General features: G+C 48.6%; 50 protein-coding genes (2 of these 50 cut by a window edge). 20 read left to right on the top strand and 30 right to left on the bottom strand.

Annotated elements, in window-relative coordinates; translation table 11 throughout:
* The 17 genes from BP71_RS10555 to BP71_RS10635 form a co-directional block, all read right to left on the bottom strand.
* On the bottom strand, positions 1-623 hold the 5' portion of the coding sequence (locus BP71_RS10555) for a BON domain-containing protein (RefSeq protein WP_496378858.1). Its footprint begins 55 nt before the window's first position; only the first 623 of its 678 coding nucleotides appear in the window; its start codon is at positions 621-623; its stop codon lies beyond the left edge, outside the window.
* 41 nt (positions 624-664) lie between these two features.
* Positions 665-862, bottom strand: coding sequence for a hypothetical protein (locus tag BP71_RS10560; protein WP_496378860.1), 198 nt, complete (start codon positions 860-862; stop codon positions 665-667).
* Between the two features lie 115 nt (positions 863-977).
* A complete protein-coding gene (locus tag BP71_RS10565; RefSeq protein WP_496378862.1) occupies positions 978-1,253 on the bottom strand; it encodes a hypothetical protein in 276 nt (91 codons plus the stop codon).
* 102 nt (positions 1,254-1,355) lie between these two features.
* Complete coding sequence (locus BP71_RS10570; protein ID WP_496378864.1) at positions 1,356-1,637, bottom strand: BON domain-containing protein; 282 nt, start codon at positions 1,635-1,637, stop codon at positions 1,356-1,358.
* A gap of 51 nt (positions 1,638-1,688) precedes the next feature.
* Positions 1,689-2,033 (bottom strand): cupin domain-containing protein, encoded by a 345-nt coding sequence (locus BP71_RS10575; protein WP_496378866.1) that lies wholly within the window; start codon positions 2,031-2,033, stop codon positions 1,689-1,691.
* A 77-nt stretch (positions 2,034-2,110) separates the two neighbouring features.
* On the bottom strand, positions 2,111-2,689 hold the full coding sequence (locus tag BP71_RS10580) for a porin family protein (RefSeq protein WP_496378868.1): 579 nt from the start codon (positions 2,687-2,689) through the stop codon (positions 2,111-2,113).
* A gap of 220 nt (positions 2,690-2,909) precedes the next feature.
* Entirely contained in the window at positions 2,910-3,470 is a 561-nt protein-coding gene (locus BP71_RS10585; RefSeq protein ID WP_496378870.1) for a helix-turn-helix domain-containing protein, read from the bottom strand.
* A gap of 90 nt (positions 3,471-3,560) precedes the next feature.
* Positions 3,561-4,250 (bottom strand): ATP-binding protein, encoded by a 690-nt coding sequence (locus BP71_RS10590; RefSeq protein ID WP_496378871.1) that lies wholly within the window; start codon positions 4,248-4,250, stop codon positions 3,561-3,563.
* Positions 4,251-4,488: 238 nt separating this feature from the next.
* Positions 4,489-5,745, bottom strand: coding sequence for an ice-binding family protein (locus BP71_RS10595; protein ID WP_496379026.1), 1,257 nt, complete (start codon positions 5,743-5,745; stop codon positions 4,489-4,491).
* 232 nt (positions 5,746-5,977) lie between these two features.
* On the bottom strand, positions 5,978-6,646 hold the full coding sequence (locus BP71_RS10600; RefSeq protein ID WP_496378872.1) for a LytR/AlgR family response regulator transcription factor: 669 nt from the start codon (positions 6,644-6,646) through the stop codon (positions 5,978-5,980).
* A 16-nt stretch (positions 6,647-6,662) separates the two neighbouring features.
* Complete coding sequence (locus BP71_RS10605) at positions 6,663-7,745, bottom strand: sensor histidine kinase (protein ID WP_496378874.1); 1,083 nt, start codon at positions 7,743-7,745, stop codon at positions 6,663-6,665.
* Positions 7,742-8,851: a serine hydrolase domain-containing protein gene (locus BP71_RS10610; RefSeq protein ID WP_496378876.1), complete on the bottom strand. Its 1,110-nt coding sequence runs from the start codon at positions 8,849-8,851 to the stop codon at positions 7,742-7,744. The genes BP71_RS10605 and BP71_RS10610 overlap by 4 nt, the downstream gene beginning before the upstream one ends.
* Positions 8,852-9,118: 267 nt before the next feature.
* A complete protein-coding gene (locus BP71_RS10615; RefSeq protein ID WP_496378878.1) occupies positions 9,119-10,561 on the bottom strand; it encodes a sulfatase family protein in 1,443 nt (480 codons plus the stop codon).
* 14 nt (positions 10,562-10,575) lie between these two features.
* Positions 10,576-12,270, bottom strand: a complete 1,695-nt coding sequence (locus BP71_RS10620; protein WP_496378880.1) for a RagB/SusD family nutrient uptake outer membrane protein — start codon at positions 12,268-12,270, stop codon at positions 10,576-10,578.
* Positions 12,271-12,281: 11 nt separating this feature from the next.
* Positions 12,282-15,716, bottom strand: coding sequence for a SusC/RagA family TonB-linked outer membrane protein (locus BP71_RS10625; protein ID WP_496378882.1), 3,435 nt, complete (start codon positions 15,714-15,716; stop codon positions 12,282-12,284).
* Positions 15,717-15,822: 106 nt separating this feature from the next.
* Positions 15,823-16,794, bottom strand: coding sequence for a FecR family protein (locus BP71_RS10630; RefSeq protein ID WP_496378884.1), 972 nt, complete (start codon positions 16,792-16,794; stop codon positions 15,823-15,825).
* Positions 16,795-16,823: 29 nt separating this feature from the next.
* A complete protein-coding gene (locus BP71_RS10635; RefSeq protein WP_496378886.1) occupies positions 16,824-17,495 on the bottom strand; it encodes a sigma-70 family RNA polymerase sigma factor in 672 nt (223 codons plus the stop codon).
* Positions 17,496-17,932: 437 nt separating this feature from the next.
* On the opposite strand from BP71_RS10635, the gene BP71_RS10640 reads away from it, so the two are divergent.
* The 5 genes from BP71_RS10640 to BP71_RS10660 all read left to right on the top strand — a co-directional run bounded on the left by BP71_RS10640 (position 17,933) and on the right by BP71_RS10660 (position 25,138).
* Positions 17,933-18,967 carry a S41 family peptidase gene (locus tag BP71_RS10640; protein ID WP_496378888.1) on the top strand — a complete coding sequence of 345 codons (1,035 nt, stop codon included), beginning with the start codon at positions 17,933-17,935 and terminating at the stop codon, positions 18,965-18,967.
* Between the two features lie 173 nt (positions 18,968-19,140).
* Entirely contained in the window at positions 19,141-20,580 is a 1,440-nt protein-coding gene (locus BP71_RS10645; RefSeq protein WP_496378890.1) for an ABC transporter permease, read from the top strand.
* Positions 20,577-21,968 (top strand): ABC transporter permease, encoded by a 1,392-nt coding sequence (locus BP71_RS10650; protein ID WP_496378892.1) that lies wholly within the window; start codon positions 20,577-20,579, stop codon positions 21,966-21,968. Before BP71_RS10645 ends, BP71_RS10650 begins: the two co-directional genes overlap by 4 nt.
* Entirely contained in the window at positions 21,961-22,656 is a 696-nt protein-coding gene (locus BP71_RS10655) for an ABC transporter ATP-binding protein (protein ID WP_496378894.1), read from the top strand. The genes BP71_RS10650 and BP71_RS10655 overlap by 8 nt, the downstream gene beginning before the upstream one ends.
* Positions 22,657-22,687: 31 nt before the next feature.
* Positions 22,688-25,138, top strand: a complete 2,451-nt coding sequence (locus BP71_RS10660) for a TonB-dependent receptor domain-containing protein (protein ID WP_496378896.1) — start codon at positions 22,688-22,690, stop codon at positions 25,136-25,138.
* 1 nt (position 25,139) lies between these two features.
* Here the strand turns inward: BP71_RS10660 and BP71_RS10665 are convergent, their stop codons facing one another.
* Both BP71_RS10665 and BP71_RS10670 read right to left on the bottom strand, forming a co-directional pair.
* On the bottom strand, positions 25,140-27,566 hold the full coding sequence (locus BP71_RS10665; RefSeq protein WP_496378898.1) for an outer membrane beta-barrel protein: 2,427 nt from the start codon (positions 27,564-27,566) through the stop codon (positions 25,140-25,142).
* A 14-nt stretch (positions 27,567-27,580) separates the two neighbouring features.
* Positions 27,581-28,786: a GTP-binding protein gene (locus tag BP71_RS10670; RefSeq protein ID WP_496378900.1), complete on the bottom strand. Its 1,206-nt coding sequence runs from the start codon at positions 28,784-28,786 to the stop codon at positions 27,581-27,583.
* 293 nt (positions 28,787-29,079) lie between these two features.
* On the opposite strand from BP71_RS10670, the gene BP71_RS10675 reads away from it, so the two are divergent.
* Entirely contained in the window at positions 29,080-29,679 is a 600-nt protein-coding gene (locus BP71_RS10675) for a hypothetical protein (protein WP_496378902.1), read from the top strand.
* A 101-nt stretch (positions 29,680-29,780) separates the two neighbouring features.
* Here the strand turns inward: BP71_RS10675 and BP71_RS10680 are convergent, their stop codons facing one another.
* Positions 29,781-30,515 (bottom strand): LytR/AlgR family response regulator transcription factor, encoded by a 735-nt coding sequence (locus BP71_RS10680; RefSeq protein ID WP_496378904.1) that lies wholly within the window; start codon positions 30,513-30,515, stop codon positions 29,781-29,783.
* A 7-nt stretch (positions 30,516-30,522) separates the two neighbouring features.
* Positions 30,523-31,575 carry a sensor histidine kinase gene (locus BP71_RS10685; protein ID WP_496378906.1) on the bottom strand — a complete coding sequence of 351 codons (1,053 nt, stop codon included), beginning with the start codon at positions 31,573-31,575 and terminating at the stop codon, positions 30,523-30,525.
* Between the two features lie 236 nt (positions 31,576-31,811).
* On the opposite strand from BP71_RS10685, the gene BP71_RS10690 reads away from it, so the two are divergent.
* From BP71_RS10690 to BP71_RS10715, 6 genes are all read left to right on the top strand, one after another.
* Positions 31,812-34,076: a TonB-dependent receptor domain-containing protein gene (locus BP71_RS10690; RefSeq protein WP_496378908.1), complete on the top strand. Its 2,265-nt coding sequence runs from the start codon at positions 31,812-31,814 to the stop codon at positions 34,074-34,076.
* 238 nt (positions 34,077-34,314) lie between these two features.
* Positions 34,315-35,340, top strand: coding sequence for a sensor histidine kinase (locus BP71_RS10695; RefSeq protein WP_496378910.1), 1,026 nt, complete (start codon positions 34,315-34,317; stop codon positions 35,338-35,340).
* Positions 35,337-36,092 carry a LytR/AlgR family response regulator transcription factor gene (locus BP71_RS10700; protein ID WP_496378912.1) on the top strand — a complete coding sequence of 252 codons (756 nt, stop codon included), beginning with the start codon at positions 35,337-35,339 and terminating at the stop codon, positions 36,090-36,092. The genes BP71_RS10695 and BP71_RS10700 overlap by 4 nt, the downstream gene beginning before the upstream one ends.
* A 195-nt stretch (positions 36,093-36,287) precedes the next feature.
* A complete protein-coding gene (locus tag BP71_RS10705) occupies positions 36,288-37,208 on the top strand; it encodes a DUF6268 family outer membrane beta-barrel protein (protein WP_496378914.1) in 921 nt (306 codons plus the stop codon).
* Positions 37,209-37,211: 3 nt separating this feature from the next.
* Complete coding sequence (locus BP71_RS10710; RefSeq protein ID WP_496378916.1) at positions 37,212-38,087, top strand: lysophospholipid acyltransferase family protein; 876 nt, start codon at positions 37,212-37,214, stop codon at positions 38,085-38,087.
* 27 nt (positions 38,088-38,114) lie between these two features.
* Positions 38,115-38,741, top strand: a complete 627-nt coding sequence (locus tag BP71_RS10715) for a pentapeptide repeat-containing protein (protein WP_496378918.1) — start codon at positions 38,115-38,117, stop codon at positions 38,739-38,741.
* Between the two features lie 59 nt (positions 38,742-38,800).
* Here the strand turns inward: BP71_RS10715 and BP71_RS10720 are convergent, their stop codons facing one another.
* On the bottom strand, positions 38,801-40,027 hold the full coding sequence (locus tag BP71_RS10720; RefSeq protein WP_496378920.1) for a PepSY-associated TM helix domain-containing protein: 1,227 nt from the start codon (positions 40,025-40,027) through the stop codon (positions 38,801-38,803).
* A 165-nt stretch (positions 40,028-40,192) separates the two neighbouring features.
* Between BP71_RS10720 and BP71_RS10725 the strand changes: the two genes are divergently transcribed.
* Complete coding sequence (locus tag BP71_RS10725; protein WP_496378922.1) at positions 40,193-42,466, top strand: TonB-dependent siderophore receptor; 2,274 nt, start codon at positions 40,193-40,195, stop codon at positions 42,464-42,466.
* A gap of 308 nt (positions 42,467-42,774) precedes the next feature.
* On the opposite strand, the gene BP71_RS10730 is transcribed toward BP71_RS10725, so the two are convergent.
* The 5 genes from BP71_RS10730 to BP71_RS10750 all read right to left on the bottom strand — a co-directional run bounded on the left by BP71_RS10730 (position 42,775) and on the right by BP71_RS10750 (position 47,388).
* Positions 42,775-42,990 (bottom strand): hypothetical protein, encoded by a 216-nt coding sequence (locus tag BP71_RS10730; protein WP_496378924.1) that lies wholly within the window; start codon positions 42,988-42,990, stop codon positions 42,775-42,777.
* On the bottom strand, positions 42,983-43,249 hold the full coding sequence (locus BP71_RS10735) for a hypothetical protein (RefSeq protein ID WP_496378926.1): 267 nt from the start codon (positions 43,247-43,249) through the stop codon (positions 42,983-42,985). Before BP71_RS10735 ends, BP71_RS10730 begins: the two co-directional genes overlap by 8 nt.
* An 863-nt stretch (positions 43,250-44,112) precedes the next feature.
* Positions 44,113-45,030 carry an alpha/beta hydrolase gene (locus BP71_RS10740; protein WP_496378928.1) on the bottom strand — a complete coding sequence of 306 codons (918 nt, stop codon included), beginning with the start codon at positions 45,028-45,030 and terminating at the stop codon, positions 44,113-44,115.
* A 68-nt stretch (positions 45,031-45,098) separates the two neighbouring features.
* Complete coding sequence (locus BP71_RS10745) at positions 45,099-46,010, bottom strand: helix-turn-helix domain-containing protein (protein WP_496378930.1); 912 nt, start codon at positions 46,008-46,010, stop codon at positions 45,099-45,101.
* 406 nt (positions 46,011-46,416) lie between these two features.
* A complete protein-coding gene (locus BP71_RS10750) occupies positions 46,417-47,388 on the bottom strand; it encodes a metallophosphoesterase family protein (protein WP_496378932.1) in 972 nt (323 codons plus the stop codon).
* Between the two features lie 283 nt (positions 47,389-47,671).
* On the opposite strand from BP71_RS10750, the gene BP71_RS10755 reads away from it, so the two are divergent.
* Positions 47,672-49,915, top strand: a complete 2,244-nt coding sequence (locus BP71_RS10755) for an alpha-L-fucosidase (protein WP_496378934.1) — start codon at positions 47,672-47,674, stop codon at positions 49,913-49,915.
* Between the two features lie 27 nt (positions 49,916-49,942).
* On the opposite strand, the gene BP71_RS10760 is transcribed toward BP71_RS10755, so the two are convergent.
* Together BP71_RS10760 and BP71_RS10765 are read right to left on the bottom strand one after the other, a co-directional pair.
* Positions 49,943-50,347, bottom strand: a complete 405-nt coding sequence (locus tag BP71_RS10760; RefSeq protein ID WP_496378936.1) for an adenylate/guanylate cyclase domain-containing protein — start codon at positions 50,345-50,347, stop codon at positions 49,943-49,945.
* Positions 50,338-51,069, bottom strand: coding sequence for a hypothetical protein (locus BP71_RS10765; protein ID WP_496378938.1), 732 nt, complete (start codon positions 51,067-51,069; stop codon positions 50,338-50,340). Before BP71_RS10765 ends, BP71_RS10760 begins: the two co-directional genes overlap by 10 nt.
* A gap of 258 nt (positions 51,070-51,327) precedes the next feature.
* Between BP71_RS10765 and BP71_RS10770 the strand changes: the two genes are divergently transcribed.
* The 3 genes from BP71_RS10770 to BP71_RS10780 all read left to right on the top strand — a co-directional run bounded on the left by BP71_RS10770 (position 51,328) and on the right by BP71_RS10780 (position 54,034).
* A complete protein-coding gene (locus tag BP71_RS10770) occupies positions 51,328-52,011 on the top strand; it encodes a DUF4397 domain-containing protein (RefSeq protein WP_496378940.1) in 684 nt (227 codons plus the stop codon).
* Between the two features lie 222 nt (positions 52,012-52,233).
* A complete protein-coding gene (locus BP71_RS10775) occupies positions 52,234-53,295 on the top strand; it encodes a sensor histidine kinase (RefSeq protein ID WP_496378942.1) in 1,062 nt (353 codons plus the stop codon).
* Positions 53,270-54,034, top strand: a complete 765-nt coding sequence (locus BP71_RS10780; protein ID WP_496378944.1) for a LytR/AlgR family response regulator transcription factor — start codon at positions 53,270-53,272, stop codon at positions 54,032-54,034. The genes BP71_RS10775 and BP71_RS10780 overlap by 26 nt, the downstream gene beginning before the upstream one ends.
* A gap of 230 nt (positions 54,035-54,264) precedes the next feature.
* On the opposite strand, the gene BP71_RS10785 is transcribed toward BP71_RS10780, so the two are convergent.
* Positions 54,265-54,852, bottom strand: a complete 588-nt coding sequence (locus tag BP71_RS10785) for a porin family protein (RefSeq protein WP_496378946.1) — start codon at positions 54,850-54,852, stop codon at positions 54,265-54,267.
* A gap of 45 nt (positions 54,853-54,897) precedes the next feature.
* Here BP71_RS10785 and BP71_RS10790 point away from each other — a divergent pair, with 45 nt between their 5' ends.
* From BP71_RS10790 to BP71_RS10800, 3 genes are all read left to right on the top strand, one after another.
* On the top strand, positions 54,898-55,137 hold the full coding sequence (locus BP71_RS10790; RefSeq protein ID WP_496378948.1) for a hypothetical protein: 240 nt from the start codon (positions 54,898-54,900) through the stop codon (positions 55,135-55,137).
* 560 nt (positions 55,138-55,697) lie between these two features.
* A complete protein-coding gene (locus BP71_RS10795; protein WP_496378950.1) occupies positions 55,698-57,158 on the top strand; it encodes a TlpA family protein disulfide reductase in 1,461 nt (486 codons plus the stop codon).
* A 187-nt stretch (positions 57,159-57,345) separates the two neighbouring features.
* On the top strand, positions 57,346-57,671 hold the 5' portion of the coding sequence (locus BP71_RS10800; protein WP_496378952.1) for an AraC family transcriptional regulator. The gene runs 553 nt beyond the window's last position; the window shows 326 of its 879 coding nt (coding positions 1-326); the start codon lies at positions 57,346-57,348; its stop codon lies beyond the right edge, outside the window.

Raw genomic sequence — 57,671 nt, forward strand, 5'->3', positions numbered from 1 at the left:
TCGACCCCGGGCGCTTTCCAGGCTTGCCTCGCAGCTTCATCTTTTTCGTACCACGAGCCCACTGTACCTGTCAGGATTACTTTATTTTTGACGACCCTTACGTGAATGTCTTCTTCTCTGATAGACCAGTTACGGGCCAAGGCGCTTTCTATGGCTGTTTTCTCGACTTCAACCTGGGGTGCAGATTTAATTACGATGTTGTTGGATAGCCCAGTTACTCCTGCCAACTGCCGGATTAACCTTTCAGCTGCCTCTCTCTGATAATTCCATTGCAGTTCACCTTCCAGGGTTATCCAGCCGTTTTCAACCTTAACGGTAACCCTGTCGGAAGGTATTTCCTGGGTCCATTGGTAGGCATTCAATATTTCATTGGCGAGATCACCGTCATCGCGGCTAAGCAAATCACTGAATGTCTTGATGGTGATCTCTTCAACCACCACTTTTACGCCCTTCACCCGCTTGGCAGCCTCTTCTGCTTCCGATTTTTTGGCATAGCTGTCCACAGTGCCTGAAAGGGTGATCACGCCATCTTTCGCGGTAACGCCTATTTCGGCTGCCTGCAACAACGGCTCCCATTTGATCGAGTCCTGGACATCCTTTTGCAGATCTTCATTGGTCTTCATGGGTATTGGATTAAAGGTGTTAATATTTACAAAGCCTAAATTCAAAGCAGGCCAGCGAATGCGTCTTTTGAGTCGTGTGTCCCCGTAACCAGTGCATCCTGAATGCCTAACAGCCTCTTCACTTTTCCCAATATCCGTCTTGTTCGATAAGACGCCATTTTGGGTGCAAACATGGTTCCTGCCGCGACAAACAGCGACGCCACTATTACCCATCCAAACACCGCTTTTCCAGTTTTCATAGTTGATTTTATTTGAACAATCACCTTAACAATCGAATGGTGATGCGTGATGAGAGAATTTCATTCTTCTGATTACTGCATGGCATGAACAGCATAGACTCCGATAGATCGGGCATTAATAGCGATCCTCTGCTTCTTGGTCCTGAGGTTGAAAATTCCGTTTACTGCCATGAATTTTTACCGGAAGACCTGCCACAATTTTGTCGACCTGGCCCTTGAAATCGATCACCCGGCTTTTGAGCTCATCCATTGTATCTTCTGCACAGTCCCCCTTTTTTCCAAAAACCCTTCTCCATATACGAGATCTCTTTTCCGGTGCAAGCAACGCTCCCAGGACGAGTCCCAAGGAAGCGGCCACTACCCAAACGAATAATACATTTCCCTTTTTCATAGTTTGCTTTAATTAAAAATCGGTATCAGCTCACGACCTCTTTCAAGAAGGCGCGTCAAAATGAAACTTCGCGCGCATCTGACGTCCTACAATTGCTTTTTACTAAGTGCGGTCGCTTTGGTAAGTCAGGTAATTAATTACTGTGCTGATTCCAAAAATATCCATGATGCACTTTTGCGCGGACGTTCTTTCCTTTTTCAGCAGGACCTCTCCTTCCAGGAAAACCTGCCGATCCACCACCCTGACGCTGATTTTATCACAATTGATAAACGCGTTGGCTTCCAGGGCGCTTATCACACTCGCTTTCAATTGTTCATCGATTTCCAGTTTTCCGGCATCGGAATCTGGTTCCGTCGCGGTTGGAATTTCTATGGCTTTTTTCATGATTAAGACCAAAAAAATGGACGTCGCCCGATATCGGGTCTGCCTATCAAATTATTCATACCCACTTTTTATAATCGTCGAAATCATTTTGAATGGTTCTCTGGCGCAAAACGAGTTCCGCTGATGGGCCGGAATGATAATTCCCTGACCTAATGCGAGTTTGTGTTTTTTACCGCCGATCATAATTTCAGCTGAGCCGTCAATGATCTGAATGTACGTATCAAAGGCCGAAGATTTCTCAGCGACTTCTTCCCCGGCATCAAAAGACGAAGCAGTGATATTACCGGTAGTTTTTTTAATGATCGTCTTACTTAATATCGCGTTAGGTACATACTCGATGATCTCCACAATTATGTGGGCCTTCTCTTTTTCCACCTCCTCGATGTCCTTGTTCATGTCCTTTAAGTTTTCCTGATTTCATCGGTGACCCACTTATGCTTTTGCATGTCCACACCCCGGGGGAAAAAAGCGCACTATTCTTTGACAATCGGGATTACCCAAAATAAGCTGCCCTGAATAACGCTGTTTTTGAAATCAGGACTGATTTCTTGGGACGAGAAGTCGCCCACTTTTGAAAGACCGGCTACATAGCGTAACCCGATTCCGAGCCCGATATTAGACTGATAGCCAAAACCGGCGCCCAGGGAAATGTCCAGATTTTTCGCAAAATGATCTATGGTCTGGTCGGGAACACTTTCCGATAACCGGAAACCCGCCTGTGGTCCTGCTTCGAGGTAAAAACCGCTTCGCGTCTTGAATTTCAGCATAACCGGCACGGTGAGGTAACTAATCTTAAAGTCAGTTTTACTCCCGCCGCTCTCTACTTTGGCTCCTATGGTGGAAAAAAGCACCTCAGGCTGAATAGAAAACACATTTCCAAATCCAAAATTCAGCAAGCCGCCTAAATGGTATCCCACTTTGGCATCTGTCTCGATGTTACCACCGCGGTAGTTACTGAGATTCACACCAGCTTTCGGCCCGAAACCGAAAGTCTGTGCAAGTGATGCACTGCTCACTGCGCACAGTATGAGTATTATTGATAACTTTTTCATTGTTGTAGCCCCGAAAGGCTTTGTTTGTTGAAATCAACTTATACAAAGGTCGGCATGCACCGTTCCGCATTTGTTACACAATGTGCTCCAAAAGTTACATTGTTCACTGGTATCGGATGAGTGGCTGTCAGGTGTATTAAGGGAGTCATCAGCAGGCAGTCCTGCAACCGGGCACCAACGGAAGTTGATCCGGCAAAAAGGGTTTTCGCGGCATCCGTCTTCAAATATTTTCCAAATTACTGTCCCGCTTCTGCCTGAGTTTCTTGTAAAACGTTGGAGAAAGACCAGTTACCTTTTTAAACTGATTAGATAAATGCGCAACGCTGCTGTAGTGCATCTTGTAGGAGATTTCTGTCAGATTCATATCTTCATACAGCAGCAGTTCTTTTACCTTTTCGATCTTGTGGTGAATGATAAAATGCTGGATGTTGATGCCCTTCACCTCGGAAAAAACGTTGGAAAGATATGTGTAGTCGTATCCCAGTTTTTCTGCGATGTAATCAGAATAATTGGTTTTGGGTAATTCGTCCTGATAATGGATCATCTCGACAATGACATTTTTGATTTTTTCAATCAAAATGCTCCTTTTGTCATCCAGTAGCTCCAGGCCTGATTTTAGGAGGTTCTTTTTGAGCGCTTCATGCTGCTCTGCTGTGATATCTTCGAGGATCTCTACACTACCCAAGTCCACAACTACGTAGTGCAAGCCGAGTCTCTTAAGTTCGTCCTCCACCATCATTTTGCACCGCAGGCTGACCATGTATTTGATATATAGTCTCATGGGGAATGCGCGCACTCTGGCATGGAACGCCAAGTGCCCTTAGATACAATATAGCTGATTTCTAGAAACTTACCACAGACAATATATAATTTATTGAAATTGACTGTTCTTATTGAAGGTGAGAAAAAAACAGGTCCCGGAGCCCTGGCGAGACTCTACGTCCACCTTCACGTTATTGGACTGAAGAATCTTCAAGGTCGAGGCTAATCCGATACCCATCCCACCGGGTTTGCCGGAGAAGCCTCGCTTGAACAGATTTTTCATGTCCATATCACTGATTCCGCAACCATTGTCTTCAATGCAGATCAGGTGCGTAGAATCGGTCGACTTGGTGATCAGCTTCAACTCGCCTTTCCGTGGATCCATAGCTTCGATAGCGTTGACAACAATGTTTGTCAGGGCGATTTTAATTTTTTGTGCGTTGAGGATCATCACGCAATCTTTGGAGTCATATTCTTTGGTTACCTTGACCCTTTTAAGCGCAATGCGGTCGGTGGCCAGTAGGATAACTTCATCCAGTATGTTGTGTAAGGAGTAATCGTCACCAGAGTGGTCATTTATTTTTTGGTGATTGACCAGGTCCTTCAAGATCTTTCCAATCCGGTCGGAACTTCTTTTGACAATGTCAACGTACACCTTAAGTTCGTCATCCTCAATTTCCTGAGAAAGCACCTGGATCGATAAGTTAATATTGGTCAGCGGATTACGGAGTTCGTGGATCAGCGTGAGAGCAAAGTCAGGAATTCCATCGCCGTCGGGCAAAGTTTTGAGATTATTCATGACAGAGGGCTTGGTATCAACATATCAAAGTTCACCTATTTCCGGCGCAAGATTTTACATCCGTTAATGTTATAGTTGCATATATCACACATTCCCGCGAAAACAGCGTCAGGACGGGCAAAGTCGCAGGTATTCATAATTTTTCACCGACTTCCAGGCTTTCCTGTTCAGTTACAGCGAAACTATTTGATGTTGGGCAGGTGTGCGTATAGTGCCGGGTAATCGGCTTACCTGAATGCTACTGTTTGATCATTTTCATTGATACTACATTGCCATTTTTGTCGGTGACTCTTACAAAATACAAGCCTGTCGGAATTTGCTTTAAATCAATACTTGCGGAGGTACCCGTTTGAAATCTCAATCGCTGGTCATGTACCACTTTTCCGGTGTTGTCATTCAATTGAATTCGTTCAGTCTGGCTCAGATCGTCTACGCCTAATGTTATCCAGTCCTTAGCAGGATTGGGATACAAACTCATTTGAGACAGGGCGATAACCTTAATACTTTGAATGCGGCTATATGAAAAAGTCTCGTCGCGGTCAATCATCTTCAGACGATAGAAGTGTGTTCCGTTTCCAATCATTGCCTCCGTATAAAAATAGGACGTTAACACATTGCTTTCACCACTTGCCGCAGTAGACGAACGTTTCACCCATGCCTTTCCGTTCAAACTGTGCTCGATTTCGAAACGGTCGCTGTTGCTCTCCTCTGAGGTAGTCCATTTTAATAAGGCGGTCTGCCCCTCTCCTTTTCCGACGGTAAAACTAATCAAGGTTACCGGCAAAGCGGATTCGAGGCTTACAATTTCATTATTGTGCAAGCTGATTGCCCCGGCTGTGGTTAATGCCCTGCCTACAATAGCAGAACCTTCCAACAACTCTATTGCACCACCTCCAAGAACAGTACCGCGAAAAACAGAACCTGCCCCTAAATCGAATCTTCCCGTAATCTGCCAGTACACATGATCAAAAGTGGCCGAGTTGATTAGTGTCACCATGGATAATGCACTGGCGGACAAAGCTCCGTCAATCTTGAAAATGAATACTGAATTGGGATTGTTCTGACCGTCCAAGATCAGCGTGCCATTTAATGTAGAAGCTGCCCCCAAGCAGTAAACGTCCGGTGTCAGAACCTGCCCATTACCTAATGTAGTCCCCAAAACGGAACATTCATCCAACGCGCTTACTGCGTTGTATGCAATGCCCAGATCTATGCCCGCCTGAGCAGAAACGCCGTCGGCAACATGCGTCTCACCCATGACAATACCCGGCGGAAAACCGCCAAATGCCCCCGCATTGGTGCCAATGTCGCCGACCAAAACAGTTGTTCCATCGTTATTAAATGCCCCTACGGTAGTGAATGCGGCAAAATCAGCCGCTGTTCCTAAATCAGGCGCTTGTCCAAAGCAAATAGCTGGCAGTAATAACCAGGTAGCGAACATCGAGGTTTTTTTAATTATGTTAATCATAGAAATAGTTTTAAATGAATTGACCATCAAAATTGAACTATTTCTACTATCTTCATTTATACATATCGAATAATATGTTATACAAATCACACTTAATATCCATATTGTCTAAAGAGCAATTGAATTAGGTTTGATTAACAACAACCAATATATACGCATTAGCAGTGCTCAATTGCGGTATTGTCACTGATGTACAATAAATCCGACAGGATCGCAGCGGATTTGATATTTTCGAATTCCTTCGTCCTTGAATGAAGACTTATTTACCTTTCACTTGCTTAACAGGCCGACCAATCCGCTCATAAAAGATATCCCGGTACTTGTCGGATATGGGCAAAAGTATCTGATCAATTTTGATCCGGTCGCGCTCAATGGATTCTATTTTATCCAAAGCAACCAGGTAAGATTTGTGAACCCGGCAAAATCGGTGATGGGATAACCGTTGTTCCAGTTCGCCAAAAGTTTCCAATGTCAGTATCTTTTCTGATTTAAGATGAATGCGCCGGTAATCACGCAGTCCCTCAATAAAAATGATCTCATCTAAATTTACCTTTTGAAGACGGTATTCTATTTTTACAAACAGAAATGAGCTTTGCAGTTCGACTTGGTTCTTTGCCACAGTCTGCTGAACCCGGGTAACGGCTTGTAAAAACCGTTCAAAGGTATACGGCTTTAACAGGTAGTCATCCACCTGCAAATCGAACGCCCTGAGCGCATATTGATCAAAAGCCGTCGTCAGGATCACGGCGGGCCGGGTTGGTAATGCTTCCAGGAATTGTAAGCCGGTAATACCGTCCATCTCGATATCCAGAAATATAAGATCAACCGGTTCGCGCCGGATGATCGGGATTGCGTCCAGGGCATTATCAACCGCTTCGATAAGTGTCATGAAGGGCAAGCGCCCGACAAATTCTTTTAGTCGTAACATGGCCAGCGGTTCATCTTCAATAAGCAGGCAACGCATGGTTTTTCAGCGATAGGGTTAAGTCAACCGAATAAGTTGTATCCGTAGCCTTCAAAACCAATGTATGGCGGCCTGGGTACAGTAAAGCTAATCGTTTGCGGAGAAGTTCCTGCCCGAGGCCACCCTGGTTTTTTGCTCCGGATTTAGCCTGATCGACTAAATTGACACACTGAAAATGAATGTGTTTAGCGCTGATATTGATATGAATACGGATGGCATCGGTGACTTTTTTGTTACCGGCAAACTTGAATGCATTTTCAAGATAAGGCATGAACAGCATGGGAGTAATTTGTAACCCATCTGCATCGCCCTCAATCTCCAATGAAACATATTGTTCATTGGATGCCCTGATTTTCTGTAACTCGATGTATTTTTCAATTGAGGCCAGCTCCTGTGATAAGGCGATCTGGTCGGTCTGTGTTTCATACAAGCTGAACCGCAGCAGATCAGAAAGTTTGTTTAAATAGGTGGAAGCCCTGGCGGCATCATGTCCGATCAAAACGTCGATGTTATGAAGCGTATTGAACAAAAAATGCGGGTTCAGTTGTGCTTTCAGCAAAGCAAGTTCCGTCTGCAATGCCTGGTTTTCAATCTGTTCTTTCCTGCGGATGTCGGTGTACCAGGTGATGGATCCGCGCAAAAGTGTGCCGGTCATTCCATTGACAAGCGCCAGCAATATAAAACCCGTTAACAAAATTAGCTGGTCCGAGCCCCGGAAGAGAATCCAGTGCCATTGATGCAGCGTGATGTAAATGATGACAGTAGTAACGATTGATACCAACAGGGTCGAAATCACGGCTATTCCGATGCTTACGAACAGACCGGCCCCCATAAAGGTATTCACGCTGCGGCTCGTCAGGTAGCGCGGAACGAGCCACAAATAAAATGCATAAAAACTACCGACCCCGGTCAGCAAGCTGAACAACAGAATGGCCGACCAATCTTCCGGGTTGGGGAGGCCAATCTCGTCGGTGGCTTGTGAGATAACGAACAAGAAACTGATCAGGAATATGTACAACAGCCAATAGCCAATGTGTAATGCAATGAGCGTTATCTTTTTCATCGGACGCTGGCTAAGAAGTACTGTGCAATTGTCTCGGCCTCCCGCAAGTTAATACTGACTCCGCTCATGTTGGCTGTAATCGCCACGACCATTTTTTCGTCGGGGTAAATAAGTAGAAAAGTCCTTCCACCGTCAATGGAACCTCCGTGGTGAATGATCAACCTTTTTTGACTATCAGTGCCGATTCGCCAGCCTATTCCATAATAAGTGTTAGTCCCGTCTGACAGATGCTGGGGTTTTAGTAACAGGGCCACTGTTTCCGGACGGAGTACCTCATGATTAAGCAGTCCGGAGCCTAATCTGACCAGATCTGCCGGGGTCGATAACAGCCCCCCTCCTGCCCATTTGTAACTGTTGTCCACCATCGCTGCGTTGACCAGCCCCGTTTTACTGTGTTCGTAGAACCGTACCCGCCCGCTGACCAGGCTATCCGAATAGTCGGCTCCGGTGCCTGTCATACCCAGCGGATCAAAGACTGCTTTTTTCATAAAGGTCAGATAGTCGGTATGGCTGACCCCCTCAATGACCGCGCTTAGTAACGAGTAGCCGTAGGTCGAGTAGCCATATGCGGAACCAGGTGTAAAAAGCAGGCTATCATCCTTGAAAATGGCTAATCCTGCTTGCACGCTGGGATAGCGAACCGGATAGGCAATGGGATCGTCTGCACGATAATGGCGAATCCCAGCCGTGTGGGTGGCTAACTGGCGGCTGGTAACCGGTCTCTTTTTGATGGGAAATGTGGGTACATATTGCTGGATAGGCGCATCCAAATCCAATTTATTGTCTTCCACCAACCGGCCAATCGCAACGGAGGTTAGGGATTTGGAAACCGAGCCCAACCGGAATTTGGAGTAAATGGTAACAGGTTGCCGGTTTTCCAGGTCGGCATAACCAAAGCCTTCTGCCCAAAGTACTTGCCTGTCTGTCGCTACACAGATAGAAATTCCCGGAATATCCTGCTTTACCCGTAATGAATCGACATAATGCCGCACCAGGTCAATCGCCTTTTGATAGGCTTTGTCTTGAATGGATTTTGTTTGATTTTTTACTTGTGCGCAGGTCGGAAACAGCGCCAACAGCCCAAATAAGAATAGGAGAATTTTCATGATAAAAAGTGTTTGGTCAGCGATCAGGCCAAAGATTGCCCAATACATACCCAACCCCAAACACATTCTGCCACCAGTTCAATTTTGCCTGCGAATCCGGCAAAAGGCATTACCCGCTGACAACCGCTATGATTCGACAGCATATTCGTTTTATAATCGGCCCGACAGGTAATACTATCCACGAACGAAAACCTGACGGGCCCTCAAAGGCTTTCAGAGCAAATAGGTAAACGCATTTCCACCTGAGTAACCACAAGGCTGCCTGCCTTACATCAGACCGGGTAAATTAAGCGTATCATGCATAGCCCTCTGGCGCTGCAAAAGTCTGTTTTTTAAATCTTTGAGAATATACTTACTCGACGGATCACCGGCAATGTCGTGCATTTCCTCGGGATCCTTTTCGAGATCGAAGAGCAACACCCGGGAGGTTTTGGGATAAACGATCAGCTTGTGGCGGGCAGTCCGGATCATGCGTTGACGATCCATATAGCATCCGTAAATATCGGGGTATGCACTTCTCCTCGACCTGTCCTTCACCATGGGAATCAAGCTGTTAAAGAAAACATGCGACGGCTTGGTTATGCCGACCAGTTCGTAGGTGGTCGCCATGACGTCCTGAAGGTATACATGCTGTCCGCGCTTCTCGCCCCGGGGGATGTCTGGCCCGGTTATCACAAGCGGCGGCCGGATGCTGTGGTCGAACATGCTCTGTTTGCCCAGCAAACCATGATGGCCGGCTGACAGGCCGTGATCTGCTGTAAAAAAAATGTAGGTATTCTCACTCTTTCCACTTTTCCTGAGCGCATCCAGGATCCGCCCTATCTGCTCGTCCATATAGGAAATGCTCGCATAGTACTCCTGGATATTCTTTTTGATCGCATACTCGGTTCTTGGGAACGGGGCCAGTTGTTCGTCGCGCAGATCTTTCCCACACCCCATTTCGTCCTTGAACGGATATTCAGGCATAAAGCTTTCCGGCACGATGATCTCATCGACCGGGTACCGGTCGACCCAGCGTTTAGGTGCCTGCCGGGGGTCGTGTGGCGCATTAAAAGCCAAATACATGAAAAACGGATTGTCGCTTTTCGAAGCCTCTCCCAGATAGCCGATCGCGTCGTCTGCCACCACTTCACTCCAATGTTTGCCTCCCTTCCAGAAACCACCATACTCTTCCTTCCAGGGCTGCCAGAGGGTATCGACCCGAGACTGCGGACGATTATAGCCCTGGGGTGTCTGACCCGGCATTCCGGGACGGATGTGCTTTGCGTGATCGAACAGTTTGGAGGCGTCGGTTGCGATATGCCATTTGCCGGTCATGTAGGTCTCATAGCCTGCACCTTTTAATTGCTGCGGCCAAAAACCCTGCCGTGCAATCAGCGGTGTATAGTCCTTTTCCTGGTTCCTGACATCCCATACCGACATCCCGGTCAGCAGCATGGCCCGGCTGGCAACACACACGGCTCCGTGCCATGCGCCCATATTGAATGCGTGCGTAAAAACCGTCCCGCTACGGACCAATCCGTCGAGATTGGGTGTGATGACCTGGCTGTTGCCTAATGCATTCAGGGTATTATACCGCTGGTCATCGGTGAAAATGATGATGATATTCGGCTTACCGGGGGTCTTGCCAGTATTATCCATCCGGTGACGACCGGCCGTGGAAAACAGGATTACAGTGAGCAGGAGAATCAGAAAACCGGATCGTTTCATAGTATTTGGCAGACTTACCAGCCCGGATTTTGTTGAAGGTTAGCATTTAAACTAAGTTCGTCGAGCGGCAGTGGAAGATAATAGTTTTTTGTCTCTTCGAAAGCTCTTCCGCCAGGCAGTGATTTCCCGTAAGGCAGGATATAGCCCTGGTCGTTCAGGTAAATGCTGGTTCCTGGTATGGCTTTGGGGTATTGTTTCTGAACGAATTTCATACCCAATACCGGTTCATTGAGCAGCCTTCCGGCTTTCCACCTCAATAAGTCGTCGAAGCGTAATCCCTCGATGGCCAGTTCCACTCTGCGTTCCCTGCGAATTTCGTCGAGCAGAACCGGAATTCCAGGAAAGTCCGAACGCAGGTCCTTTACCAGTGCGGAAATCACCATCGCAGGCATTCCGGCCCGTTTGCGAAGTACGTTGATCGTCTTATCGATCACCGGCTGCGTAGCTTGCCCGAGTTCCGCATTGGCCTCGGCATTGATCAGCAAGACCTCTCCATAGCGAAATGTAGGAGCATCGAGTACTCCGTTCTGGATCCTGACGAACTCAGTCTGGTCGGCTACCCAATATTTCGTGAGCTGATAGCCTGTTGGAACCACGCCTACCCCCGCAAAGCCTGAGCCCGGAATCGCCGGCAGCTTGAAGCCCGTTTGAATCCCCGTTCCCGGTACAACAATGGTTTGCACCAACCGGGGATCCCTGTTTTTCATTTCCACCTGAATGCTGTCATCGCCCAGGTATAACGGACTTTGCGAAATCGGCTTGCCGTCCGTGCACAGGTAGGATTCCACCAGGGCCTTGGACGCACCCGTGTTAAAGTTGTTGAGCTGAACATTCCATGACGTAGCGGTACCAAGGAGCCCGGTCTCGTAAGACTTGTAAAGGATCATCTCCTTATTCGAACTAAGGTCCAGAGAGTTGAACAAAGCCGCATAATCTGCCAACGGATTGCCCGTGTCGTGTACCTGGTAATGCCCCTCGGCTATCAGCTGATCGCTTGCTGCCACCGCTTCGCGCAGAAATTTTTCGCTGCCGTCGATACCGTGGTATTTGCGGAACGTCCCTTCAAAGAGACACATTCGTGCTTTTAATGCCAGTGCAACGTCTTTGTTGATCCGCCCCGCCTCTGCTGTTGCCTTTGCGGGCAGGTTAGCGATGGCGGTGTTGATCGTCGCGAGCACCGAATCCATCACAATTAAGCGGCTGTCGCGCGCCGCGTACAGCTCTGGCGAACTGGTCGTCAGATCTTTCGAAAGCCAGGGAACATCTCCGAAAGCCCTGACCTTATCGAAATAGTCCTGCGCCTTGAAAAAACGGATCTCCCCGGCATACTTATCTTTAATATCCTGGTTAACCGGTGTTTGATCATACCGTGCCAGGAAATAATTACAGGTTCTGATCGTCGTCCAGGTCCAGCCTCCGCCCGTTGTCGGGACAATGTTCTTACCCGCCGCGAGAAGGTTAAAATCAACCGGCACCATATTGTCGCTCTGGTTATCGCCAGTTACGATCGGACTGAGGTTAGTGGAGACCGAATGCCCTGCGAACGTACTGTAAAGATTATTGGCATACTGTTTCAGCTCACCTTCGTTATGCCAAAAACTGCTTTCGTTCAGGGAATCAGTTGGAACCCGATCGAGAAAATCGTCGGAACATGAGAATAGCGAAAGGGTAACTGACAGCATAGCGAATATTTTCGGAAAGTTTTTCATGCTGGGTCGATTTAAAATGTAAGCTGAATTCCAAATGAAACGACACGCTGCAGTGGATAGAACATCCCGACATCTCCCGAATCTTTCGTAGAATCCTTGTTATCGGCTACCCCGGTAACTTCGGGGTCGAAATTGCCTTTCAGGCGGGTGAACTCCCAAAGGTTCTGACCAGTGGCATAAATCCTTACCTGAGTCAGTCGTAACTTCTCCAGGACTTTTGCCGGCAGCGAATAGCCGAGCGATATGTTTTTCAGCCTGACATACGCCGAACTCTGCAGGTACCGCGTTTGGGGCAGAATATTGTAAGACGAATTAGCCTTATATATTGGATAGTAACCACCCTTGTTCTCCGAAGACCAGGCGTCGTGGTAGACTTCGCCGGTACCGACGGCAGCAGAATTATTGATAGCACCCCAGAAATAACTTCCCCTCGGGACAAAATCGCGTTTACCAACTCCTTGCAGAAGCAGATTAAAGTCAAACTCCCGCCAGGTCACATTTCCGGTAACACCAAACTGATATTTAGGCGTGATGTTGCCAATTACCCGCTGATCACCCGGGTTTGCCAGCGTGTTGTCGCCGCGGGTGATCTTGTTATCGCCGTTCAAATCCTTGTACTGAATATCACCGCCTCCCCATTTCCCTGAATTCCCCAGCTGGTTCTGATCCGGTGCAGAAGTGGCCTCAGCCGAATTTCCGAATATCCCTGTCGTCTCAAAACCCCAGATCTCACCTATATTTTGTCCCTTATAATAATTGGTTATGAGCTTGTTCGGGTTGTTATCGAACTTAGCAATGATCGCCTTGTAACTGGACAGCATGATACCGACATCATAGCGAAGATGCTCTCCGGCCTGCTCCGTCCATTTGGCACTGAATTCGAAACCTGTAGTCCTGAGTTCGGCTGCATTACGTTCGGGTACGGATGTCCCCAACACCGCCGGCAATCGATCCCCCTCCACCAGCATTCCCGATGTAACGCGGCGGTACCAGTCGAATCCGAGGCTGAGCTTTCCCCAAACATTCGCATCCGCTCCGAAGTCGAGCGTCGATACTTTCTCCCAGGTCAGATCGGGACTTACCAGGCCCGGTGCCGAAATGCCCACCGGTAAAGCCCCGCTCAATACATATTGCACCTGCGGTACCACTCCAAACAACGCTACGTAAGGAAAATTGTTCGATACCAGCTGATTCCCCAAACTACCGTAGGATGCCCTCAACTTTAACTCAGGCAGTACCCGCGCCAGCGGTTTCATGAAATTCTCCTGTGAGATCCGCCAGCCGACCGACACTGAAGGGAAATACCCGAAGCGTCTGCCCGAAGGAAAGCGCGAGGTACCATCGTACCGGCTATTGAATTCGAGCAGGTATTTGCCCATATAGTCATAGTTAAGCCTCCCGAATATGCCCCTTATCGCCCATGAGGTCTGTTTATCGGTTGCTGTGATTGTACCCGTAGTCAGATTCAGGACGGGCACTTGTCCACTGATCAGGTCCTGCCGCCTGACGCTGGATCCGGTCAGATCGAACCACTCCTGGTTGTAGCCTACCAGAGCCGAAATGGCGTGCTTTCCGGAAAATACCTTGCTGTAATCGGCATACAGATTGGCTGCGAAATAATCGGAAGATGTAAAATCCCGCTGAACGAACGACGGTGACGTTCCTGATATTTGTGGTATCCAGGTGTCGCGGATGTAAGGGAATGCCACCTGGGTTTCTTTCAGGTTTTGCCTTGTCGACGTGTAGGAGAAGTTACCACTGACTTTCAGCCCGTTCATTACCTTGACCGCGGCGTCCACACTATAAATACCTGTCGTGCCATTGGTGATCTTGCGGGAACCGCTATTGAGAAAGTTCACAAAATTTTCAGTGGCTATCCCCTCCCCTACGGGCGAATCTGCCGGTGTTTTGATCGGAAAAAGAATCTGCGGCTCTCCCCTCGTCATTTGCTCCCACCAGTCTGTCCCTTTGTTGGGATATTTATGCGGTTCGTCGTATCCGGTAGAAATGTAATTGACTTTGGCACCCAGACGCAACCATTCCGTCAACTCGGTATTGACGTTCGTTGTAAAGTTGTAGCGCTTGAAAATATCGGTTGAGGTTTTGAATAATCCTTCCTGCCGCAGAAATCCGCCCGAGAAATAGTAGGAAGTTTTGGCGTTCCCGCCGTTGACATTGACTGTGTGGTTTTGTCCCGGCGCCCATGGTTGCAGCATATTGTCCAGGACGTTGGGACTTCCGTTCCAAAAAATTTTGCCGTTGGGAAGCATATGGTAGCTCGGATTTTTGACGGGATCGGCCACGTAGTCCCGTACCCATTGTATCTGCTCATCCGAATATTTCCGGGTCCCATTGGAATTGAACTGGGCAATATTCTGCGATTCCAGGTATTCCGTTGTTGAAAGGAGATCGGGTAGATACGTCGGCTTGTTGAACTGCACACTCCCCGAATAGCTGATCTGCGGTTTTTTGTCCTTTGTACCTTTCTTTGTCGTCACCAATATCACGCCGAACGCACCCCGCGCACCATAGATCGCAGCCGAGGCCGCATCCTTAAGAACCGTAATGCTTTCGATATCGGCGGGATTGAGCAGGTTCATATCCATCTGAATGCCATCGACAAGCACCAATGCGCCTCCCCCGCTCAAAGAGGTATTCCCGCGGATATTGAATGAGGGGTTTGCGTTTGGATTCCCGTCCGGATTGGTTACATTCAAATTGGGAATAAGTCCCTGTAACGCCTGACCCGCCTTAGTCACCGGTCGGCTTGTCAGCGCCGCGCCGCTTATCTGTGAAATGGCTCCGGTCACCGTTTCCCTGCTTTTGGTACCATAACCTACCACCACAACCTCTTCCAGCTCCTTGTTATCTGCTACCAGCACTACATTCAGCTTGGTTTCAGTTCCGACGGGCAATTCCTGCCGCTGGTAACCAACGTAGGAAAACACCAGCACTTTCTCATCCTCCAGAAGGTCCTGAAAGGCAAACTTTCCGTCGGTATCGGTTATTGTGCCCTTCTGCGTCCCCTTAATCAAAACGGTCACGCCTGGCAGCGGCTCTTGCTTGTCGTCGGTAACAATTCCTGAAACACTGCGCATCAGCAGTTTTTCTGCTCTCTTCTCCTCGTTAATTGCAGGTAAGGTGTTGGATGCTTCTTCTTTCAGGGGTTCCGAGGCGCTTTTCTGCTCTGGCGTTTTTTCCCTGGGAATGAGCAGGAATGTGCCCGCTTTTTGTTCAACATACCGGAGGCCCAACGATGGGAGGATCCGTTCCAGATTTGCTTCCAGTTTGTCGCTCAACCGGATCACCGAAGAGGTAACATACTGATTGTTAATAAACTGATCTGCATACAAAATATCTACCTTGTAGTAGTCCTTGAATCGCTGCAATACATCCGCAAGCTTTGTGCGCGCTGGTTGAGTCTGCTGCTGGTAGGAAAACTTCATCGCCAATGGTTGTGCCCGAGCCATGCCACAACATAATATACTCATTAGAAGCCATGTAAAGAATTTCATGGAGAAAGGGTTTAATTGGTTCAGAAAGATTAAAAACTCAACGCTCGGCTGGTTCGGGCAGGAAAGTTACCCGGTTCCCTTTCAGAGAATAACCGATGCCAAGAATCTGCGAAACAGAGCGAACAAAATCCTGCGCGTCGGTCGCCTTGAAGGAACCGGAAACCGTCAGCAATTCCAGCTCCGGCTGACTGAAGTCGACAGTCAAATCGTAATTTGTTGCAAGTATCTGGCCTATTTCGGCAAGAGAGGTGCGGTCGAAAACAAAACGTGACTCCTGCCAGGTGGAATATTCCCTCCTTTCGTTGAAACGGTTTTTGCGAAGGGTGCCATGGTCTACAACAACCCGGTCGCCCGGCTTCATCACCAGTACTTCTTCACGACGCCGCAGGCTTACCTTACCTTTTGAGAGCAGCACCTGGGTTTTGCCCGGTCGGCTATATACGGAAAATTCCGTCCCGAGCACGGTCACATTCACGTCATCGCCAGTCCTCACAATAAAACGCTGGTCGTCCGGCTGGTGCGTCACTACAAATGCAGCTTCTCCTTTTAGCGACACCTGCCGCGAACTTTTGCCGAAGCCCCACCGGGGCAAACTCAACTCGGAACTGGCGTTCAGCCTTACCTGGCTGCCATCGGACAATGTCCATGACCTTACTTCCCCCGGTCCGGTAGCCAGACGGGTATAGCGTATCTGATCATGAAATATCACTCCCAGGAGCAGAAACGCAGCGCATGCAGCCACATACGGAAGCCAATAACGACTCGGGGGTGTCGTGATTTCCGTCGTCGCCGCAGTTTCCTGCATTTGCCCTCGCAAAAGCGCGATACCCCGTTCAACATCCACCTTTTGATGTACCTGCGCCATCTCCCACTCCATCAAATGATAGTAAAATTGCTCCTCGTTCTCCGGCTTGCGTGCCCATTCGTCGATCAGTTGTCGTTGCCGGGCCGAAACCTGTCCCTCAAAATGGGCATACAGCACTTCTTTTGAAATATCCTGATTTTCCATAGCTTTAATCAGTTGTGTGATAGCGCGGTTTAAGAGGCGAAAATTGCCAGTATTACAGAAATAAACCATTTATTACGCAGCAGTGACCGTATCGTCTGCTGGGCCCGATAAATCTGCACCTCAACCGTCCGCGTAGAGATTCCGAGCCCGGATGCGATCTCTTTCTGAGACTTTCCCTCGAAATGAAACTGCATATAGATGTTTCTGCGACCGATCGGCAGGTCGCCGATCACCCTGTCCAGATCCTGGAACAGCTCTTCGTATTGGGTAATATGGTCTGGTTGAAGCCCTTCGGCCGCCGACAAATCGAAATCTTCGCTCATCGGTATGCTTCTGGTAGCCTCCCGTTTCAGATAGTTGTAGCCGTAGTTTCTGACCGTCCTGAACAGGTAAGCCCGATAAGAAGTGGTGACTCTTTCGAAAATTCGATCGGAATAGAACCGGCAAAAGATATCGCAAACGAGGTCCTCTGCGATCTCCCGCGATCCCACGAACCGCATTGCATGCTTGCAAAGTACCGCATAGTACTGATTGAACAGCAGTTCCGTGCCAAGCTGATGGTTCTCGAGAAGCGTAGTCCGGATAAAAAATTCATTATCCCAGGCACCATCCGCTGCCGCCGGAGCATGTTGATCCTGTTCGCTGCCGGATCCGGGTTCGTTTAGACTATCGGAATTGTGAATGTGCGGATCTGTTCCCATATCAAAGCTTGACACTGAATGCTGCGGGTAAATTTCCGGCAACTTTATCTAGGACAAGTTTCCGTGTCTCTACTACTTACAGTCTTGAAAAATTTTGACAAACTTCTTCACGAAACAAAGAACTCATCTCCCGCCAGAAGTTAGTTTCCAGATCCTATGCCGGTCAAACATATGCCGTTAGTTTAACCCATTAACTGTTATCACGGCATATCCCAGCGCAAATGCATGCCGAATGCACGACATTTTATCGCTGCGACGGAAAAAAGGATAGCGCAGATCTAAATGTTTCATGCAATCCGTGCAACTGTGTGAATTGTGTAACGATCATTGGTTTTTGGTGCAATACTTACGATCGGGACGAACCACTCACTGGTTGTACTGCAGCTCCTGATCGTGTACAGCCCCAACCAGGTTTCATTCATTCTTTTAAAAGTACTATGCGTAAAATCATTATTAAGTGCTTCTGTCTCATCCTCTTTGGAATTACCTCGTCTGTCGCGCAGGATAATCTGTTTTCTCCATCGGCCATGCGGGAAGATTTTCAGTTCGTACGCCGCCAATTGTTTCATGCGCATGCCAATCCTTTTTCTCAATTTACCAGGGAGCGCTACCAGATCTATCTCGATTCTTTGGAAGCCCGGTTAACGGTACCATTATCAGCCGCCGCATTCGGGCAAACGGCCGCTCTGGCCCTGTTGCCGCTGGGAGACGAACATGCAGCCCTTTCTCCTGACCGGACTGCTACCGGCCAGAAAGCTGCGAGCTGGGCAGACAGCGTAGCGACCAACATCAGTTATCGGCGGTTGGGCGATACGGGATATATCTTAGCCCGATCATTCGCAACAAGGGGCAGCCGTGACTTACCCACATACGAGCGCTGCATCGACAGCATTTTCGCACTGATAAGGCAGGATGGCATAACCCGCCTGGCGATTGATGTAAGTAAAAATGACGGTGGGGCATCGGTCGTCGGCAATATGCTGATTAATCACATCTACAGTAAACCTTACCGGACTTATTCCATGAACTGGAAGCGCAGCGACGAATACCTTGCCAAGCTGACTTCGTGGGGATTCAGCGACGAAGCCTATCAAAAAGCCGGCCCGGGAGAAATACTGCGTTTTCCGTCCGGTACGGTTACACCCAAAAAATCGCCCACACCATTCAAGGGAAAGGTTATTGTGATTATTGGTCCGGATACATTTTCCAGCGCGATGATGTTTGCTACACTGGTGCAAGACAATAAGATAGCCCCTTTGGCCGGCGAATCGCCCACCAAAGGCCACCCGACGCATTTTGGCGAAATGTATTCGGTCGTTCTTCCAAATACGGGATTGGAGCTTCGCTTCGGAGTTAAGGAATGGGTCCGGCCGGCCGGGCGCAGTGCAGTGAATAAGCTGGTGCCGGACATCAAGTGTAAACTCCCGGCTGACGGAGATTTTACAGGACTTATCAAACAGCTCCCCTGGTAGTATCCGGTCGGATGCACGACCCTGATACAATTTCACCCGCGTACATTTTTTGAGTTATCAATGCAACAATGTTGCATTGATAACTCAATTGTGTTTTATTTGCAACAACATTGCATAAATGAGAATCTTTCCTTCATGCCCGTGGCAAAGGAGGGCAATAACAATCCAAAACGATGCATTTCAGTTTTATCAAAACTATTGCCTGTCAAGAATGGCATTCCATTTTTCGAAGCAAAACTCCCCTGGCGCTTTTTGCGGTGTTGCTGGTCGTATCGTTACTGGCTGTTTTTACGGGTTGGCAATACGTTCACCATTTCAATAGCCAGCAGCAGGCCGCTCATCAACAGGTCCATGACCAGTGGATGAGCCAGCCCAACCGGCACCCGCACCGTGTGGCGCATTACGGCTACCTGGTGTTCAGAGAAAAATCTCCGCTCAGCTTTTTCGATTTCGGGCTCGACAGCTATGTCGGCAATTCCGTTTTCCTGGAAGCACACCGGCAAAATACCGTAAACATGAGCGAGGCGAGCTTCTCCAACGGCATGCTGCGCTTCGGTGAGCTGAGTATGGCGATGGTGATGCAGCTGCTCGTGCCGCTCTTCATTATTTTCATAGGTTTTCAAACTGTCGCGGGGTTGAAACAGAATGGCGTACTGAAAATTCTGCTATGCCAAAGGGCATCCTACCTGGATGTGCTGCTGGGTAAAACAGCTGGCCTGACGGCAGTGACGTGGGCTCTGTTCCTGCCCATTTTACTCTTCAGCCTGGGCTTGGGCACAGTTGTTATTTCCGGTGGTATCAATACCGACGCAATGTTACGTATATCAATGATCGTAAGCCTTTATGCGCTCTATTTTTGGGTAGTTACGATGATGGTGGTGGCCGTTTCGGCAATGAGCCAATCGGGTAAAAATGCCTTGATGCTGCTCGTACTGAGTTGGATGCTGTTTTTTATTGTAATACCCAAAAGCGCCCAGACGCTCGGAAACACCTTGTACAAGGCGCCCGATAAGATTGCATTTGAACAGGCGATCCTGGCCGACGTGAGCAAGGAGGGTGACAGCCATAATCCGGACGATCCTCATTTTGCCAGTCTGAAAGCAGCCACGCTGAAAAAATACGGCGTGGATTCAATCTCCCAATTGCCCGTCAATTATGGCGCATTGGTGATGCAGGAGGGTGAAAACATTACTTCGGGTATTTTTAACCTGCATTTCGACAGACTCATCGATACCTACAAATCACAGAATGCGGTATCCTCCTTCCTCAGTTTCGCAGATCCTTACCTTTCCATACGCAATCTCTCCATGAACCTGTCCGGCACCGACTTCGATACGTTTACCGAATTTCAGAAACAGACCGAAAAATACCGCTTCGAAAAGACCAGAACCCTCAACGAAATCCATTTGACGCAGATCAAATTCAAAGACGATAACAAACAGAAAATAAACGCCGAAAACTGGCAACGGCAGCCCGATTTCATTTTTCGACCGGTACCTGTTTCCCGTAACCTGGCAGCAGGTGCATACAGTTTGGCAGCCCTTGTCGTGTGGGTGGCCGGCGGGTTGGCCGCATTGGTCTATGTTTCCTCCAAACGTCAATTCCAGCTATGAAGATGCCTAAAAAAGTAATGATCCTCGAAGCCAAAAACTTCCTGCTGGGCAAGACCGTACTCGTTGCTGCCATCGCATTGCTGCTTTTCGGGTGTTACGGATTTTACCACGGAAGTCGGGTAATAGGTCATCAGCAGCAGACGATCGCTTCGGTACCGACAGTCCAGCGGCAGCATTTGAAAGAAATCGTCGAACACGGCACCGGTAAACCTGTCGGCACGACGGCCTACTATCCCTTCTTCTATACTACCCACCCTGCCTCACCCTGGGCGAGCTTTTCCATCGGCCAGCGCGACGTCACTCCTTTCAGCCTCAAAGTGAAAATGCTCGCCATTGAAGGGCAATTGTACGATTCCGAACTGACCAATCCGCTGACTTTGCTGGTCGGAAACCTGGATGCCTCTTTCGTCTTTATATTCCTTTTCCCGCTGCTGATCATTGCATTTACCTACAACGCCCTTTCGGAAGAGCAGGAAAATGGCGTCTGGGAAATCCTGCGTACCACTACCCAAAGCATCCGTGCTGCGATCGCCGGAAAGTTGCTGATCCGTCTCGGCATCATCCTCGCCACAACAATCCTGCTTTTTTCGCTAGCCATTGCATGGCTCGGCTTGCCGCTCTCCCTCCCCACTTTTCAGCTGCTGGCCATTGTGTTGCTCTATGTGCTCTTTTGGTATGCGCTTTCGGTACTCGTGGTGGCTTTAGGCAAAAGTTCTGCCTTCAATGCGACCACGCTTGTTTGCGCCTGGATTTTCCTCTGCATTCTCTTTCCGGGCGTGGCCAATATCGCGGTCAATCGAATGATACCCGTGCCGGAGGCGGCCGAAACGGCGATCCGCCAGCGCGAGGGCTACCATGCCAAATGGGACGAGCCTAAACAACCGACCATGCAAAAGTTTTACGCCGTGTACCCGCAATACCGCAAATACCCCATTCCCGACGATCGGTATTCGCCGGGCTGGTATTATGCCATGCAGTTTTCGGGGGACCTGGAATCGGTCTATTCTTCGGAAAAACTTTTTGAAAAACTGTATCTGCGGCAGATGTCCTCTGAACACATTGCGGGCTTCAATCCGGTGGTCGCGGCGCAGCTCTCGCTCAACAAAATAGCCAATACCGACCTCACGAGCCATATCCGCTATCTGCAATCGGTGAAGGCGCACCATCGGCAGATCCGCGAATATTTCTATCCGTTCATTTTTGAAAGTACCCCCACCGAAAGCATCGACTGGGCCGGATACCCTGCTTACCAGCCCCATGCCTATACCAGCGAGGCCATTAGCGGCGGCGCGATTGCCATATCGGTGTGGACTGTGCTTTCACTCGCGGCTTCGCTAGTGCTTTTCAAGAGAAATTTTATTCAGATCAAAGACTTACAAAATGCTTGAAGCGAAAAACCTCACTAAAAAATACGGGAACCACACCGCGCTCAATAACCTAAGCCTGAGCATTGGCGAAGGCGAAATTTTTGCATTGCTGGGCCAAAACGGAGCAGGTAAAACCACGACGATCAACCTCTTCCTTGGCTTCATCGAACCGACCAGTGGAGAAGCGCGGATCAACGGCGTTTCGGCAGCCGATAATCCGCAGGGAATCAAGCAATACCTAGCCTACATTCCCGAAACGGTCATGCTGTATCCCAATCTGACGGGGATCGAGAACCTTGAATACTTCTCGGCGCTAGCCGGTTTTGACTATTTAAAAAGTGACCTGCGCGACCTGCTTTCGACCGCCGGACTACAACCGCAGGCTTTTGACCAGAAACTGGCGGGCTATTCGAAGGGAATGCGGCAAAAAGTCGGCATTGCCATCGCCATGGCCAAAAAAGCCAAAGTACTGCTGCTCGACGAGCCTACCAGCGGCCTCGACCCGAAAGCTTCCAACGAGTTTTCCGGGATCATCAAAACGCTCGCGGCCCACGGAACTGCTATTCTGATGGCGACCCACGACATTTTCAGGGCAAAAGAAGTGGCCACCCGCATCGGGATCATGAAAGAAGGGACGTTGCAGTCGGTGATCGACGCGGCCACCATCTCCGCCAACGAGCTCGAAGCCCTCTACCTCAAAACAGTTTGAAATATCTCATCGTCACCGCAGCCCCATTTTTATGAACCGGACTTTTACCTTATTGTTTTTAATTACTGCGTTGTCCGCAAACGCGCAGCGCATCACGGGCTCGGTTTCGGACGCGGCCACAGGCTCGAAGATCGCCGGGGCGGCCGTTTCGCTCACCGGCACCGGCAACGGAACAGTTACCGATTCGGCGGGGCAATTTTCACTGGAAGGCCGGGGTACGATCCAGGTCAGTTTTCTGGGCTACAAAACGGCTAAATTGAAAGCCTCACCCGATCAGATGCAGATTGAATTACAGCCGGAGGCTAATCAGCTTCAAAGCGTGGAAGTGACCGGCCGTGCGGCGAAAGATTACAACAGCGATTATTCTTTTTCCGCCATGCGGATCTCGGCATTGAACAAGGACATTCCGCAATCCATCACGTCCATTACCAAGGAATTGATGGCCGACCGGCAGGCGTTTCAACTCGCCGACGCGGTGAAGATCGCCAGCGGCGTGATCCCATCCAGTTACTACAATCAGTACACGATCCGCGGCATCAGCCAGAATGAGGAAGGGCAGATCGTGAACGGAATGCGGACGCGCCAGTACTATTTCCTGCAACCACTGACAGCCAACATCGAGCGCGTGGAAGTGATCAAAGGACCGGCGAGCGCTACGTTTTCGTCGGTAGATCCCGGCGGGAGTATTAACCTGGTGACCAAAAAGCCATTGACGAACCAGCGTAAGGAGGCGAGCCTGAGCGCGGGCAGTTTCAGCACCTTTCGCGGCACGCTGGATTTCACAGGTCCGCTGAATGAATCCAAAACCTTGCTTTACCGGATCAACGGAGCTTATCAGCAGGCGCGTTCGTTCCGGGATATGGTCGGCAGCAAAGCCGTGCTGATTTCCCCGTCGCTCAGTTACATCCCCAACGACAAAACGGCGCTCAACGCGGAGCTGGTTTATAGCAACATGAACGGCACGCTCGACCGGGGTCAGCCCATTTTCGGCGCGACAGCAGGAAAAACAGCACTCAACAGTACGCCGATCAGCCTGAATCTGGGTGCGCCCAACGATTTCTTCAATTCCAAAGAAATGATCATCATGGGCAGTCTGGCCCAAAAGCTCACATCGCAGATCAGCTTCAATGCGGCTTATATGAAACAATCATGGACCGAGGATTTGCAGGAACACCGCACCACCAATACATTCGCTCCGGACATCGACAATCAGCCGGTCACCAGCCTGGCAGCCATGCAATTCGTGCAGCGTCAGCAGTACTGGAATATCGATAACCTGAACGCCTATTTCAATTTCAGTTTCAATACCGGTAAACTCACCCACAAGCTCCTCGCGGGTTACGACCTGAGCAGCTGGCGCAAGCTCAAAGGAGGAGGGCAAAATGCGGCCAGGGGTTTTCTACTGAAAGACGGAACCGTGGCGGCCTCGTTTGTGCCGTCCAATGCCGCGGGTTACCAGACAATCAACGTCAATGGCCGAACACTCCCTAAACCGAACGTAAACCATTTCGACCTCCAAAACCCGGTGTACACGATCCGGAACGTCGAAGATTACAACTTAAATGTACGCACTGCCCTCCCCTCCGCACGGACAACCACCCATGCCATCTACGTTCAGGAGCAAATGCAGATTAGCAAACTAACAGTTTTACTTAGCCTTCGGCACGAGTGGTTTGAGGACATTACTCACTACAAAGCCCCCAACACACTCACGGTCCACAAAACTGCAGTGCTTCCAAGGCTTGGGCTGACTTACGCCATTTCCAAGGCATTGAATGTATATGGCACATATCTGGAAGGTTTTCAGCCTCAATCCAACACCGTGACACTCATGCCGCAGACCGGCACATTGCCTGCGGAAAGCCAGTTCGACCCGCTGCGAAGCAATCTGAAAGAGGTCGGACTGAAAGCTGATCTGCCAGGTAATCGTGTGAGGATTAACCTTGCATTGTATGAAATTATACAGAAAAACATCCTGATGAATGCCAACGACCCGGCAAACCCCGACCTGCTCGTGACCCGCGGTGCCGAGCGCAGCCGGGGCATAGAATGGGACCTAGCCGGCTACATTACTCCCGAATGGCAGATAAATGCCTCGTACAGTTTTATCGACGCGGTGATCACCCGCGACCGGGACGAGAGCCTGATCGGCGCCAGAAAACAGAATACACCCCGGCACAGCGCCAATCTGTGGACCCGGTATAATTTCGCAGGCATCTCGGCATTGAAAGGACTGGGAATCGGGCTTGGCGTGCAGCATCAGGGCACGAAGATACCCTGGTTCACCCGCACATTCACCGTCCCCGCATTCACGATTTTCGATGCCGCTCTGTACTATACGCCAGCCAGAAGCAATGTCCAGCTGGCACTCAATGCCGGGAATTTACTGAACAAAACCTACTGGCTGGGCGCACAGAACTACCTTCGCCTGTTTCCGGGAGCACCCCGGAATGCGACACTCACGCTTACGTTCCGCTTCTGATTTACAACCTGTCCTGCTCCTCGATACGCCGCGTCTGCCCCGGTTGCCACTGTCCTCCGAAATGGTATTTCACGGAAAGGGTGAAGCGCCGCGTGTCGGGAAGGTCGTCGTAATGGTAATCGGTGTAATCTGTGAGTGAAAAACCACGATACCTGTTGGTACGCAGAAAATCGCTGAACGCAAAGCGCAGTTCGATTTTTTGGTCGAACAATGACTTTTTCAGCCCGAAATCCGTGAAGAAAATACTTTGTTTCTGATAAATGCCCCACAGTTCGCTGGAATTCCATGTCGCGGAAAGCTCCGCATGGAAACCTGCGGCGAGTTTCAAACGCTGACTGAGCATCGCATTGGCCGCCCATCTGCCGATGAGCATGTCGCGTTCCAAAGAAGGGATTGGATAGCGGGTATGGTTCACGCCAGCGGTGAGCTGTAAATCCCAGAATGCGGCCAGACGCGGTGGGGCGGACAACGTCAGGTCGAACCGTCGCATATTACCGAGATTGGCGCTCTGGCTGATCACCGCCTGGGAGTTTTCTTCGATCACCAATCTCCGCGAAAGATACCCGCGCCTTTTAGAGTGACTTGCTGTAAGTACATAGCGCTCCTTAAATGTATACCCCGCCGAGTAGGCCCAGGCCATTTCAGGGCGGAGGTAGGGATTTCCTGCATAGTAAAAATACTGATCATAGTACCACCGCACCGGGTTCAGCGACGAGTAGGCAGGCCGACTGATCCTCCGGCTGACGGAAATATCGACCTTGTGATCCGCGTGGATCAGCTGCTCTAAGGACAGCGACGGAAAAAGTTGCGTGTACCGCCATTTTGTATTGATATCCGCCTCCCTCGTCAAACCCTTCGCATAAGTAGATTCGAGCCGCAGCCCAGCCTCCCAGCGCGTGTTGCGCCATTTGCCTGCCAGCGAAGTGTAACCCGCGGCGATCTGCTCGCGATACCGGAAACGGTTGGACATGGAAGCGGCCTCCACAAATGCACCGTTCACCAATGAATCGAACTGGTAATTGGCCTCATTACTGATGTCGGCATATTTGAATCCTGCCTTGAACATAGCCCCGGAGAATGGAAGATCCAGGTCCGCCTTCACCGACCGGATCGTGACTGAGCCGGGCTGGTGCACACGGAGCAGTTCGCCAGGCCCGCTCGTTTCGCCTCCCGGGCTCAGATAGCGGGTCGTGAGTATGCCGTCTGAGAAATTGCGGTAGGAAATATAATGCGCGTCGGCCGATAGTTTCTTTCCCGTGCTGTCGATCGCAAACACATAGCCGAGGTTGGCCGCATCATAATGGTAAGGTTCTTCCAGGTAATTCGTACTTTCGGTAATGCCCGTTAAAGCACCCTGCGCGTCATACTTGCGCACGCGCGACAGCGCATTGTCTTTCACATAGTCATCGATGTACCCATTGTAGCTGAGCGTAAGCTGGTGCGCGCGGGCTAATTGCCAGTCTAAATTTGCTTTGAAAGTGTAAAAATTGATCTTCGTGGGCGTCTCCAGCTTCCGGTCGAGGATAACTTTCCGTTCGCGCTGCACAATCGTGTTGCCGTTGCGGCTTTCCATAAACCGGTGCGGGGTGTTGTAGTCAAATGAAGCAAAAGCATTAAGCTTGCCGCCGCGGTAACTCCCCGCCACGTTTTGGTTGTTCATCCAGAACTTCCCTTTTGAAACCGCTGTGCGAATATCCAGCGAATACCCGGCAACGAGGTTTTTCTTTGTGACAAAATGGATAATTCCCGCGTTGCCCGCAGCGTCATATTCGGCACCAGGAGTCGTCAAAAGCTCGATTTTACTGATACTTTCGCCGCTCATCCCCCGCAGCAGCTGCACGAGTTGCTGTTCCGACAGATAGGTCATTTTTCCGTCGATCATCACATTGATTCCCGCAGCACCTTTGAGCATAATCTGGTCATTCTGCCCTATACTCACACCAGGTAATTTCCGAAGCAAATCCAAAGCCGACGATCCTGAGCTGAGCGGGCTGGCCGCCACATGAAAGACCAGTTTCCCATTATCTATTTCAATGGCCTCTTTGCGAGATATGATCGTCACAGCTTGCAATTCCGCAGCCGATCCCCGCATCACGATGTTGCGGCGGATATTGGGGGAACTGCCGGCATCAATCACAACGGTATCGCTGTTTTCCGTCCGGAAACCGACCATTGACGCATTTAGAATATAAATACCTTCTCCGACGGCTTCGAATGTAAACCCGCCTTCACCATTGCTGACCGTCGTTTGAAAGAGCTTCGCCTGCCCGGAAACAACCAGCGACACGTGTGTCCCGATCAACGGCTGCCCATCAGGGTCGCTCACGTGGCCATACACCGTATACTGGCCATAGGCGGCCTTCCCCCAACAAAGCATTGCGCAAAACCAAAATGGTACGATGGCTCTCAGCGTAATAATCCTGTGCATATGTCGGGCCGGGGTTATAGATTGGGGAATGGATCAGTGAAGCGGGCACCACTTTCCATGAGCCGTATCTCCCGTGCCGTGCACAGACACGCCGCCAGTTCTCTAATGATCTGCGGCTGATCCAGGTCCTGACCGATCAGTACAAGCTCGTTGATCCGGTCCCCAAACTCTCCCCAACGCGCCTCGATGGCCTCCCGGTTATCGATATACGCCTGGTGACGCTGCCGCTGTTCGGGCGGCATGCTTGCCCACCAAACGCCCGCCGACTCAGCCCGCACCGAGCCGCCCGCCTGGCTCCAGTTCAATGCCTGACTGGCACGCGACGCGAGCCAGCACAACCCTTTGCTCCGGATGATGCCCGCCGGCCAGTTGTGCTGGATGTAGTCCCAGAAACGTTCCGGGTGAAAAGGCCGTGCGTCGCGAAATACAAACGAACTGATCCCGTACTCCTCCGTTTCGGGCATGTGCCCGCCATTCCCGGCTTTCTCCAATTCGCGGATCCAACCCGCAGCCTGCTCGGCTTGCCCGTAATCGAACAACCCGGTATTGATGACTTCATGGATATCAATTTTTGAAAAGCTGCTTTCAATGATCCGGGATCCCGGGTTCAGGGCTTTGATGATCGCGTGCAGCTCTTTCAGTCTATGGGGCGGGACGAGATCTGTTTTGTTGAGGATAATAACGTCGGCAAATTCGATCTGATCGGTCAGCAGGTTAACGATCGTGCGGTGATCCTGGTCGTCATTCAGTTTCCGACTGTAGATGGTGTCCATGGAACCGAAATCTCTGGCAAAGTTGAATGCGTCCACCACGGTCACCATACAGTCGATGGTCGCCCAGCGTGACAGGTCGATACCGCTTTGCTCGTCAACGAAATGGAACGTTTGCGCAATCGGAACAGGCTCTGAAATACCCGTACTCTCGATCAACAGGTAGTCGAAACGGTTCTCTTTTGCCAGTTTCTCCACCTCGATCATCAGATCTTCGCGCAACGTGCAGCATATACAGCCGTTGGACATTTCGACGAGCCGTTCCTCGGTGCGGCTGAGCTTCTGTTCTCCTTCCACGAGCCTGGCATCAACATTGATCTCACTCATATCGTTGACGATCACGGCTACCTTCATGCCTTGCCGGTTATGAAGAATGTGGTTCAACAAGGTGGTTTTTCCGGCGCCCAAAAATCCACTGAGCACGGTCACGGGCATTTTGTCTTGATTCATATGTAAGCTTTTATAATTTGCAACAATGTTGCAAATTATAAAAGCAAATCTTAAAATGCAACAATGTTGCACATACTATGCCTTTCGGGGTACCTGAATGCATGGAAACCCACAATCAGAACACCCGCTTTTAGTTTTAAAAAGACGCTCTTGATCCTACCATAGTTATTAAAAGAGACAGTTAAAACTTTGGAGCGATTGATGGTTAATTAAAGTAAATCCTGCAACTTTAATTTTCTTTCAAATCACCCGTCGTTTTTATCAGAAGCGTGAGATTTTTAACCTTATTTTTCGTGCTTATATACACTTCGGCGTTTTCGCAGGAGAGAAAATATTCGGTTAGTATCAGTTATGGCAAATACTCGGCGCCGGAAATTCCAAAGACATACCTGCCCGCAGATTCAAACAGAAGCATTTCGAAGGACTATGTTTCAATGTACTTTCAGTATCAAGTCGCAAAAAAACTATCTTTAATGACTTCTTTCCTTTCTGGAAAATTCGATTATTACGACGATACGAGATCCAACGCCTGGGATGAAATAACAAAGTATAAGACAGAGACCACTAACGCAAGAGGATACGACTCACATGCTTTTTTTACACTCAATTACAATATCATTGACATAAATAATAAATTTAAAACAACGGCAGGTACTGGCTTGGGCATAAGGATCAGAAGACTTAAGTATCCATATAGAGAGCCTTGTAGTAGCGGTTGCGGAGTTTTCATTGGTGAATCATCTTCAATGCGTATATCAGTACCATTATATCTAAAATCGTATATCGTCATAAAAGACAGACTTGGTGTCGGAGTAAGCATTGGAGGCTTCCTCGATGACGAGCTTAAATTGTACGGTTTACACGCCGGACCGGAGATTCGCTTACAGCTTTAAATCAAAGGTTTTTAAAGCCGCATTTCGCAGTTTATAATAGACCACGAAATAAGTTCCAGCCGAGGCTTTTCTGGCCAGCCTCTACTTTTGTTAAATGCCTTTCAGTCCTGAATACCTAATGCTTTCATTACTTCCGATTTGTATTGACGGCCGATGGGCAGCTCCTTACCTCCTACTTCGATCATCGAACTGTTGAAAGACCTGATCTTGTCGGTTGCGATAATGAAGGCTCGGTGAATGCGCAGGAACCGGCGGTCGGGCAATTTTTCTTCCAGATAACTGATCCGCTGGTAGCTGACAATCTCGCCGGAAGCAGTTTTTACCTTGACGTAATCTTTAAGGCTTTCGATGTAAAGGATTTCACGCAGGAACACCTTGACCATTTTTTTGTCCGATTTAAGATAAATAAAATGATCGGCGACGCTTTCCTGCCCGGCGGGAACCAGCAATGCCGGCAGGGTACCGGCCGACGCGCCGGCAGAATAGTACTTATTGATCGCCACCAGGAACCGGTCAAATGGAATAGGTTTCAGGAGATAATCCAGGACATTGAGCTCGAAGCCTTCCAGCGCATATTCCCGGAAGGCCGTCGTGAAAATGACCTTCGGCCTGTTAGGCAGGGTTTTCAGGAAATCTATGCCGCTGAGCTTCGGCATTTGAATGTCCAGGAACAGCAGATCCACCTTGTTCTTTTGCAGAAAAAGCAGTGCCTCAACGGCATTGCTGCACGTGCCGGCGAGCGTCAGCGTTTCCAGTTGGCCAATGTAATCTTGCAGGACCGATATCGCCAGGGGCTCATCGTCTACGACCAGGCACGTGATTTTGCTTGCTGTCATGGCTTTGTTATAGTCTTATTTTAAGGTCGACGCTGAAATATTCCGCTTCCTTTGCCAGCACGAGCTTGTGGCTATCGGGATACAGCAGGGCCAGCCGGCGTTTCACATTTCCCAGGCCAATACCTCCCGAAATAGCATTCGCGCTCTCCCGGTTTTCTGCGCCGGTATGACTGTTTTCCACTTTCACACCGAGCCAGCCATCTTTAACTTTCAGATCGATCGTCACCCAAACATGGTCCGTCTCGTCGCTTACGCCATGTTTGAAAGCATTTTCGACGAAGGGAATCAGCAGCAGCGGCGCTATCGTTTTGCCCTTGGTTTCCCCGGACGCAGTGACCGAAACATCCAGCCTGTCCCCGTACCGGAGTTTTTCGAGCGCAATATAATTTTGAATGTGCCCGATTTCCTTTTCGAGTGAAATGATTTCCGTCTGCGACTCGTAGAGCATGTAACTCATCAGTTCCGAGAGTTTCAGCACCACCTGAGGCGCGGCGGGGGCCGATTGCAGCGTGAGTGCATAGAGGTTATTAAGCGTATTGAAAAGAAAATGCGGATGCACCTGGGCTTTCAGCAGGTTCAGCTCGGCAGCCAGCTTCTCACTGAGCGTTTCCTGGTAAACGCGCTCCTGATCGACCCAATGCCCAATGGCTTTGATCAACAGCGTAAACAGTAACACCGGCGCCAGGAACCAGAGCATGCCCTTGAAAAGCAGGTACCAAACAAATATCGGTTCATAGTAGGTTGTGTCCGGGAAAAAATTGGGCTCGATAATCCGCTCGATCAGGACCCTGTTCATGAGGGAAGCAATGAACAACAGCAGCACTGCCGACGCCGCGTAGGCTACATATTTTTGGGATACAAAAAACCGCGGGAACAACACGTACACATTCACGTACGTGACCAGCATGGCTGCGGGCATTCCCTGCAGCTCGATCCAGAAGTAACTCAAAAGCCCGTCTTCTCCCTCCGCGTGCACACCGGTATACACAAACAGGTACCCCAGCCAGAAAAGGACATGGGTAAGCAACCGGTTGTTTGCGATGTAAAAGCGTTGGTTCATTCTAACGTGAAAGTAAAGGTGCTATGAATCCGCCGTTAAAGTTAACATTTGAAACCTTCGGTTATTTACTATTCGACAGACGCCTGTTTTAGGCTCGGTTTCTACATTTTTTCACCCCGTATTCAGCAACGGCGCTGATTTCTGCTTTATAAAGGCCCAGAACTGTACTTCGGCTAAATCCTGGAAAGCGATGGTTTCAATCATGTTCATTTGCGCTGAACTAAATCAGAATGTTTATGCCGATCCTGACTTTCTTTAAACGACATTCCCGTTTTACTCCCGGCGCATTGCACGCACTGATCATCAAGCCTGCCTCCGGCCTGTTCTACCGCGTCAGCCCGATCGCATGCGTGGTTTTCATGTCGGCTTTTGCCCTTTACGGCCAGCAATTACCGTCCACACCGCCAGCGGATTCCACGGCAGCAGGCCGAGGCGGGTCCCTTGAGCGGGACACCATTTCTCTGCGTGAAATACGGATCACCGCCGAAAGATCCGATGTCGATATCAAACTCGACAGGAGGGTTTACCGCGTCGGCAAGGACATCCTGTCGCAAAGCGGCGCGGTGGGTGATGTGCTCAACGGCATTCCGTCTGTATCAGCCGATGCTGGTGGAACTGTCAGGCTCAGGGGCAACAGTAATGTGACCTTGCTGGTCGACGGGCGCCGGTCGGGGCTTCCACCAGCCACCATCCTCTCGCAAATCCCGGCCGGCAGTATCGAAAGGATCGAGGTAATGACTAGCCCTTCCGCGCGGTATGACGCTGCCGGCTCCGCGGGGATCATCAACATTATCCTGAAAAAAAACAGTAAGGAGAAATTCAATGGTCAGGTGCGACTGGCGGCCGGATATCCCGATGATTATAATCTCAATGCCAATTTGAACTTCAAAGCCAGCAAGTTCACCCTCTTCGCTACTTTGGGCGGCCGATACTCCGATTATGTCGGGTTTTACAGCACGAAACAAACCGCAACGGGCATTCATGCCATCTCGCTGGAAAAAGTGCATCACGAAAACCGGCACGACGATGGCCGGCTGATTTATCTGGGAGGCGATTATCTGATCAATTCGAAGAATACACTCACTCTGGCATTCTTTAAAAATGCGACTAAAGACGTAGACCGCACCACCCTCGACTATACTTTTGGCAAAACCGTCGTTGACAGCAGCATTACCCGCCTCGGCGCCTCGCGCGAATCCCGCAGCTACAACCAGGTTGAAGCGGGTTTTGCCAGGACTTTTGAAAGGGAAGGCAAGAAGTTCACAATCGACCTGCAATACGATTTTTGGGACAGCGATAAAACCTGGGACCTATCAACGCGTAAAACCTTTCCCGGCGAAACTGCACGGATGCCGGTCAGAACGGTTTCGCTCGGTGATAGCAGGGATCTTGCCATACAAACCGATTTTGTGTACCCATTTTCAGACAAATCCGCTTTTGAAACGGGCTTGAAAGTAGAAACCAGGTCGGTGATGAGCAATTATAAGGCGGAAGAATATTCGGATGGCAGCTGGGATATTCTGGACCAAATCGACAACCAGCTCGACTACCGCGAAAAAATTGGCGCGGGTTACGCACAATACCGAAGTCGACCGGGCAAACTCACTTACCAACTGGGCCTTCGCTACGAACATACGCGGGTTGACATTCATGACAGGAAGGGTGATTTCAGTAACCGGAGGCATTATGGACGCCTGTTCCCGACGCTGAATGTCAGCTATACCTTAAACGAAAAAACGACGGTCCAGGCGAACTACGCCCGGCGGATCAGCCGGCCCGCCTTATGGTATCTTTACCCGTTCAATGAAGTAACGGACTTCAATGCCCAGTTTGTCGGAAATCCTGGTCTCAATCCCTCCTACACGCACGCGGCCGAGCTGGCTTTAACGAAGCATTGGGGTAAGCTCGCATTCACGCTGACGCTCTATGCGCATTTCGCTACCGGACCATTTCAGCAATATACCTACCAGAATGAACGGGAAGTGATGGTAACCATGCCTTTTAACCTGGATGGTGAAACACGTTATGGTACCGAGCTTTCAGCAGCTTACAACCCGCTGGAATGGTTGTCGGTAAATGGCCAGTATACCTGCTACGCATTCCGTCAATATGGTTTTCACAGGGAAAATGATTTCAATTTTTCAAACCATTCCTGGAACGGCCGGTTGAATATGCGTGTAAAATTACCCTGGAAACTGACATTTCAGATCCGAATGGACGCCCAGGGGCCTGATAACAATGCCCAAAGCCGTACAAGACCCTACTATTATCTGGCGTCGGGTTTCAGTAAAAGTCTTTTCAGAGATCAGGGCACGCTGACCCTCGACGGAACCAACATTCTGAATACCAACAAACTCAGAACGCTAACCAAGGGCGCTAGTTATTTTATCGACCGCACCAGCAACTTCAACGCGGCTCGGTTCAGGCTGGGGTTTGCCTACCGGTTCCGCAGAACGCAAACTCAGACGTTCCGGAACCGGAAGGATGCTAACAGGGATTAAAAATACATGACCGCCGTATCCCGTCATCAGGAAGCAGGCAGAATTGAAAATAGGAGCTGCTGTACAGCAGCGAAAACTGAACATTCCAGACAGTTAACCCGACCTATTTCAGAGCTGATGCCCATCAAACTTCAATTCAACCCCCGAATAATGAAGTTCATCAGAAAAACCGGAAAATCCCTCTCAAATCTCCGGCTAATATTCTACTTTTCTGCTCTGATTCACTCCGTTCACGATAATGCGTTACATAAAAGGGGATAATGTAAAGCTCTTTCTTATTTTTTTCTTCTCCACGCTGCTCTATGCACTGTGTCAAATGCTTTTGAGCAACATTGTAATGGAAGATGATTTATGGAGAAATTTTCATATCCAATTGTCAGCCCATTATATAGTGATCTTTACGATGTGTGCGGCAGATTACAAACTCTTGGTATTTCTCAACAAGCATTTACCTTATTCCAAAAATATTTTATACCGCATCATCGCCGACCTGACGGGGCTGATCATGATATGCCTGTCATTATTATGGATTTTCGATTTTATAATATACGATGTGTTACACATTCCGAAAGAAGGGCTGCCCTCATTCGACACTAAATTTGCCTTAGGAATGCTTACCAATGCCCCTATCCTCCTGGTTTTCGAGCTAATATACTATTTTCAATCCGAACAAAAAGCCATCGCCGATTCCGAAAAAGCGAAACGCGAAGTATTACTATTCCAGCACGAAACATTAAAAGCTCAGATAAATCCGCATTTCCTGTTCAATTCGCTAAATGTGCTTTCCTCTTTGATATACATTAATCCGAACAACGCCAATAAGTTCACCAAAGCTCTCTCAAAGACCTACCGATATGTGCTTTCCCTTAACCGGCAATCCGAAATTTCTGTCGCGGAAGAGCTGAATGCGCTTGATTCGTATATTTTCCTGATGAAGATGCGGTTTGAAAATTCTTTTACTATTACGATAACCAAAATAGTTGATTGCGATAAAAAGTATATTATTCCTCTCACCCTGCAATTACTTTTGGAGAATGCGTTCAAACACAATATAGCGACCGAAGAATCGCCTTTGGATATTAACATCACGATCGGCAGCGAATATATTACGGTGGAGAACAATATTCAGCCATCGAATGATACCGACAAAGGTGGAATTGGGTTAAAATACCTGACGAAGCAATATAAACTCTATGCACGTGAAATCGTCGTTGCGCACACCGGCGGCCAATTTATTGTAAAAGTCCCTTATATTCAGCCATGAAGTATCTGATAGTTGAAGACGAGCGGTTTGCATACGAAGAACTGAAACGAATGATGACAGAATTACGGCCCGGTTATTCGTTGGAGAAGCGAACCAAAACAGTCATCGATACCATCGCCTTTCTGAAAACATCAGACGTGGATTTAATCCTTATGGATATTCGACTTGCCGACGGCAACTGCTTCGAGATATTCAACCATGTAGAGGTTACTACGCCGGTTATATTCACCACTGCTTATGACGAGCACGCGATCAAGGCATTCAAGTTCAACAGTATCGATTACCTGTTAAAACCCTTTGATGAAAAGGAATTGGAGTTGGCACTGAGCAAATTCGAGAACATTTTCCATAGCCATTCCCCTAAAACCGACCCTAAGAATTTTGAGCAGCTATTAGCTGTCAGGACCAAAAACCGTTTCCTGATATCGAAAGGAGAAAATTACCATTACATCGAAACAGCGGATATTGCTCATTTTTACAGCGAAGAAGGTGTGGTATTCCTGCACACATTTCACGACAAAAGGCATATTGTTAATTACACATTAGATCAGATTGAACAGCAACTCGACAACCGTCTGTTTTTTCGTGTATCGCGTAATTGCATCGGCAATGTAAAAGCCATCGAAAACGTTTCCAAATATTTCAATAGCCGCTTGCAGCTTTCCTTTTCACCCTCATGCCCGCACGAAGTCCTGGTAAGCCGGGTACGCGTTCCTGACTTCCTGAAATGGATGGACGGCGTTCTGGATTAAGCCAGCGTCAGGCGATTTTTCGCACATTCTCTCATCTCCATTTTGTATTGGCTACGGAAAAATTCCATTCCGTTCATTCTGCATTTCACCTTGCAGATTCTGAACTCCATGGGTTATGACTTTCCATGTTGCATGATTCAGCTCACTTTTGCTGAGAAATAAAACAAATGTATAAGCCAATATAAATTTAAATTCATGAAGTCAATCTCATTATTCACAGTAGCTCTGGGATCCATCATATGTCTGGAAGGAAAAGCACAACAAGTATCTTTCAAGACGGAATTCATTGGAAATTCAGGCTATTGGTTTCTGCCAAACGGTGATAAACCAAGAGAAAAAATTGGTGATAGTAAAGGCTCTTCCATTGTTTACCAAGGGGCGGTCAATATACCGCTATCTACAAAAATGAATGAAAATAATCGTCCGACTGCCTGGGGCGTTGGTCTTAGTGGAGCATACGCCGCGCTAAACAACCAAAATTTCACGGATGATATGGTCTCAGAAATTATGAATCTGCAATTAGGAATTTATCACTTGCGGCCGTTGAATGACAAATGGTCGATGAAGGCCAGCGTAGGTGTGGGCGTATTTACTCCCTCCACGAATTTCTCCAAAATCAGGTTCAAAAATGTGCTCGGGAGCGCGGGTGTTGTTTTTATTCGCCACCTGAAACCCAATCTGGCTATTGGCGGTGGCTTGGCAGTAAACAGCTCCTTAGGTTATCCCATGCTGTTTCCTGCCGTGTACCTAAACTGGAAACACCAAGGTAAATTAAACGTCAATGCGGAATTGATCGATGGTTTGGATGTTTCGGCCAGTTATAAATTCAACGATTTTTTAAAACTATCGTTGGCTTTCGAAATGAACGGGCAAATGGCTTTGTTGGAAAAAGAAGACAAAGACGTAATATTTTCACATCAATATATAGTTACAGGGCTTCGTCCCGAAGTAAAGTTTGGTAAAACCGGATTATCTATGTCTGCCATGGTAGGGTTAAATCTATACCGTCCTGCCTCTTACAGCGATAGAACTTTAAAAGGAATGTTCGCTTCAAATAATGACTACTATTTCTCTGTCTCCCCATATGCGTCAGTAGGCTTAAAAATGGGGTTCTAATTTATGAGAGTCAAACATACCTTTCAAATCATTACGTACAAAAGTGTCTATTATGTAGCCTATATTTTGAGCCTGACACCGATGGCATTTCTTTATACAATGGCTTCATTTGCGTTTTTCCTTGCCTATTACATTCCCGGATACAGGAAAGCAGTCGTAATTCAAAACATGGCACGTTCTTTTCCTGATAAGCAATATGGCGAAATCCGGTGTATCGTAAAGAAGTTCTATGCCTGCTTTACCGCCTATTTTGCCGAAATCATAAAAAGTATATCCGCTCCCCCAGAAATATTGGATAAGCGGATAACATTTGAGAATCTGGCGCTTATAGACAGCCATGCAAACGCCGGACGAAATGTCATTGCCTGTCTGGGACATTGCGGGAACTGGGAGATGCTGAATTTGATGCCTTACAAGCTTGGCCACGATGTGTATGCCGTTTACAAACCCTTGCGATCACGAGTGCTGAACGAATTGATGATCAAACTACGGTCGCGGTTTGGGATGAAGCTGCTACCCGACCAATCGGTCATACGCCATATTCTGACTCGAAAATCAGCTCCTTCGGTCTATCTGTTCCTGGCCGATCAATGTCCTCAGACCAGGGAAAATAAATACAAATTCGATTTGCTGAATCAGCAAACTTATGTCTTTTCAGGTATGGAAAAGCTGGCGCGCGTAACCCGATCGGCGGTCGTCTACCTGCATATTACGCAGCTGTCGAAAGGAAATTATAAAGTAACGTGCATCCCCCTGTGCACGCAGGCGGAACACACAACTGAAGGCGAGATAACCCGGCATTATGTCGACTTGCTGACGGAAAACATCAAAGCCGATCCATATGGCTGGCTATGGACACACAAACGGTGGAAAAGGTAAGATAATGACACAAATACCATGAAAGATATGAATAAAGATCATAATCCTGCCATTCACCAGAATGAGACTTTTCATAATATTACGGGTTCTGAGTTCCATAACAGACAGTTTTTCAGTTGTATCTTCAAAGATTGTCAATTCGGGCAATGTGATCTTAGCAGCAGTGATTTTATTGATTGTCATTTCATCGGCTGTAATTTCCATCTTGTTAATATAAGTCGCTCCGGTTTTCGAAATGCAGCATTTATTGCCTGTAAAATAGTCAGTGTGGACTTTTCCGAATGCAATAAGTCACTATTTTCTTTTGAATTTTCAAATAGCGTGCTGGACTATTCCAGCTTCCACGGGACAACGCTTGCCACAATAAAATTTAAGGATTGTTCTTTAAGAAATGTCGATTTCAGCGGTGCGGATCTTAGCGCGTCATTATTTCAAAATTGCGACCTTGCGGAAGCAAAATTTGAAAATTCCATTTTAGAGAAGACCGATTTCAGATCGGCATATAATTTCAATATTGATCCCAATCATAACCGAATCAAAAACGCCATATTTCTGGACAATAATCTCCTGGGTTTGTTACACAGGTTCGAAATAGACGTCCGCGAATCCAGGTCTTACTGTGAAGTAATCCTGGATTCACTGATGCTAACATAGTCTGGCATGGGATAGTCTGCGGGATTCTCTCGTAGTTATTCCTCATGCAGCTGAGGCGGTTATTTTACGGAGCCGCTGCTTTGTTTGGGATAAACGGGCGCTCTTCGCTCGACCTTTCGGAGCAAGTTTTCCTTCGGTTTGCCCTTCTTTTTGCGCCGCCCCCACCAGATCAGAAAGCCGGTAACGGGCAGACTTGCCAAAAAGAGTGCCCCGAAAGTGGCTAATATCTTGGTAGGTAAACCAAAAATGCTGCCCACGTGAATGGCATAGTTGGAATTCCGCCATTTGGCGCCCAGCGTCTTCTCGTCCTGATGCCTTTGATGAAACAACTCACCCGTATTCGGATGATAAGCATATTGGTCCGACTCGTCCCAGCCGGTATCGCCTTCAAATGCCAGAAAGGCACCTATTTCCGCGCGGCCGCTCTCCGGAACGGGCAAATACAGGTTCACCGTTTTCCAGTCGGCACGTTTGGTAGTCACATCCGCAAGCACTTTGTCGATCGGCCGGTCGGGGAGCGGAAACTGTACCACAGGGCTTTCATGTGTCGGGAAAACTTCGGCGGGGTCGTTACCAAGCAGACGATAAATGCCATTGGTCCACCAGTCGAATGTCCAGACGAGGCCGGTAATCGCGAAAAGCAGAATCAGCAGGTGTGCATAAAACCCGCCTACATTATGTAAATCGTAATTAACCCGGCGCCAACGCGCGTCCCATTTGATCGTAAAGCGCTGATTCCGAGCGGCTTTATTTTTCGGCCACCACAATACAATTCCCGTAATCGAAAGGACGATCACAAAAACAGTGGCGAATCCCACGACATAATGCCCTAGGTCATACCGCAGCAGCATGTTCTGATGCAAACGCCGCGTCAGGTCGATCGGGTTTTTAAGCATGTTGATCACGCCTTGCACTTTGCCCGTATAAGGATCGACGTAAATCTGGTCCCAATGCAAATAATCGTCCCAGTGTGTCCAGCCCGTCGATTGCCTGTTGTCTTTATAAGTGGTAAAAATGTAGGCCCGGTTCGGGTCGTTAGCAATATCGATCCACGACAATTTTTTCCCGGGCACTGCTTTCCGCGCTATCTCTGTCAGTTGGGAAAGCGGCAGACGGGCCTTGCTTTCAGGTTCTACAAATACGTAGTCGTGGTAATACCAGTCGGTCAGCTCGGTATCCCAGACGAAGATGGCGGCGGCTGTCATGCTGACCACCACCACCATTCCTGCCACCATCCCCAGCCAGAGGTGAATGGTAGCGATAAGATTTTTGAAATTCAATTTCAAACGAGTGCAGGTTATAGTACATGCCGGAATCGCCAGCAAAGAAACGAATAAAAATATTATTTAATCTAATTACAAATAACAAATTGAACAATACATTTGCACCATCCAAAAACAGTCAAGCAAAATCACCCCATGCAGCGATTTCCATCCATTGTTTTCCTCCTTATGAGCATCCAAGCCATGGCTCAAACGGGAACTATCCGCGGTAATGTGACAACCTCCGACGGCAAACCCGCCGAATTCGTTCACATCGTTCTCGAAAAATCCAACCGCGGTGCGGTAGTAAGTGAAGCCGGCGCTTACATGATCAACAGAGTGCCTGCCGGTACCTATACACTCGTAGCCAGTTTTGCAGGATTGGTCACCCAAAAGAAGCAGGTAAGCGTCTCTGCGCTCGAAGTGAGCACGGTCGATTTCACCCTCGCCGAAGACAACCGGCAATTACAGGAGGTGATTGTACGGTCGTCAGCCAACCGCGTTACCGACAAATCGTCCGATATGGTGGCCCGCATGCCCATTACCAACCTCCAAAACCCTCAGGCATTCAACATTGTGGGCAAAGAGCTGATCAGGCAGCAGAACATCGTCGCGATTACCGACGCATTTAAAAATGCGCCCGGCGTAGTGGCCGCATTATATCCCAGCGGCGGGATCGGGGCATTGTCGCGCGGGTTTTCTACGGGAATCGATGCGCGCAACGGCTTGCAAACCACCTCGGGAAGGGGCAGTGCCGACATTGCCAATATCGAAAGGATCGAATTTATCAAAGGGCCCTCGGGAACATTGTTTGGTGCAGGAAGTTCCTCCTTCGGCGGCGTGGTGAACCTGGTGACCAAAAAACCATTTGAAACTTTCAAAGGCACCGTCGACCTTTCTGCCGGCAGCTTCGGCCTGGGCCGGATGAGCGCCGACGTGAACGTGCCCCTGAAGAGCGACAACAGCTTGTTAATGAGAGTCAACACAGCCGTTCAAAGGCAGGACAGCTATAATGAAAGAGGCTTTTACAACAGTATGCTCTTTGCTCCAAGCATTTTGTATAAGCCAACCGACCGCCTCTCGGTACTTGTGGATGCGGAGGTTTACAGCGTCAACTCCGTACGCCCGACTTACGTGCGCATCGCCGAGAATGCCGGGATCCGCTCTTATGCAGACATCCCGTTGGATTACAAGAAATCATTACTGGATAACGACCTGGACGCCAAAACGAACACGATCAAGTTTTTTGGGGAAGCTAAGTACCAGATGAATGGCGGCTGGACTTCATCCACCAATTTTTCTTATGTAAATGAGTTTACCGAGCGGAGCTATCAGGATTACCCCATCTGGATCTCGCCTCATGAGGTTACCCTCGACGTTTCACGGTATGGCCCGGTGAGTAATACCTATACAAATCTGCAACAGAATTTTAATACCAGTTTTAATACCGGTGTACTGAAACACACTTTCCTCACCGGCTTAAACTTCAACCAGTTCCTGGGCCGGGGTGAAAGCGGCGGCACCGGCGTGATCCGGACGCTCGATATCCGGAACAACAACCCGAAGGTGGACAGGATACTGGTCGACAGTGCGCTAGTTCCCGGCACAATGCTGAATTGGGGACGCTCGAATTCCATCACTTATGGCGCTTATGTGTCGGACGTGATCAGTTTCAACGACCGCCTCTTCGCCATGCTGAGCTTGCGGTACGAATACATCGACGATCAATCAGCCGGTCCCTGGTCGTCGCCGTACACCCAAAGCTCTTTTTCGCCCAAGCTCGGGTTGGTTTACCAGGTAGTGAAAGACAAAGTGTCGCTGTTCGCGAACTATATGAACGGCTATCAAAACTACCCGCCGATTGTACAACCCAACGGCTCGACATTGCAGGTGAAGCCGATTTACGCTACACAGTATGAGGGTGGTATTAAAGCTGAACTATCGGATAAGAAAGTGAACACCACATTGAGTTACTACTATATCAACATCGACAACGCAATCCGCTACGGAAGCAATTCGTTCGCATTTCAGGACGGAAAACAGGTGAGCAAGGGCATCGAGTGGGATTTTACCGCTAATCCTGCCCCGGGCCTGACCATGATCCTCGGCTATGGCTACAACGATAACCGCATCCTCGGTGCCGAAAACCTGGACCGGAACATTTCCAACAACTCGCCCCAGCACGTGGCCAACTACTGGGTCAATTACCAGTTCCAGGCAGGCGCGCTTCGGAATTTCGGTCTGGGTGCTGGCGGCAATTATGTCTCGGACGCCTATTTCGACGATACCAATTTGTTCTTGCTGCCCTCTTACCACGTTGTCAATGCGAGTGCTTTTTATGAAAACCAGAAATTCCGGATCGGGTTCAAGCTCAACAACATAGGTAATCAGAAGAGCTGGGGATTCTGGGGTGCCCCCAACCCAACTCGAAATTTTGTAACTACTGTCACATTCAAATTTTAACAGTCACCACAACTACCTATATTTAACCGGGTTTGAAGGTACAATCCGCATGAAAAACGGCGGATTGTACCTTCAAGCTGGCCACATTCGTACGAACCCGCCTCCCAGACTTTCATACACGAAGCAATGACGAGGTTTTAGGTGCTTTTATGTAGCAGAAGCAGTCACGGGAAATGGGAAGCTGATCATGACCGATTCCGACAACAATTTCACCTTGATCTACTGCATTGTCGGAAGCCTGTCGAGAGTTTATGATGTATCCCGCCAAGTTACTTAGAGTCTGTTGAACACTCTTCCTGAAAAGTCGCCTAAGGTGTATATGCCCAGATATCCTTCTGATAATGGCTCAATCCATTGTACCCGACCGACCCGATGGTAAAGCTCGTGTAGCCAGCGGCAGGCCCAATGAAGTTTTGCACCTGCTTCCAACTGTTGCTCTGAGAGTTATATTCGAATTGCAGATTAACCAACTCTCCCGCAATACTATTATAGAACGGCACTGTGAGGTATACCCTGTCATTCACCCCGAACATAAAATTTAGAGTCCCACTTGGCAAGTGTTCCGTAAACAGGGTGCCGATCGCACAGGTCCACAAATCTCGACCGGATAATCCTCTCAAAAGTCGATCCGATCACGCGCAGATTGTTTTCTTCCCGCGCCTCTTTTTCCAGATTATATCGATGTTCTATTTCCGAGACGATCTGCCAGAAGCCCTGATCGAAATAGAGCTTCTTCGGCGCTTCGTATTCCGGTAAAATCTCCGGGTCCCCATCGGGCATCATACCTCTCAACTTTTTGGGCCCTCCGTTCACTCATAATCAGATTATTAGCTGTCGAATACAAAAACCGGACATTGGTCCCGTCTTCCTTCAAAGCATACTCACCCGATTCCCGAGCCTTCCCGACCAGCACCTGGATCGCCATGCAGGCAATATCCTCGGCCTCGAAAGGCCGGTCCAGAACATCGCTTCCATGACGCTCAACATGTCGTTTAATCCTCTCCTTGTGTTCGGCAAACAATTTGCCTTCTGCGGGCCGTCTTTCCGCTCTGATTTCATTTAATATATGCCCGTCACGTGATCTTTCAAAAATGGCCATAGATCTGACTTTGAAGATTGGTTTACTGTTATTACCTATTTATCCATTTTCTGACAGGGAAGCACTTTTTTCTTCAAAATAATCTTCGATCGCTCTTCTTCCGGGTTCGTTTCATGCAATTGCTAACGAATGATCCCTCGCCGATCTGCCGATCTATGCCCATGACGTGCTGCTTATGCCCCTATCAGGATAGCTATGGGTTGACTGCCAACATATCATTGACGAATGAAACGATCCGGCCTTCGACCGGATTGGAAAAAATGCGCTGACCACCCGGGTTCAAAAAATTTGCCGACATTATTTTTGAATACTTGTAGCTTTCATCGGAATCGACCATTTCGAGCCGGTGAAGATTTGCGCCGTAGACAGGGTTTTCGTGCAGGTATGAATTTTAAGGATGTTACTAATGCCGGATGAGCTTGCGGAAATCGAAGTCAGCTATGGCTGGTGCTTTTATGGGCAAATGACAAACACCAGCCCAAGCTATAACAAATGCTGGCAGGCCGGTCTTATCAGGTAAGCGATGTACGGTTTGAAATTTAGATCTTCAAAACCCGTTTTCGGTCAGCCAACTTTTGAACATTCTAAACCAATTGTCTTTGCTGTTCGAATCCGTGAGGGCAAAGCCATGCCCGCCCGATTGCAGTATATGCATTTCGGCCTTTACGTTGTTGTACCGCAAGGCATTGAAAAAAGAGAGCGTGTTGTTGACAGGGATCACGTCATCATCTGCGGCGTGTACCAGAAAGGCGGGTGGCGTAGTAGTGGTAACATGCTTGTCGGTACTGTACAGGTTCAGTAATTCCGCGGAAGGCTTTTTGCCGATCAGGTTTTCACGGGTCCGGGGAATGGCCGGGTCGTAAATGATCACAGGATACAGCAACGCCATAAAGTCCGGGCGAAGGCTTATCTTTTCTTTGTTGTCGATCACGACCCTATTTTGCTGCGTTCCCTCCATCGACACCAGGTGACCGCCAGCCGAAAGCCCCATCATACCTACCTTACCAGGGTTAATGCCCCATTCAGCCGCTCTCTTGCGTACCAGCCGGATGGCCGCCTGTGCGTCCTGCAAGGGCCCTATGGACTTATCAACCATGATCGTATCGTTGGGCAAACGGTATTTTACAATAAAAGCGGCAATACCCGCTTCGCTTAGTGCCTTCGCTATTTCTTCGCCTGCCGCCAATGCCAGGAGGCGATAACCTCCTCCCGGAAAGATAAGTATCGCAGTACCAGTAGCGGTTTCTTTCCTGGGCAAGAAAGGGATGAGTGCCGGTTGCGTTATCCGTGTTACACGCCCGTCGGCATCTGTTTGCTCCTTGTAATCTGTCGGGGCATTGCGGGCATTGGGCACCTGGCTTTCGTAGAGCGGAATCGATGCCTGTTGGGCAGCAGCATGCTGTGAACAAATAATGAATATCAGTACCGGGATAAAGCTTCCGGATTTCATCAGCGTGGTTATCATACAACAGGTGATTTAGATGCGCAAAAGTACAGAGGCCTGCACAACGGCACTGTGCAGAAATGCTCAAATTACCTATCTGCCCTGAATCGCGTTGGCTGCACGCCGTAGACCGACCTGAATGCCCTGCTAAAAGCACCGGCATTTTCAAAGCCGCATGTCCAGGCAATGTCCTGCACCGGCTCGTCCGTATCTCGCAACAAGTCAGCTGCTTGCTTTAATCGGATACCGACAAGGTACTGGTAAGGTGTAGTGTCGAAAGCAGATTTGAACTGCCTGACCAGTTGCGGGACCGACAGACCGGCCTGGGCACCGATCTTGCTTAGATCAACATGCTCACCAGGAGAAGAATGCAAGATATCCCTGGCAATGCATAAGCGTTTGTAGATTTCCTTTCTGGTCCCGGCTTTAACTGCTTTGACCTGCCCGGCGATCTTTAGGTCCACCCGGTGTATAGTTATCAGATGGCGTAACAGGAAGACAAGATATTCATCGGTCATCGCCTCATGATATCCCTTGGTTTCCAGCAAGTGTACAAGGCCGGAAAATTGCCGGTCCATATCCGGTGTTATCGGACGAAGGGTCTGAAAAAATTCAGGCATGCTATCATCACCTGCGGCAAGCTGGTCCAGTAAAAACTCCTCGCTGTGCAGTGCATCAAATAGCACCGACGAGGCAAACTCTTTTTTGAAGAAGACGGACAAGCACTGTACTTTCTCCTTACTGCTAATGCGGCAAGCGTAACGTTGATCATTATTCAAGATCAGGAATTGCCCCGGACGCACTGCCAATTCCCGGCCACCGACGCCGTAAATTTCCTCGCCGCTCAATACTGTTTTAATGGAAAGACAGCCTACATGGTCGTCACAATGACTTTCTTTGCTCTCGGCATTAAAGACAATGTTGTGCTTTCTGAACTGATCAAAATGCTGCGCTTCATTAAAGCCAGGTTGGGAATGATCCGGTAAACGGGTGAAATACATGGTGATTTATACTAGAAATCTTAACCGGCCGCGACTACCCAATAATAAACCCGTTAAAATTTTGGCACTCGCGGGAATATGTTGTTGAATATCTATCGGCTTCCTCATAAACGAAGATAATTATTTGATGATCAGCAAAAGAATAGTTGTAGGCCAACTTCTGGTTTTTAGGTGATGCGTTCGGCCCATGCAAGCAATGCGAAGCGCAGGGCGACATTAAGATAAATAGAGGATGTAATTCACCGAAAAAGCCGCCAGATGAAAATTCGGGCGGCTTTTTCGTTCTTCTGTCGCTTACGGGAGAGCTGGCACACTGGGATAAATCCGTCCCGTAAGCACCCTATTAATTGGGTAAATCTTTTCTTTATTTGTGTGGATTGTTCCAGTCGCCGTTTTTTGTAAAACACTAAACCTTTGGCAACAAGAAATGTCTTTGTGAAATCACGGATACCACCGGATAAATACTTTCTGCCTCTGTCAGATTCACCTCCGACGGGGACACATCCAGAAAGTCGGACTTCTTCCCGCTGATTTCCACGCGACCGTCCGAAAAAAGCGTGACCATCGCCCAAAGGGGCTCTTTATACCGGAGCATTGACGACAGGTGAGTGTAATTTTTAGCCAGTTCCTCACCGTAGGGCGTGGTATTTCTTTTCTCCCCGGCCCAGTAATACGACATGCTATTAATCTGGACGTATTGTATTCCGTTTATCTCATTTTGATAATCCAGATGGTGATGCCCGCTAAACACGATCCTTATCTTTAAATAACCAGCCTGCACATTTGCCTTCTCGAAGATACGCCTGATCGCCAGGGCCTGCTCTATGCCTGCCACATCGTTATCCAATCCTTGATGGCAAAAAACAACCACTGGCAGTTTTGTACCAGCCAGATCCTGGACCAGCCACTGCCTTTGGGCGGCACCAATGTATCTGGGATAGCCTTTTGAAGTTCCGATCGGATTCTTTTCATTGCCATTCAAAACAACAAAGTGATACCCGTTTGCATCAAACGAATAGTAAGCGCCTTTTGCATTCCAAAAATCAATGACTTGCGTATGATTAAAACCTCCATCAGTTTCGTGATTGCCGATCACATGGTATTTGGGGCCTGAAAATTTGTTCCAGACATCTAACAAAGGCCGGTTGACGGCCTTGGGCATGCAAAAATCTCCAAGCTGAATAATAAAATCCGCTTTTTGCTGGTTCATCGCGGCTACAAAGGCTGTCAACCGCTCCGCTCCGTCAGGGATCAGATCATGGTGTAAATCTGTGCAAATGCCAAAGCGAATGATTTCTTTCGGCTTAACAAGAGATTCCGCCCCTGTAAGACAAACAGGTGATAACGCAGCCGTGCGAAGGAATAATCGACGTCTCATAACTATGCAATTTTAAAGTTGTGTTCATAATACCGGTTCCGTCTCATCAAGTTTCAGGATCGCATAGCCGGGCGCCGCCTCCTCCAAATAGTATGGCCCGCAGAATGCCCATTGCCCTTCCCTACCACGGTCCGAATACACTTCCGGCTATGTCGGCCATTGAGTCCCGGCTGTCAGGAAAATTGACAGTAAAACAAATTTAAAACAAAGAATGTTTATATTTACTAAACAATTGTTAATTAAAATTAAAATATTGGCAACTCGTCCATACAAATCCTTGGTAATGCGAATAAACTCCAAAATCAGGCGGCTTTCCGCCGCAATTATCTATATCGGCCAAATCGCGCTCACAGGCTCGCCGGCCATTGCACAATCTGCCAGCACGATCGAACTGAATCCCTCCGACACGGAAGCCCAGATCGTGCGAAAGGCAGCCCACGTAGTGCCTACCTCAAACCAGTATGCGGCGTTGAAAAACGAGTTTATTGCTTTCGTGCACTTCGGCCCAAATACCTTCACGCAAATGGAATGGGGAAATGGCATGGAAGATCCCCGAATTTTTGCCCTCAAATCCCTGGATACCGATCAATGGTGCCATTCCATGAAAGCCGCGGGGATGAAAATGGTTATCCTGACGGTTAAACATCATGATGGCTTTGTGTTATGGCAGAGCAGGTACACTACGCATGGCATAATGTCGAGCCCGTTTCAGAATGGCAAAGGCGATATTCTGAAAGAGCTGACAGCCTCATGCCGGAAGTCGGGATTAAAACTTGGCATCTACTTATCGCCAGCGGATCTTTTTCAGATCGAGAACCCGGCCGGTCTATATGGAAATCTGAGTAAGCCAACCCAAAGAGCCATTCCGAGGCCCGTTGCCGGGCGACCATTTATCAATAAAGCCAAATTTGAATTCGTAGTAGACGATTACAATGAGTACTTTCTCAATCAGCTCTTCGAAGTACTGACCGAGTATGGCCCTATCGACGAGGTTTGGTTTGATGGCGCTCACCCCAAAACAAAGGGAAACCAGCAGTACGATTACCTGGCATGGAAAAAACTGATCAGGACGCTCGCCCCCAAAGCGGTCATTTTCGGGCGGGAAGACGTCCGATGGTGTGGAAATGAAGCGGGAAAAACACGCGATACGGAATGGAATGTGATCCCATATGAGGACGATCCACGGAAAATGACGAGGTTCGGCGATCTCACGCAGCCGTCACTGGGAAACCGTCAGGATTTACGAAAAGGGCGATTTCTGCATTACCAGCAAGCTGAAACCAATACCTCTATCCGGGAAGGCTGGTTTTATCGCGACGATGTGTACCAGAAAGTCAGAAGCGCCGATGATGTATTCGACATTTACGAGCGTTCGGTTGGGGGCAATTCTACTTTCCTGCTGAATATTCCGCCCGACAGGGACGGTAAATTCCCGCTACAAGATGTGGATGTGTTGCTTGAAACGGGCAAACGGATCAGCAAGACTTACGGGACCAATCTTTTTGACCATGCAACAGGTCCGCAACAGGTGCTGGATCAGAAGGATAATACTTATCTTTTACTTGCTTCCAACACCGGTGAATTCACCATCACGCTGCCCAAACCGGAAAAAATAAACCGGATCGTGTTACAGGAAGCCATTGCTACCCATGGGGAGCGGGTCGAGGCCCACACGATAGACGCCTGGGTTGGCAATGCATGGAAGCCGGTGGCCAAAGCCACAAACATCGGCTACAAGCGTATCCTGCGTTTTGCCGATGTTACTTCGAACCGGTTCCGGGTCCGTATTACCGGCTCTCGCCTCAACCCGGCCATAGCCCACGTATCGGCCCATTATTACGAACCGCATCCGCCGCGCCTGCAAATAACACGTGACGGAGATGGACTGGTCCATATCCAGCCTTTTGAGAATTTCGGATGGAAGCCTCACGGCCAGAATGCCTCCAAAAATACCAATCAAGACCTCAAAATTTTCTATACAACCGACGGCTCTCAACCCGGTTTGCATTCGAAAATATATGAAAGGCCATTTTCAGCCGAGTCTGTCGATGTAAAAGCGGTGGCCATCAGCAGGGAAAAGGTTGGCAGTGTTACAGACAGGCGGTTGGGTCTTTTTCAAAAAACATGGAGTGCGGCCCAGTCCGATAGTCAAACGGACAAGCATGAAAATAAATTCGCATTCGACTCAAATCCGGACACTTACTGGCAGTCGGACAGCACCGAACGCAACCATTTCCTAATCATCGATCTCGGCAAAACCAGTAACCTTTCCGGATTTATATACACCCCGCAAACACATGAGCCCAAAGGGATGCTCGCCGCTGGCACGATCCAGGTTAGCGACGATGGAAAGAACTGGAAGGATTCCCGGGCTTTTCAGTTCGGTAACCTGGTGAACGACCCTACCAGCCGGCAACATCTGTTTACAGGTCCGTTAAAAGGACGATTTGTTAAGATTGAATCTACGCGAATTGAAGGTACCGGTAAGTCGCTTGCCATTGCGGAAATCGAGTTTTTCGATGAGTAGGATAAGAAGTATCAAAAAGGGGCTCTCTTATTTCAGGAAAATTCCGATCGGATCGACCCAAAAAATACCGACCGCGGTGTTCTTTCCCTTTAACTGAATGTTTGCCAAAAAATTCACAGCAAACAGGCCATCACTGATCTGACTGGCCAGCGCGGCGGAAATCAGAAACGACTGACCATATTCGTTGCAAAGGCCTTGCAATCTCGAAGCGGTGTTCAGGGTGTCGCCATGATAAGCCAGGTCTCTTTTAGTTTCGCCTACTTCCACCACGGTAACCATTCCGACATGCGCGCCAGCCTTAAAAACGGGTTGAAGTCCATATCGTTTCCGGTAATGATCAGATTTCTCCTTGAAGCGTGCAATACAATCAAAGAAGAAGCGAACACAATCCAGGTGGCTGGAAGGATCATTGCCGTCCCATGTTACCACCACCTCGTCCCTACATATTGATAGATCTGGCCTTTGTGCCTGGAGGCAGTGGCATTGATGTCCAGAAAGCATTCGCGGATCAGTGCACTATATTGAAAATGACCCAATTGCTCTGCGATCGTCGTTGACGATTGCAGGTCCATAAACAGAAAAACCCGGTATTCTTCTTTGGGTACCTGATATTTACCCATTAACAACGGCAGCATCGTCCCGCGGGAAAATTGTTTACCCGCCAGCTCTATGAAACTGACCATGATGGACATCATAAAATTATAAAGCAGGATCAACGCGAAGATATATCGCCACGAGCCCTCATTATCCACCGCAGGTGCGGGATCAATGATCATATAGCGAATATGCGAAACGAAAAAATATCTGAACGCTCCCAGTATTGCGATTGTCGTCAAAAAATACAGCGATACCCTTACAACAGCATTGACGGCCAATGACTGTCGTTTAAAAAAATCATTATCACAACGGCGTTCAACGACAGTGAATGTAATTCCCTGAAAAATACCCAATACCGTCGCGCTGAAAATGTTGGCAGGAATACTGATAGCCAGATTAAGGTTCTGGGATTTTAAAAGCAGCATCACAATGGCAGACAGCAAGATATAGGCAATGATCCAGTAGAAAACATGGAACCAACTAAACTGGGAAAAGATCTTCTTCATGGAATGCAGGCCAATATGCCGGTGAAGCGGGTAGGCTTGAAATATAGACATTATCGGCGGTAACCAAAAACCCGCGTTTCTGGTAAACGCCGACGCACGGCCAGCCCGCTGCCCCCACAACAAGTCGCCGGAATTTCACCCCGCCCATGGCTACATTCCGCCGCCGTTTTGCCTGCCTGGGCGTTTTTCTATAACCTCCAAACAGCCGGTATCGACAACTTTGCTTCTGTGGGACAAACTCCCCGCGTATACACCTGACCGCCAGAGAGAGCTGGCGCTTCCCTTATTGCACATTAAACAATTTATATCATGAGAACAAAGCCGATCTTTAGCACACTTCTTACGGCGGTGGCCATGCTATCACTGGGGACACTGGGGTCATCCTGCGAAGAAAATAACATCGATGAATCCGGTTCGGCCAATTTGAAGGTAGTCAATGCAGCCCCCGATGCCACTGCCCAAAGTTTTTACCTTGTCGATAACGCGATAGTCAGCGGTGGCCTTGATTTTACAGATGCCTCGGATTTTATTTCCACGGTTTCAGGTATGCGGCTGTCGGCCCGGTTCCGGAACGAAGGCAGCTCGGCCCATACAGCCGAAGGGGAACTATACATGGTCAGAGGCAGGCATTACACCGTGTTTCTAAGGGGCGACGGCAACGATGTCCGTATCAAACAATATGAAGACGAATTGTCCTACCCGCCGGCAGGTGTGGCCCGTGTCAAATTCCTGCACTTTGCCAGCGGCGCCCCCGGCGATCTGATCATTAAGGACGCCGCGGGGAACAAGCTGGTCAATACCTTGACCAGGGATGTGGAGAGCAAGTACATCAATGTCACGGCTGGAACATTGTCGCTGGAACTAGAAGGGCTGGCATTGAAAAAGACCGTGACCAATGTGACAGTCCCTGCGTTAAAAGGTGGAAAAATTTACACTATTTACCTGACCGGCACCTCCGCGTCAAACATCGCCGCGCACATCGTCGAATATTGAGGATACCATTGTACTTAGCTCTGGAATCATATATCCCCGCTTTTGCGGCGGGATATATGATTTTTGGCCATCTTCCGACAACCTGTTTTGACCCATCGACTTAATTGGTCCTTCCCAATGAACGACAAATACTTTTTTGCCAGCCTCATTCTTTTTGCCGGTGTTTTACACATCCTTCCAGGCCGGACTATGCCCCATTACAGCAGGGCTAACCCGGTAAAAATGATTAAGTTTACTTTTATGAATACGCATGTACCCACCAAAAGCTTGTTTCGCCTCAACCTGCTGCTGGCACTGGTGATCAGCGGGACCGTGTACCTGTTCCTCTCGCATGACACGCGGGAGGAACACCCGCTACTGTATACCATTATGACGGCCGTGGTAGTGAGCGTGATCGGCTTTGCCAATACAGAGATCATGGTCGGGCTGCTGAAATACTATCCATTCAATTCGATCAGATTTAAGCTGTACCGGTATGCTTCTACCTATGCGGCAGGACTGGGCGCTTATCTGCTCATATGGCCTGTTTTTGCCTATCTTTCCCACAAAATCTGGTCTTTTACCGATCTGCCCCTGCTTGGTGCATTTGTACTGGGCAGCGCGTTGGTGAATTCGCTCATCATCATTCTTCAGGATTTTATCCTGCTGCAAACACAGAAAGTGCGGGCCGACCTGGAATTATCGCAATTGAGAACCGCACATGCCGAAGCTGCCAACCTGCTTTTGAAGCAGCAGATCCACCCTCATTTCCTGTTTAATGCGCTCAATACCCTGAAAGCGCTTTATAAAAAAGACCCACGCTCCGGGGACGCCTACATCGTTCACCTGGCCAATTTCCTGAGGGCTTCCGTGTTTAGTCACACTTCCAAAGTAGCTACGCTCGGTCAGGAAATGGCGTTATTAAAAGACTATCTGCAAATGCAGCAGATGAGGTTTGGGGAAGCGCTGCATTTTACCAGCACCGTGCCTGAGCAGGCCCATGCGCAATTCTACCTGCCCTCCTTCTCCCTTCAGCCGCTGCTGGAAAATGCCATCAAGCACAACGAGCTAACCCGTCAGGCCCCGCTGAGCGTAACTTTGTCGCTTTGCGGCGACCGGATTGTGATATCCAATAATCTGCAGAGAAAACATCATAAGTCCGAATCGACAAACCATGGATTGGCCAACCTCAAAGAGCGTTACCAGCTATTGTCGGGCGACCAGGTGGTTGTGAGCGAGGACCAGAACTTGTTTTCTGTAAGTATAAAACTACTGCCCGATGAATATAGTGATCATAGAGGATGAAGAATTGCTTGCCGAAGACCTGGAAGCCGGTATCAGGCAGTTGCTCGGTAGTCTTGTAAGCATTGTTCAAATCCACTCCGTTAAAGAAGGGCTCGCATATTTCAGCCAGGCTGCCCCGGCTGATTTGATTTTCAGCGACATTCAGCTGGGGGACGGGCTTAGCTTCGAAATTTTGTTGACTGCCCCAAAAGCGTCCCCCGTTATTTTTTGCACTGCTTATGATGAATATGCGCTGGAGGCTTTCAAAGCCAACGGGATCGATTACATCTTAAAGCCTTTTACGCTGGAGACCCTCGAAAGGGCATTGCAGAAATACAGTCAGTTAAAAGAAGCGTTCTCGATCAGCCATCATCAGCAGTTTGGAGCGCTGATGGAAATGCTCGCGGGAGGTAGCAAGCAAAGGGCGGCATCGGTGATCGTATATCATCAGGACAAGATCATCCCCATCAAATTCGAGGATATTGCATTGTTCTATCTGGAAGGCGAGACAACACGGCTAGTTACATTTTCCGGTAAGACCTATTATCCCAACAAGGCACTCGACGAGCTGGAGAAAATGTCGCCAGGCTTTTTTTTCAGGGCCAACCGCCAGTACCTGATATCGAGGGACGTGGTGATCGACGCATCCAATTTCTTTTCCAGAAAACTTTCTTTGAATATTTCCGTCCCGCTTAAAGAGAAGATCATTATCAGCAAAGCGAAAGCGCCCATGTTTTTGGAATGGCTATCCAAAGGCTGAATCGGTCCCCTCGGATCAGCTATCTGCCTTTATGCCAGGCGGACGTTTTGTTTTGTTCCATATTGAAATGATCCCTGATATTGTTGGGCTTTCTGCATTTGGGGTAATGCATGAATGAAGGTGAAATACCTTGGGTCGCCTACGGAAACGAATAATACCCGACTGGATGTTTCAGCCGGATATTCTGGTCCTGATTTAGGATGAGGGGCCTCGACGACGGCCAAACGTATCTAGAAAATATAGAAGATGCTTGCCTGGGCGACAGAATTGGTAAAGTCACTTTTTACCGATGGGGATTGAAAGGCACCCACTTTGGAAAATCCGTACACATATCTGGCGCCGATGCCAAAACCGCGCCTGGATTGGAAACCCAGTCCACCGACCGCGCCAAAATCGAGCTTTTCAGCGAAATCTCCGCCGGTTAGTCCCCTGACATCCTCTTTGACCTTAAAACTGGACTGCGCTCCAACCTCTGCATAGAATCCGGACCGAGTACGGTACTTGAGCAGGATAGGAACGCTCATGTAAGAGAGCTTGACATCCTGCTTTCCTAAAAAATCGCCTTTGAGCTTTGCTCCCTGCTGCGAAAACAGGAACTCCTCCTGAACGGAAAGTTTGTCATTGATTTTAAAGCCCACGATCAGGCCGGCATGAAAGCCTGGCAGGCCTTCGGTTGCAAAACCGGCATTCTCAAAGTCGCTGTAATTCCCACCCGCTTTGACACCAAACTGGAGGCGGTCCAGGATACTTTTCAACGGCCCCTGCGCAAAGCTGTTCGCAGAAGTAAAGAGCAGACTCAGGAAAATTAACTTTTTCATGTTCAGATTTGATTTACAGTTTGAGATACCAAGCTCGTCGCTTGAATGATTGTAGACCAAAACTCGCATGAAGGCTGCGCTCAGAGGCAAAAAATGAAGGGGAAGCGGGCAAAATCAAGGCGGAAGCGGAACAAGGAAGGAATTCGCCGATTTCAAAACCGCTTCTTTATTGAACCCTCGCTGGCCGCCACGTACTGGTCTGTGAACACCAACCTTCCCGATGCATTCAAACCGATGGAGCGAAAATGGAATAATTACTTCCTCGGCGAACGGGGCTACATTTAATTTCCCCATGTACAATTGTTCGCCGAAATAGAAAACTCCTGACAGAAAAAGAACCAAAGAACGCTGATGCACAGACAAGCGGGAAACAGGAACAGTAAGCTAGTGCAAATCAATAATTAACAATCGTCTGATCGGAGAGGTAGACAGACTTGCGAATAAACACAAAATTCGGGTATTGACAGCGGCGGCGGCCGCTATTATTGACAATTGCAGCAGGGAAGTGCCAGCGGCGCATGCCGATTTTTCACTTCCTGCTCAACGGGATTGATGTGTTGGAATTGATCGCTTTGAACAGGCCATATCCAGGCCAGATCCGGGCCTGACAATCGCCCGGAATTTCTGGCTGACAAATTCAGGCAGTGGTGTGAGAAACAAAGACATTGCGATCCATTAGATTCAGCTGGTTAAACCGATCGGATATTTTAGCGGCTAACCTTTACAGATATCATCTGTCAGTCGTGTGATTTTCAACAACCAATTGCAAAGACTTTCAGAAGAAAATAGCGCTGAATATATAAAATACTTAAATTTGAATATACTACATTCTTAAATATATAAATATGAGAGTATTAGCGTATATTCTTATGATGATCGCTACTGCCAGCATTTGCTCAGCGCAGAACAGTCATAAATTGCCTGGAAATCTCGATCTGGAAGGTGTCATTACCGTACATATTAAGTCTGTCCTTCAGTCGGGGAATATTCTCGTGAAGTTGGGTACTTACCATAGCTTTCCAAAAAATGATGTCAGTATGGTTCAGGACACTTTAACCCATGTTGATAATGAAGTTTTTTTGACAGGTCCTTGCCGAAACCTGGGACTGTCTTTCCTGCATATAGCCGACTCAACTTATAAGATTGCGGGTGGGCCCGGAGATACAGTTAATGTGTCGATTTTAGCCGATATAAGTAAAGCGGCCGGACAATCTGTTCTGTCCTTTGAAGGAAAAAATAAAGAAGTTCAACAGTACTACCAATTGAAAACAAGGCTTTTAAATGATCCCGTTCAGGAATGTATGAATGTGGGGATGAGCGCGGCAGACCTCGGCCCCTTTCAGCATAAGATGGATGAAAGCTATGCAGCTCAATGCGAGATTTGGAAAGAGTTTCAAAAGGGCCGGAAGCTTCCAGATTGGTTCATTACTTATGAAACAAACGCTTTGGACTATACCGACGCCTGGCTCAGGGTATATATGGTGTGGTATCAAACCATCTACCAAAAGAAAAAGCAGGTAATCCCGACAACCTATTATGCTTTCAAAAACAGGATCAAGGTAAAGAATGAAACCAGTATGTATCACTACGACTACCTTCGTTTTCTTCGCGAGCAACTTTTCTGGCAGATGCGCCAATCCAATAGCTCATTGGGTTTGAAGAATCTGGCAGATTACGCAAAAGAAGAATTGGGTGAAAACATGGGTTCTTTTTTCGAGATCTGGGAGCTGAGCGGTGCTGTCGATAATCCGAACCGGGTCGAAACAGAATTTGGCAAGCACTTTCCAGCAAATCATCAATACCTGGTTGACTATGTACGACACCGTGCGAACACAAATATTAAACTGCTCAAAGCTGGAGACAAGGCGCCTAATTTCGCTTTGGTTGATTCAAATGATTCTTTGGTAACACTTAACCAATACAGGGGACAGGTAGTCTATCTCAGTTTCTGGTTCACGACGTGCGGACCTTGTATCAAAGAAATCCCTTATGAAAATAAGCTTGTAGAGCAGTTCAAGGATAAGCCGGTCAAGATAATCAGTATATGTACCGGCACACCAGGGGCGGCAGATGATCAGCAAATTGCAAAATGGAGGGCTATTTCCGAAAGATTCGGCCTAAAGACAATCGACTTATTCGCCAACCGCTCCTGGACGAATACGCTGGCTAAAAATTATATGGTAAGCGTGTATCCTCATTATGTCTTGATCGGTGCCGACGGAAATATTATCGAGAATTTTACGGGTCGACCAAGCCAAGGCGTTGCCTCCAAGATAGAAAAGGCGCTGGCCGAAATCAAAAGGTGAAGGCGACGATAGCGATCACATAATCTGCGACCGAAATAGTACGGAAAAACGACTTGTGAATATCAGGCGAACTGAATAGCTGCTGAAACATACTTAGTCCGGTTGCCAACTATTGCTTATCTTCAAGAACGTTTTGAAAACAGAATGCTAGTCGACCCAATGCGTCTTCTCTTAGGTCCAGTCCAAGATGATCTGTCAAGAATTTACACCTGCCTCGCAATTACGCTGCTTCGTGCAGTGCTATCAACTGCGGCATTTTGTAGTCCCAGACGGCACCACTTTACCCTACAAGCCTTACGCCCCCCGACCGGAGCAGACCCTGGCTTTTTTCCCTCGCGGCAATGAGCAGGTCGAGTATCTTACGAACGGGCAGATTGTACCACGCCCTCGCTCTGTGATCATAGGACAATATACAGAGCGGACTAACCGCCACCTGATTGGTTCCGAATTTTGTGTGTTACTCGTCAATTTTCACCCTGGCGTCCTTTATCGAATGCTTGGTATACCACTGAC

The sequence above is a fragment of the Dyadobacter ginsengisoli DSM 21015 genome (genome assembly GCF_059568735.1).

Excerpts from the sequence above, each read along its gene's own strand:
- BP71_RS10770 (WP_496378940.1), top strand. The coding sequence starts at position 51,328 with ATGAGAACAAAGCCGATCTTTAGCACACTTCTTACGGCGGTGGCCATG.
- BP71_RS10735 (WP_496378926.1), bottom strand. The coding sequence starts at position 43,249 with ATGATGCCCGATGGGGACCCGGAGATTTTACCGGAATACGAAGCGCCG.
- BP71_RS10785 (WP_496378946.1), bottom strand. The coding sequence starts at position 54,852 with ATGAAAAAGTTAATTTTCCTGAGTCTGCTCTTTACTTCTGCGAACAGC.
- BP71_RS10600 (WP_496378872.1), bottom strand. The coding sequence starts at position 6,646 with ATGTTACGACTAAAAGAATTTGTCGGGCGCTTGCCCTTCATGACACTT.
- BP71_RS10690 (WP_496378908.1), top strand. The coding sequence starts at position 31,812 with ATGCCGATCCTGACTTTCTTTAAACGACATTCCCGTTTTACTCCCGGC.
- BP71_RS10575 (WP_496378866.1), bottom strand. The coding sequence starts at position 2,033 with ATGAACAAGGACATCGAGGAGGTGGAAAAAGAGAAGGCCCACATAATT.
- BP71_RS10725 (WP_496378922.1), top strand. The coding sequence starts at position 40,193 with ATGAGCATCCAAGCCATGGCTCAAACGGGAACTATCCGCGGTAATGTG.
- BP71_RS10635 (WP_496378886.1), bottom strand. The coding sequence starts at position 17,495 with ATGGGAACAGATCCGCACATTCACAATTCCGATAGTCTAAACGAACCC.
- BP71_RS10580 (WP_496378868.1), bottom strand. The coding sequence starts at position 2,689 with ATGAAAAAGTTATCAATAATACTCATACTGTGCGCAGTGAGCAGTGCA.
- BP71_RS10740 (WP_496378928.1), bottom strand. The coding sequence starts at position 45,030 with ATGATAACCACGCTGATGAAATCCGGAAGCTTTATCCCGGTACTGATA.
- BP71_RS10685 (WP_496378906.1), bottom strand. The coding sequence starts at position 31,575 with ATGAACCAACGCTTTTACATCGCAAACAACCGGTTGCTTACCCATGTC.
- BP71_RS10795 (WP_496378950.1), top strand. The coding sequence starts at position 55,698 with ATGAGAGTATTAGCGTATATTCTTATGATGATCGCTACTGCCAGCATT.
- BP71_RS10570 (WP_496378864.1), bottom strand. The coding sequence starts at position 1,637 with ATGAAAAAAGCCATAGAAATTCCAACCGCGACGGAACCAGATTCCGAT.
- BP71_RS10560 (WP_496378860.1), bottom strand. The coding sequence starts at position 862 with ATGAAAACTGGAAAAGCGGTGTTTGGATGGGTAATAGTGGCGTCGCTG.
- BP71_RS10745 (WP_496378930.1), bottom strand. The coding sequence starts at position 46,010 with ATGTATTTCACCCGTTTACCGGATCATTCCCAACCTGGCTTTAATGAA.
- BP71_RS10595 (WP_496379026.1), bottom strand. The coding sequence starts at position 5,745 with ATGGTCAATTCATTTAAAACTATTTCTATGATTAACATAATTAAAAAA.
- BP71_RS10790 (WP_496378948.1), top strand. The coding sequence starts at position 54,898 with ATGATTGTAGACCAAAACTCGCATGAAGGCTGCGCTCAGAGGCAAAAA.
- BP71_RS10750 (WP_496378932.1), bottom strand. The coding sequence starts at position 47,388 with ATGAGACGTCGATTATTCCTTCGCACGGCTGCGTTATCACCTGTTTGT.
- BP71_RS10655 (WP_496378894.1), top strand. The coding sequence starts at position 21,961 with ATGCTTGAAGCGAAAAACCTCACTAAAAAATACGGGAACCACACCGCG.
- BP71_RS10610 (WP_496378876.1), bottom strand. The coding sequence starts at position 8,851 with ATGAAAATTCTCCTATTCTTATTTGGGCTGTTGGCGCTGTTTCCGACC.
- BP71_RS10625 (WP_496378882.1), bottom strand. The coding sequence starts at position 15,716 with ATGAAGTTTTCCTACCAGCAGCAGACTCAACCAGCGCGCACAAAGCTT.
- BP71_RS10660 (WP_496378896.1), top strand. The coding sequence starts at position 22,688 with ATGAACCGGACTTTTACCTTATTGTTTTTAATTACTGCGTTGTCCGCA.
- BP71_RS10680 (WP_496378904.1), bottom strand. The coding sequence starts at position 30,515 with ATGACAGCAAGCAAAATCACGTGCCTGGTCGTAGACGATGAGCCCCTG.
- BP71_RS10755 (WP_496378934.1), top strand. The coding sequence starts at position 47,672 with ATGCGAATAAACTCCAAAATCAGGCGGCTTTCCGCCGCAATTATCTAT.
- BP71_RS10585 (WP_496378870.1), bottom strand. The coding sequence starts at position 3,470 with ATGAGACTATATATCAAATACATGGTCAGCCTGCGGTGCAAAATGATG.
- BP71_RS10665 (WP_496378898.1), bottom strand. The coding sequence starts at position 27,566 with ATGCACAGGATTATTACGCTGAGAGCCATCGTACCATTTTGGTTTTGC.
- BP71_RS10780 (WP_496378944.1), top strand. The coding sequence starts at position 53,270 with ATGAATATAGTGATCATAGAGGATGAAGAATTGCTTGCCGAAGACCTG.
- BP71_RS10590 (WP_496378871.1), bottom strand. The coding sequence starts at position 4,250 with ATGAATAATCTCAAAACTTTGCCCGACGGCGATGGAATTCCTGACTTT.
- BP71_RS10695 (WP_496378910.1), top strand. The coding sequence starts at position 34,315 with ATGCGTTACATAAAAGGGGATAATGTAAAGCTCTTTCTTATTTTTTTC.
- BP71_RS10645 (WP_496378890.1), top strand. The coding sequence starts at position 19,141 with ATGCATTTCAGTTTTATCAAAACTATTGCCTGTCAAGAATGGCATTCC.
- BP71_RS10700 (WP_496378912.1), top strand. The coding sequence starts at position 35,337 with ATGAAGTATCTGATAGTTGAAGACGAGCGGTTTGCATACGAAGAACTG.
- BP71_RS10620 (WP_496378880.1), bottom strand. The coding sequence starts at position 12,270 with ATGAAAAACTTTCCGAAAATATTCGCTATGCTGTCAGTTACCCTTTCG.
- BP71_RS10775 (WP_496378942.1), top strand. The coding sequence starts at position 52,234 with ATGATTAAGTTTACTTTTATGAATACGCATGTACCCACCAAAAGCTTG.
- BP71_RS10650 (WP_496378892.1), top strand. The coding sequence starts at position 20,577 with ATGAAGATGCCTAAAAAAGTAATGATCCTCGAAGCCAAAAACTTCCTG.
- BP71_RS10640 (WP_496378888.1), top strand. The coding sequence starts at position 17,933 with ATGCGTAAAATCATTATTAAGTGCTTCTGTCTCATCCTCTTTGGAATT.
- BP71_RS10565 (WP_496378862.1), bottom strand. The coding sequence starts at position 1,253 with ATGAAAAAGGGAAATGTATTATTCGTTTGGGTAGTGGCCGCTTCCTTG.
- BP71_RS10630 (WP_496378884.1), bottom strand. The coding sequence starts at position 16,794 with ATGGAAAATCAGGATATTTCAAAAGAAGTGCTGTATGCCCATTTTGAG.
- BP71_RS10765 (WP_496378938.1), bottom strand. The coding sequence starts at position 51,069 with ATGTCTATATTTCAAGCCTACCCGCTTCACCGGCATATTGGCCTGCAT.
- BP71_RS10710 (WP_496378916.1), top strand. The coding sequence starts at position 37,212 with ATGAGAGTCAAACATACCTTTCAAATCATTACGTACAAAAGTGTCTAT.
- BP71_RS10605 (WP_496378874.1), bottom strand. The coding sequence starts at position 7,745 with ATGAAAAAGATAACGCTCATTGCATTACACATTGGCTATTGGCTGTTG.
- BP71_RS10615 (WP_496378878.1), bottom strand. The coding sequence starts at position 10,561 with ATGAAACGATCCGGTTTTCTGATTCTCCTGCTCACTGTAATCCTGTTT.
- BP71_RS10705 (WP_496378914.1), top strand. The coding sequence starts at position 36,288 with ATGAAGTCAATCTCATTATTCACAGTAGCTCTGGGATCCATCATATGT.
- BP71_RS10670 (WP_496378900.1), bottom strand. The coding sequence starts at position 28,786 with ATGAATCAAGACAAAATGCCCGTGACCGTGCTCAGTGGATTTTTGGGC.
- BP71_RS10715 (WP_496378918.1), top strand. The coding sequence starts at position 38,115 with ATGAATAAAGATCATAATCCTGCCATTCACCAGAATGAGACTTTTCAT.